Here is a 57,096-nt window from a genome sequence, read left to right on the forward strand (position 1 = left end):
GTCCGGGGAGACAGCAACACCCAGTGAGCGCTATGCCCGGCTGCGGCTGGCCATGCTGGAGGCTGAACGGGAAAAAGTCCTGGAGCTGCGGCGCGGCGGCGAATACGCCCAGGAAGTGCTCACGGCCGTCCTCGACCGGCTGGACGTGGAGGAATCCATGCTCGACGGCGTGCTCGAGGAGGTCGACACATCCGGCGACGGCGGTGGCGAGGGGGTTGCCAAACCGGGCGGTGAGTGCGCGCATTTGGAGTCCGCGGGGTCGCCGGAAGTGCCCGGGGACGCCTTCTGCGACGACTGCGTCAAGGAAGGCACGACGACGGTCCACCTGCGCATGTGCCTCGACTGCGGCAAGGTAGGGTGCTGCGATTCGTCCCCCGCGTCCCACGCCTCGCGGCACTTCCGGACCACCGGTCATCCCGTCATGCGGAGCATCGAGCCGGGCGAGGACTGGCGCTGGTGCTACGCGGACGACCTCCTGGGATAGGCGGGTTGCGTCCTTCCCGGCGCCGCCCGAGCCCTTTAGGCTGGGCGAATGCCGGCACACCGGCATCTTTGCCTGCCGAGCTCTCAACGCACCGACGGACCACCGCACCAACCCCAAGGATGGACTCATGACCGGCATCTCCGCGCAGGATCCAGTACGCACCGCAGGGCCACAGGTTTACGTCAGTTTTCCCGGAACAGCGCGGGAAGCGCTGGGCTTCTACCGGGACGTCTTCGGCGGCGAGCTTGCCCTGCACACCTACCGGGACTTCAGCAGGAGCGACGGCTCCCCGGACGCCATCGCCCACGGAACGCTGAGCGGCGTCGTCGCGCTGGCAGGCTCGGATGCCGCGGACGGCGAGCCGGCCGCCAAGCCCCAAGGCATCATGCTGTCCCTGCTGGGAACCGCCGAACCGGCAGTCCTGCACGAATGGTTCGACAGGCTCAGCACCGGCGGATCGGTAGTGGACCCGCTGGGGCCGAAGCCGTGGGGTGCGTCAGATGGCCAGGTGATTGACCGCTACGGGCTGCACTGGCTGATCGGCTACGAGGACTAGCTGGAACTACAACCGGCGGCGCGGCCGCCGGCCCAACCGGAATCCGGCCCAGAACGCCAGGACCAGCAGTCCTGCGACGGCGATGGCCAGGCCGATCTGCGTCCCCTGGGTCACGAATGCCATGCCGGAACCGCTGAAGAAGTCGTTACTCAGCGGCGCATAGGCGAACCAGCCAAAGCTGGACTTCACCTGCCCGTTCCAGGCGACCAGGCAGCCTGCGAGCACCACGCCCAAGGCCAGGACCGGCACGACGGCGGCGCGAAGTCCTGCCCGATTGGATGGCGGGTGCTGGTCAAATGTGTTGTTCTCCCCCATGAAAGTGAGTCTAGCCGGGAACCGGGCAGCCCTTTCCGGCACCGTCCGGCGGGTCTAGGCTGGGCGGATGTTGACCATCGGCACCATCGTCCTCGGCGTCAACGACGTCGCCCGCTCCACCGATTTCTGGCATGCGGCCCTCGGCTACGTACCCCGCGAACCCGGTGACGGGACCTGGGTGACGCTGGCACCGGCGTCGGGTCCTGGAGCGCTGCTGTCCCTGATGTTGAGCGAAACCCCGGTCCAGGACCACCCCCGGATCCACCTTGACCTGTACGCGGAGGACCAGGCGGCAGAGGTGGAACGCCTGGTTTCACTGGGTGCCCGGCGGGTCGACTGGGACCTCTATCCGGACGACCCGGACTTCATCGTCCTCGAGGATCCGGACAGTAACAGGTTCTGCGTCATCGACAGGAGCGGGGCGTAGTCACTTTCAGGGCAGCCCCGCAGGGTTGGCCCGGAGTGGCGCCCGCGTCACAGGGTGGCGGCTTCCTCCTCCGCCAGCCGGATCAGGCGGAGTTCGTCCTCAACGGCACGGGCGGGCCAGTAGTCCTTTGCCAGTCCTGACGCCCAGGCCCTGTCAGCGTCCGGGAAGAGTTTGTGCAGCAGCCCCGCCGCCTCAAGCAGCGCGATGAGGGCCAGGGCACGGGTTCTGCCGGTTCCGGGCAGCCCGTTGCCGGCCTGTGCCGCCGACGCCCCGGCGGGGGTACCGGCGGGGGTTCCGGCCGGTGTTCCGGCCGGTGTTCCGGTTGACGGCCCATCCGGCACCCGGGTTTCCGGCGACGCGGCGTTCAGCGCGGACGCGAGCCTTTTTAGCAGCGCAGCTTCCGGCGCGTGGTCCCTTTCCGGGTAGCGGACAGGCCGAAACCGCGCCAGGTGCCGCTCCCCCACATGCTCCACGATGCCCAGGGCCGCCATGCCCTCGTAGATCCGCTGCACCTGTGGACGGCCTTCCATGATGGATACCCATCTGGCGGGTGTGTGGGGCCGGGACTTGCCGCGGATCAGTTCCAGTTCCGGTGCAAGGTCATCCCTGGCGGGCGAGCCCGTGGTCCGGAGGTGCTTGCCCGCCAGTTCAATGGCTCCGGCAAGCTCGAGCTCAGCCAGCACGGCGCCTGCCACCGCTGTCCTCAGGACGAACAGCGGCACCTCGGGTTTGCCGTCCTTGTCATTCGTTGCCAGGATCAGGAACTCCTGTGGCAGGTTCAGGGCCACTGCGGCGGGTGCTTCCTCGTTCATAGGGCCATGGTGGACCTGTTGGACGGGCGCCACCACGGCCATTAGTACCTAGCTGCTGCCCGGCTCCGTCACTCGCCACCGGGCGCCGGTAGATTTGGGGCGATGATACTCATAGACCGGGACGATCCCGCGCGCGCCGACATCCGGGACCTCCTGAGTGAGCACCTTGCCGACATGTACGCCACCTCACCGGCTGAGAGCGTCCACGCCCTGGACCACTCAGCACTGTCCGTGCCGTCCGTGACGTTCTGGAGTGCGCGGGAGGACGGCAGCCTGCTGGGGTGCGGCGCCCTCAAGCTCCTGGTTCCTCCTGCGGGCCCCGCTGTGACGGGAGAGATCAAGTCCATGCGGACTGCCGCGCAGGCCCGGGGACGGGGCGTGGCCACGCTCATGCTCGCGAATATCGTGGACCACGCCCGCGCCCGGAATTTTGAGGCCCTTTACTTGGAAACCGGCACGGAAGACTACTTTGCGCCGGCGCGGCGACTCTACCTGCGCCATGGCTTCACCGAATGCCCTCCGTTCGGCAACTACCGGCTCGACCCCAACAGCGTGTTCATGGAGCTCCGCCTCTAACAGACCAAGTCCGATGAACCTGCCCGGTACTTCGCTACGCAATGGCTTGCCGGCACTCCACGGCTACCAGGCTTGGCGGCTTTGCGAGCCAGGCCGGACTTCAGGCGGCCAGGTAGGTGGTGATGATCCGTTCGAGGAGGCTCAGCTCCGCGTCCGGCTCGGCGGGCCCGACCGGAAAGTCGCCGGTCGAGTTGCCCGGGTGCAGGCCCGTTGATCCGACCGGGCGCAGACCGGTCGGGCTGTCCAGTGGAAGGCCCGTCGAGTTGTCCGGAAGGCCGGTCGAATTGTCCGGGGACGGGGCTGTCGAACTGGGCTGCTGCAGGCCGGTCGAACTGGCCGGCCATAATTCCGGCGGGATGATGGGTGGGGTCCGGTCGGGTTGTTCTGCCGGGTAGTGCCTGCCGGTCGGCGAGGTCCAGCCCGGCGGTTCGTCCTTGGTGGCGGGGGTGGGTGTCCAGCGGCTTTGATGCTTCAGCCGGTGATGTTTCGGGCATACCTGGCCCAGATTACTGACCCCGGTGGCCCCACCATGCTCCCAAGCGGTCAGATGATCATTCTCGTTATCCGTAGTGTGGTTGCTGCAGCCCGGGAACGTGCACTTACCATCCCGCACCCGCAACCACTTCTTCAGGCCCTCCGGCAACCGGTAGCTCCTCCGGCCGATCTCCAACGGCGCCCCATCCCGGGGATCCACCAACAACCTGTACAACGACCCCGCACCCTCGCCCACCAGCCTCCGCGCCACCGACGCCGGAACCGGACCATACCCATCAACCTCGCCCGGCTCATCCGTGACACCCAACGTGGACAGCACCGGGACCACGACCAGCACATCGGCCTTCGGCGACGGAAGCTTCCGCAGATCAGGGCCCGTCTCACCCAGCAACAGATTGGCACCGACATCGGCCCGCAACTGCGGCAAGGTCCGGACCTCGCCCGGGCCCTGCAAACCACGCCCGATCGCCGTGGCCTTATTCCAAATGGCGCAGGCAGTACCGCCGGGCAGAAGCAGCGAAATCCGGGCCATCCCATCAGGCTCGGGCCGGTACTCCATCCGACGGTCCGCCACAGCCAACGCATGCCGGACCTCCAACGTGTCCGGGTACTGACGCTCCCGCCACGACCGGACCTTCCGCCGGAACCGCGACGGGACCAACTCCCCCGGCACCGCACCACGGGCCGGGTTGGGCGCCTGCGGGTCGAAAAAGTGCGCCTCCAACGCCGCCACCCGTACCGGATCCAGTCCGCTGGTTTCATCAGCCAACACCCGCGCATGCTGCCAGGAGATGGTCCCGGCCTGCAACGCATCCAACGCCAACGGCAACGACGTGGTCAACGCGTGCGCCTCACCCAACAGGTTTGACGCCGCACCCTCACCCACCGTCAACACACCCGCGACCTCAGCCACCAAGCACTTCTCCCGAGCCGACGCCTCAAACGCACCCGAGACAGGCCCCTCCAACACCTCCGACACCGAAGCATAAGCGGCCACCAAACGAACCTTCACCGCCGCAGCAGCAGCCTCAACCCGCGCCAACACCTCCAAACCAGAAAGGCACCGCTCAGCCAAGGCCCCCAAAGGATCACCTTCAGCCGAAACACCTGACCGGCGCCGGGACAAAGGAGGGGTGACGACCTCCGAAAGCTGGTCAACCAGCCCGGCGACAGACGCAACGGCAGCCGCTACCCCGGCCCCGCCACCCGCATCCACCACCAAACTGGTCTCCATGAACCAAGTCTCACAGGAGGGTCTGACATTCCAAGCCGCACCTGACCGGGACTCCCCGCGGCTCTCGTACAGGAACCCCACGCTGCCGCGCAACGAAGCTGCGGCATCACAAAGCCGGAGCCGCCCCAAGGCGGGTTGACGACGGCGGGTGGGCGCCCGCCGTCGTCCGTCCCTGAGTGGGACTGCGCCTCCCCGCCTGGCCCCGCTAGGATCCCGCCATGGGGGAATTGTTTGAAGGTGCGCCTACTCAACTGCCCGAGCCGATGGCGCTCGGGGTGGCGCTGTACCGGCCGGTTCAGGAGCAGCCTCAGCCTGTAAGGCACGTGGGCGGCTACGAGCCGTTCATCGAGTTCTGCCGGGGCCTGGGCGTCCAACCTGCGGAACTGGCTGGGGACGCCATCCGCCTGTTGCGCTTCCTGCGCCAGGCCGCGCCGGGCATCGTCAATGACGGCGCCCTCAAGAATGCGGCAGCGGTATTCGCGGGCAACACCCTGGCCCGGGCGAGGCCGGATGCGGAGTGGAAGGCCAATGAGGGCGGCGCGCCCACCGTAGGAACGGAGGAGCTCCAGTTCGAGGTGGACCGTCTCCTGGACGGCCTCAACATCGCCGACGACGCGGCGGTCGAGGGGCTGATTGCGAAGGTATCGGACTGGGCCCGGAGCCAACCCGACCCGCCGATGATGCAGCCCCGCCCGACATCCCGGAGCACTGACCACTCGTATGTCCGGCCCGCCCTTCCGGTGAATACGTACGACGCGGAAGACGGGACAGCCATTCCGTACGGCCACAGGTGGGGCGAGGACGGCCCTGACCCGGACTCCTACAGCGTGACCAGCCATCCGGAACGATTCACGGGGCTGCACCTGGTGGCCCGCGCGCTGATCGATTACCTGGTGGCCGTGTACGACGTGGAGGTCCTCGAATACAAGGCCTTGGCGGCCGACATGATGATTGAAGCCCGTGACGTGGTGACGGCGGTCAGGCTCACCCCTCGTGCCTCCGATGCTGCGCCCCTGACATTCATCCTGACCGGTTTTCCGGGCGTTGTGGTGCATGCCGGGGTGCTGCATGACTTCGCGTTCCCGGTGTGCGGCTGCGATGCCTGCGACGAGACGGTCCTGACACAAGCAGACCGGCTGGAACGCCTGGTCCTCAGCGTGGCGGCCGGCGGGTATGCCGAACGCTACCCCGTGGGCGGGCGGCGCTGGCGTGAATACGCGTTGACGGCGTTCGACGGGTCCGGCGCGGAAAGCGGCAAAGGCGAGCCCGGCCCCCTCAGCCCGTCCCGGCTTCGCGAGGCCGAGCTCCGGCTGAGGGACGTCCAGCGCGGCTGGGCGCCCTGGCCGCTGCGGCAGCACTAAACACCAAGAAGCACACCAAGCCCAGGAAGCGGACGACGGCGGGCGCCCACCCGCCGTCGTACTCTTCCGTCCCACGGGACCGGGCCACCCGGGTCGGAACCCCGCGTCACACAACGTGACGGCACCTGATTCCGGACAGGCAACGCCCTACCCTTGACACGTGACTCTGACTACGAAGCGTGCCGCCGCAAGCTCCCTCGCCGCCGGGCTCCTGTTGACCCTCGCCGCGTGTTCCACGCCGGCCGCGACCCAGCCCAGCTCATCCGCCCCCGCATCCTCCGCCAGCGCCAGCGCGTCCGCCAGCGCCGACGCCGGCCCCTGCGCCGGTGTGAAAGTCATCGTCGACTCCGCTTCGCTGAACCAGGCCGCCGCAGACACCTCCGCCTGCGTGCCCGCGGACGGACCCGCCCTGGCGTCGGACGTGCTGGGCAAAGCCGACGTGAAGATCGAGGGCACCGCCAAGTACCCCACGAGCTTCGCGTGCCGCGTCAACAGCGTGCCCGCCGCGGACTTCGACATCAAGCACAAGGGCGGCACCATCCGCGAAGCGTGCGATGACAAAAACACCGTCTCCTACTGGGCCCTCTGGGTGAAGCCCGCCAACGGCGACTGGGCGTACGCGCAGGAAGGCCTGGACAGCCTCAAGCTCAACCCGGGCGAGAGCCTTGAACTGCTGTACACGGTGGACGGCGAACCCGCAGCACCCGCGGCATGACCTTCCGGCCCGCGCCGTTACGCGCAGCGGCGGTCCTCGCCGCTGTGTTTATCGCGGCGCGGGTCATCTACCGCGTTCTCTTCAACGGGGCGGGCCTCGGTGCCCCGCTCCTGCTCGACCTTCCCCAGCTGCGGCTGCCGACCCCTTATGCCCATGTGGTCCTCCTCGGCCCGGTCTCGGCGCCCGGGGTCTGGGCGGCGGTCGTTTCAGCGCTCCCCATCGCCGCGACCATCCTGGCGTTCGGGCTGCTGAACGCGTGGGTGGACGTGGCCCGCGGTTTCGTGCATCTGGCCCGTCGCGGGCCGCTGCAGGGCGTCGCCCGGATGCTGGTGGTGGCGTGGTCCGCGCTTCCGGCGTTGGCCGACGCCGTCACCTCCGTCCGCCTCGCGTTCCGGCTGCGGGGCGAAAAGTTCGGCCCGCGCGCCCTGGTGCCCATCCTCGAACGGACACTGGAGCACGCCGCCAGGGTGGCCGCCGCGCTGGAGCTGCGCGGCTTCGGCAGCAGGGGCGCTCACCGTTCAACGGACGACGACGGCACTGGCCACACACAGGCTCCGCTCCTGGTGCGCGACGCCAGGTTCCGGATTGGCGACACCGAACTCCGAGTGGCTGACTTTCAGCCGCGGCCCGGGACCGTGTCCGTGCTGACCGGCCCCACCGGCTCCGGAAAGTCGACTATCCTGCGCGGCATCGCGGGGCTTCTCTCCCACGTGGACGGCGGCAACCTCACCGGCACGGTCCGCGTCGCCGGGCTGGACCGGGCAGCGACGCCGCCGCGCGAGACCGCCCGATCGGTCGGCGTCGTGCTGCAGAACCCCCGGGCCGCGTTCGCCACCACCCGGGTCCGGGACGAGATCGCCCTCGCCCTGGACCTGCGAGGCGTGGCGGCCGCCGACTCCAAGGCCCGCGTGGCCGAGGTGGCGGAGCGCATCGGGGTGTCGGCGCTGCTGGACCGGACCATCAGCACCCTCTCGGCGGGTGAGGCGGCGCTGGTGGCCATGGCGGCCGCCGTCGTGGAGCAACCGGCCCTGCTCCTGGTGGACGAACCCCTGGCGGATCTCGATAAATGGGCCCGCGCCCGCGTGATTGTCGTGCTCCAGGCGCTCGCCCGCGACGCCGGTGTGAGCGTCATCGTGGCCGAACACCGGGCCGAGGCCCTGGTTTCCATCGCCGACTCCTGGTGGGCCATCCGCGACGGCGCCCTGGTTCCGGGTGCCGCGCCCGCCCCTTCTGCACCCGCTGTGGCCGCACCCACCGCTGTTCGTGACACGTCTGCGCCGCCCGTGCTGACCGCCTCGCATCTCTCGGTACACAAGAACGGGAGCCCCTTGGTGCGGGGCGCGTCAGTGACCCTGTATCCCGGCGAAGTGACGGCGCTGGTGGGACCCAACGGGGCCGGAAAATCCTCTGTGCTGGTGGCCCTCGCCCTGGGCGGCGGCAAGGGCGTCGAGGGAACGATTGACACGGGAACGGCCGACGGCGGCAGGGTCGCCCTGGTGCCCGACGCCTCCGACGACCTGTTCACCCGGGACACCGTGGCGGCGGAGCTGCACGCGGCCGAACGCCGCCTGGCCCGACGCAGGGGTGCAGCACCGGTGGCTCCCGGGTTCGCCGCGGCGCACCTGGCCCGGCTGCGCGGGGAGGCCGGAATTCCGGTCGGGCACGAGCATCCCCGGGACCTTTCAGCCGGGGAACGCCGGATCCTCGCGATTGCGCTGCAGACCCTGGACCAACCCCGGGTCCTCCTGATTGACGAGCCCACCCGCGGCCTCGATCCTGCGGCCCGCACGGCGGTGGCCAGGGCTTTGCGGGCTGCGGCGGAGGATGGGGCGGCCATCCTCATCGCCACCCACGACCTTCCATTCGCCCACGGCCTCGGCGCCCGGATCCTGCCGATGCGGGACGGCGTAGCCCCCGCGGCTGAACCGGAGACTGCAACTGAGTGTGCCTCACCTCCGCAGCCCATCACCCTGCCCCTGATCGTGGACCGGTTGCCGGACGTGGCCCCGGGCAAGCCGGGCCGAAGGATCCGGCTGCCCCGTTCCGTTGAGCTCACCTTGCTGGCAGTCGCCAACCTGCTGGCGCTCGGGGCCTTCTGCTGGCCCCTGCTGGCCGCGGCCCTCCCGACGGATGCCGCCGCAGCGATGCCCTACGCGGCACTGGCCATCGCACCCGTGGCGGCTGTCGCCGTCGTGGTTTCACTGGACGGTTCGGTGCGTTCGGCACACACGGTAGCGCTGCTCGGAGTGCTGGCGGCCGTGGGGTCGGCGGTGCGGGTGGCGAGTACCGGCGTCGGGGGCGTGGAGGCGGTGTTCATCCTGCTGGTCCTGGCCGGCCGTGCGTTCGGCGCCCGGTTCGGGCTGCTGCTGGGCACCGCCACGATTGCGTTGTCCAGTGCGCTGTGGGGCGGACTCGGGCCGTGGACGCCGTTCCAGGTTTTCGCGTGTGCGTGGGTGGGCGCCGGGGCCGGGCTGCTTCCGAAACTGGTGCGCGGCAAGGCCGAGTTGGTGATGCTGGCCGGGTACGGGATCGTGGCGTCCTACCTGTTCGGGCTGCTCACCAACCTGTGGTTCTGGCCGTTCGCGGTGGGCGCCGGCACGGGCATCTCCTACGAACCGGGCGCGCCGCTGGCCACCAACCTGAGCAGCTTCCTGCTGTATTCGCTGCTGACCTCGACGGCCGGGTGGGACACGCTGCGGGCCGTAACCACGGCAGTCGGCGTCGCCGTGGTGGGCCGGGCGGTCCTGGCCGCGCTGCGCCGGGTCAAGCCGGTGTCGGGTGGAATGGCGGGTCAGGGTAACCGGACTGCGCAGGCCCAGGAGCGGTCGGCTGAAGAATCGATTAAAGAGCTGCCAGTTCGGAGCGGCCAGTCTTCGGGAGGCAGTCCGGCGAGAAGACCCTGACCTGGCTGGCCGGGTTGTTCACCAGAGCAGCGGCCGGCCGGACTGGGCGGCGCTGCAGGTCTCCCCCGCAATTGGGACAGGAACCGTTGGGGAAGCGTTCCACGCACTCAGGGCACCAGGTGCATTCAAAGGTGCAGATATACGCCTCCGCAGAGGGCGCAATATCCCGGTCGCAGCACTCGCAATTGGGTCTGATCTCAAGCATGGGGAAAGCCTACCCGCGGGAAATGCACGCCCGGACCGCCGTACCGTTTTGCACCAGGAAAGCGGACGACGGCGGGTGGCCACCCGCCGTCGTCCGCTTCCTTGGGTGCGGGGCAGCGTCAGACGTTGGCCCTGCGTTTGAACCAGCCCCACACGGCCGTGGCCACAAACAGGATCAGGCCGATGAAGGCCAGCCAGAGCAGGCCCTTGACCACGAAGCCCAGGACGGAGAGGACGAGCCAGATAATAAGCAAGGTGATGATTATTCCCATAGGGGAAGCTTAGGCCCCTGAACCGGGCAGACGAGGCAGCGACCCGGGTTGCCTTGGGCCTGCCAATTTGTGACACTGAACTCCTCTGTTCCCCAGTGTTAGGCAATGTTGTGACGGGCATTTCAGGTTTCGCGACGCAGTCCGCGCGCTGACACTTCCCTGATGCCCTAAGGGCTCGGCAGGTCTCAGCGCTTCTTCCGCTGAAACCACCCGGAGCCCCATGCCAATCCTTGGCTTTCCTTTTCCTGCACTGAATTCCCGCCGCCCTGCACCGCCCGGTGTTCATCGTCGTGCGTCCTGGCGCCCTCCCGCCACGGTCCGTCCCCCGTAGGACCTCCCCTGTGAGACGGACCTGACCTTGGCGATCCGCGGCCCAGCCGCCCTGACTCTTTGGGAGCACCATGCCCAGCGCAATAAACCCATCCATCGTCCTCAACGACGTGCACTTCCGGTGGCCGGACGGCTCACCGGCACTTTCCGGGATTTCCGGCAGCTTCGGTCCCGGCCGGACCGGACTCGTGGGAACGAACGGCTCCGGAAAATCCACCCTGCTGCGCCTGATGGCCGGCATCTTGGCGCCCATGGCCGGCACCATCAGCACAGGTGGCGAGGTCGGCTACCTCCCGCAAACACTGACCCTGCGCCGCGGCTCCACGCTGATGGAACTGCTGGGCATCCAGGACAAGGTGTCCGCCCTGCGCGCCATCGAAGCTGGTGACGTGGCAGTGGAGCACTTCGATGTCCTGGGTGACGACTGGGACATCGAGACCCGTGCCGCTGAAGAGCTGCAGGCCATCGGTCTTGCCGGCGTCGGCCTGGAGCGGAGCGTGGGTGAACTCTCCGGTGGGGAGGCTATGCTGGCGGCCATCAGCGGGCTGCGGATCCGGCGGACGCCCATCACCCTGCTGGATGAACCGACCAACAACCTGGACCGGGATGCCCGCGCGGCGCTCGGCGGGATGCTGGCCGACTGGCCGGGGAGCCTGCTGGTGGTCAGCCACGACCTGGCACTGCTGGAGCTCATGGACGAAACGGCGGAGCTCTATGACGGAGGGCTCACCGTGTTCGGCGGCCCCTACAGCGAGTGGCGGGCCTACTTGGACGAGCAGCAGGCCGCCGCTGCGCAGGCCACTCGGGCGGCCGAGCAGCTGGTGAAGAAGGAGAAGCGACAGAAGCAGGAGGCGGAGGCGAAGCTTGCCAGCCGGGCCAGGACGGGCCAGAAGAGCTACGACAACAAGAAGGGCTCCAAGATCCTGATGAACCAACGCGCCTCCGACGCCCAGGTATCCGCCGGGAAAATGCGGTCCGGAATGGACACCAGGGTGCAGGCGGCCAAGGAAGCGCTGGACGCCGCCGCCGCCAGGGTGCGCGAGGACGAGCGCGTGTCGCTGGACCTCCCGGACCCCGGAGTTCCGCGCGGCCGGCGGATCGCGGAGCTCAGGGGCACCAACCGCTCCTATGTGGTGCAGGGCCCGGAGCGGGTGGCGATCATCGGGCCCAACGGCGCTGGCAAGACCACGCTCCTGGAGAGGTTGGCCGGACGCCTGGCGTGCGAAGAAGGCGAGGCCGGCGGGACCCTGCAGACGGACCGGGCCGGGTACCTGCGCCAGCGGCTCGACGGTCTGCGGGAGGATGCAACCACCCTGGAAAACGTCCAGGACGCCGCTCCGGACGTCCCGGCAGGCGACATCCGAAACCGGCTGGCCCGGTTCCTGCTGCGCGGCGACAGCGTGAACCGGCCGGTGCACACGCTCTCTGGGGGTGAGCGGTTCCGGGTGTCGCTGGCCAGGCTGCTGTTCGCCGACCCGCCCGCCCAGGTGCTGATCCTGGATGAGCCCACCAACAACCTGGACATCCGCAGCGTGGACCAGCTGGTGGAGTCCCTGCAGGTCTACGGGGGCGCCGTCATTGTGGTCAGCCACGACGACGCTTTCCTGGGACGGCTAGAGCTGGACCTCATCCTAAGCCTGGGGCGGGACGGGTCCCTGACCCAGCTGGCCGCGCTGCCGAGTGACCTCACACCTTGAAGTACTTGGCCTCCGGGTGGTGGAACACGAACGCGTCCGTGGACTGTTCCGGGTGCAGCATCAGTTCGTCGCTGAGGATCACGCCCATGCGTTCGGGTTCCAGCAGTTCCACCACCTTGCGGCGGTCCTCCATGTCCGGGCAGGCGGGGTAGCCCAGGGAGAAGCGGGCGCCGCGGTAGTCGAGCTTGAAGTACCCTGCCGTGTCCTTGGGTTCCTCGGCGGCGAAGCCCAGTTCCTTGCGGATGCGGGCGTGCCAGAACTCGGCCAACGCCTCGGTCAGCTGCATGACCAGCCCGTTCAGCTCGTAGTAGTCGCGGTACTGGTTGGCCTCAAACATCTTGGACGTGAACTGTTCGATCTTCGAGCCGGCGGTGACCAGCTGCACCGGCAGCACGTCGATCTGGCCCGACTCGCGCGGGCGCACGAAGTCGGCCAGGCAGAGGTGCCGGTCGCGGCGCTGGCGCGGGAAGTCGAAGTGCAGCCTGTCGCTGCCGATCGGAGCACCTGTTCCACCGTCCGGGGCGAGCAGCCCCGGGACGCCCAGGACGCCGTCGGGATCCTCACCGTGGTGCAGGACCACCACTTTCTCCCCTTCGGAGACCACGGGGAAGTAGCCGTAGGCGATGGAGGGGTCCAGCATACCCTCGGCCAGGATGCGGTCCAACCAGTAGCGCAGGCGCGGGCGGCCCTCGCGTTCCACGAGTTCCTCGTAGGAGGCCCCGTCCTCGCCGCGGCCGGGCTTGAGTCCCCACTGGCCCATGAAGGTTGCACGTTCGTCGAGGAACGCCGCGAATTCATGGAGGGCGACGCCGCGCACAATGCGGGTGCCCCAGAACGGCGGCGCCGGCACAGGGTTGTCCTCGGCGACGTCGGACCGGCCGGGCATGGCCTCGGGCTCGGTGACGGTGAAGGTTGGGCCGGAGCGGTGGATGCGCTTCTTCAGCGGCGGCAGGCCGACGTCGTCCGGTGACGCTCCGCGCGCCATGCGGACCAGCGGTTCCATCAGGGAAAGGCCCTCGAAGGCGTCTTTGGCGTAGCGGACCACGCCGTCGAACTGCTCCGCGAGGTCCTGCTCAACATAGGCGCGGGTGAGGGCGGCGCCGCCCAGGATGACCGGCCACTTCTTGGCCAGGCCGCGGGACTGCAGCTCGGCCAGGTTCTCCTTCATCACCACGGTGGACTTCACCAGCAGGCCGGACATGCCGATCACGTCGGCGTCGTGTTCCTCGGCGGCGGCGATGATTTCGGCGATGCCCTGCTTGATGCCGATGTTGACCACTTTGTAGCCATTGTTGGTGAGGATGATGTCCACCAGGTTCTTGCCGATGTCGTGCACGTCGCCGCGGACGGTGGCGATGACCATGGTGCCCTTGCCGGACGCATCCGACTTTTCCATGTGCGGTTCGAGCAGGGCGACGGCGTTCTTCATCACCTCGGCGGACTGCAGCACGAACGGCAGCTGCATCTCGCCGGCGCCGAAGCGCTCGCCCACCACCTTCATGCCTTCGAGCAGGTGGTCGTTAATGATGCCCAGCGGCGTCATGCCCTCGCTGCGGGCCAGGTCCAGGTCCTCCTCGAGGCCCTTGCCTTCGCCGTCGATGATCCGGCGCTGAAGGCGTTCACCGGTGGGCAGGGCGGCGAGTTCGGCGGCGCGCTGGTCGCGGAGCGCAGCGGTGTCGACGCCGGCGAACATGTCCAGCATGATGGCCAGCGGATCGTAGGTGGTGTTGCCGTCGGCGTCGTACTCGCGGCGGTCCCAGACGAGGTCCAGGGCGACCTTCCGCTGCTCTTCGGGGAGGGAGGCGAGCGGGACGATCTTGGCGGCGTCGATGATGCCGCTGGTGAGGCCCGCCTCGGTGGCTTCGTGCAGGAACACGGAGTTCAGGACGATGCGGGCGGCCGGGTTCAGGCCGAAGGAGACGTTGGAGACGCCGAGGGTGGTGTTGATGCCCGGGTACTTCGCGGTGATCTGGCGGATGGCCTCGATGGTTTCGATGCCGTCCCGGCGGGTTTCCTCCTGGCCGGTGGCGATGGGGAAGGTCAGTGCGTCCACGATGATGTCCTCGACCCGCATGCCCCACTCCCCTACCAGGGCATCGACGAGGCGGGAGGCGATGGCCACCTTGCCGTCGGTGGTGCGGGCCTGGCCTTCTTCGTTGATGGTGAGGGCGATGACGGCGGTGCCGTGTTCCTTGACCAGCGGCATGATGCGGGCGAAGCGGCTGGTGGGGCCGTCGCCGTCCTCGTAGTTGACGGAGTTGACCACGGGGCGGCCGCCGATGAGTTCCAGGCCGGCCTTTAGGACGGGCGGTTCTGTGGAGTCGATGACGAGCGGGAGGGTGGAGGCCGACGCGAAACGGGAGACGATCTCCTTGACGTCCGCCACGCCGTCGCGCCCCACGTAGTCGACGCAGACGTCCAGGAGGTGGGCACCGACTCGGATCTGTTCGCGGGCGATGTCCACGCAGTCGTCCCAGCGCTCTTCGAGCATGGCCTGGCGGAAGGCCTTGGAGCCGTTGGCGTTGGTCCGCTCACCGATGGCCAGGTAGGAGGCGTCCTGGTCGAAGGAGACGTGCTGGTAGAGGGAGGCGATGCCTGGGTCCTGCTCGGTTGGAACGCGGGCGGGCTGCGTTTTTCCGTTGCTGGTCACCGTGGCGGCCACGGCTGCGTTGCGGAAGGGCGCAAGGCGTTCGACGACGGCGGCCAGGTGCTCCGGCGTCGTACCGCAGCAGCCGCCCACCAGGCCGAGGCCGAATTCACGGACGAACTGCTCATGCGCGGTGGCGAGTTCGTTGGGGGTGAGCGGGTAGTGCGCGCCGTTGGCGCCGAGGATGGGCAGGCCGGCGTTGGGCATGCAGGCGATGGCGACGGAGGACTGCTTGGAGAGGTGGCGGAGGTGCTCGCTCATCTCGTCCGGGCCGGTGGCGCAGTTCAGGCCGATGGCGTCGACGCCGAGCGGTTCCAGGGCGGTCAGGGCGGCGCCGATTTCGGAGCCCATGAGCATGGTTCCGGTGGTTTCGACCGTCACCTCGACGAAGATGGGGAGGCGGATTCCCTTGGAGACGATGGCCTGCTTGCAGCCATTGACGGCGGCCTTGGTCTGCAGGAGGTCCTGGCTGGTTTCGATGAGGAACGCGTCTGCGCCGCCGTCGATGAGGCCCTCGGCCTGCTGGGCGAAGGTCTGCTTGAGGTGGTCGTAGGTGGTGTGGCCCAGGCTGGGGAGCTTGGTGCCGGGGCCCATGGAGCCGAGGACCCAGCGCATGCGGCCGTCGGTTTCTTCTGCGGCTTCGGCGCGTTCGCGGGCGATCCTGGCGCCTTTTTGGGCGAGCTCGGTGATGCGGTCGTCGATGCCGTAGTCGGAGAGGTTGGACCAGTTGGCGCCGAAGGTGTTGGTTTCCACGGCGTCGATGCCGGCGGCGAAGTAGGCGTCGTGGATGTCGGCGATGACGTCCGGCCGGGTGTCGTTGAGAATCTCGTTGCAGCCCTCGAGGCCCTGGAAGTCCTCGAGCGAGAGGTCCCTGCCCTGCAGCATGGTGCCCATGGCCCCGTCCGCAATGACGACCCTGTGATTGACCGCGTCCAGGAGCGCCTGCGCGCGGGCGGGACGGGCGACGGAGTCTATATCAAGCGCGAAGCGAGGCATCTCAACAGGTTACGTGTGGGGGCTGACACGTTGCGCTGTGTGTCTGTGTACTACGGCGGAAGCCAAGGTAGTAGCGCCAAATCTGCTGGGCAGAGATGCGATCCGGTCCCGAGTACGGCCTACTTTCATGTTTGAATCTAGGAAGAATTTGTAAAAACTAGCCGGGGGACATCTGAAGTGAAGTTGAAAGCACTGCGTGTAAGGAATTTTCGAACGATAGGACCGATAGAACAGACCCTCTCCATCGGTGAGGGAGGCACAACTCTAGTCGGCCCTAACAACACTGGTAAGACCAATCTCTTGCACGCGGTTGAGCTATTTTTTACCGGGCCTGAAAACAAGTTTGGGTTCAGCAAAGCTCGCGATCTCTCGTTTGTTGCGGGATCTGGTAAGACGAGTCTTGTAGCAACATTCGCAGGTATAGACGAAGACGAGCACCCTGACCAAGCTGTGTTCGCAGCCTACGACCGCCTCACGGAGTTCGTGGACGTTAGGCCTCGTGACAGTGCCGAGTTTACGTTGTCGCTCGTCATGTCTCCGAGCGATAACCCAGTGTATCAATTCTTTCCCAATGCCAGAAAGACGGGATCACCGGCTGAGCAAACAGCATTCAGCAGACTCCAGTCAAAATTGGTTGCAGATCTCTTCGGGCTATTCTCTGTTCAATACGTGCCAGCTGCGAAGACTATGGATCAACTGAACAGCGAGCTTTTGATGCCTTTCATGGTGAAGAAGGTAGCTAGAACAATCACGCCGTATGTGCCGGAAATAGAGAGCTCGCTAGAGGCCGTGGCTGCCACAATCAACGCTGCTTTAGCCGAAGCTGGTCTGGCTCACTTTGTAGCTTCATTCGGGTTCCCTAACAATTCTCTCGAAGCACTGTTGTCTGGTTTTGACTTTGCACTTGGTGACCCAAGACGAACCTCAATCCAACACAAGGGGCAGGGCGTTCAATCCGTGGCGCTACTGGCAAGCTTGATTTGGATCTCCGAACAATTGCGCTTACAGGGTTCGAGGCCAATCTGGCTCCTAGAAGAACCGGAATCTTACCTACACCCTGAACTTTCTCGCTCTGCCCTTGATCTGGTCGACCAGTTGAGGAAGGAGTCGACCGTCCTGATCACAACTCATGCACTTGCTTTTGTGCCTCAGAACGTCCAGAGAATTAGCGGCGTCTCGCTCGTTGATGGCATGACACGAATTGAAGCGTTCAGGAACTACCGGGAGGCAACGGAAAACCTCAGCCGGGCGCTCGGCGTGGCATTCAGTGACTACTTCAATCTAAGTGAAATTAACGTCCTGGTTGAGGGCCAGTCTGATAAAGACTTGATTCCCTGGGCCATGCAGACCATCGACTCAGTAACTGAGCAAGAATACCCACTACTCTTCGCAGCCGCGTTTTTAGATTTTGGAGGAGTCAAGCATCTTTCTGGATTTTTGCGCGCAAACTATGGCTTCATCCGACGCGAGCGCGTCGCGGTTCCGGTCTTCGATGGAGATGAGGCAGGTACTAAAGAACGCCGGGAGCTGCAGCAGTATTTTGGTCAGAAGCAGATTCCATTTCAGTCAAATCAAGATTACCTATCCGTTCGTGACCGTTTTGCCATCGAAGGACTTTTCCCAGACACGTGGATTCAAGACATACATCATGAGCACCCGACGTGGTTCGACGAATTCTCAGAGGATTCGCAGGGTAATCTAGAGCCATACCGTGTAAAATCGGCCCACAAAGCTGGGGTGATCAACGTCCTCAGCAAACGTGCCGAGTCTGACGCAAGCCAATCGTGGAGTGGTCCATGGATAAGCTTCCTATCGGCGCTTGAAAGTGCATTACGGTTCCATCGACTGCGCCTTGAAGGGACTCGGAATGAAAACTTATGACCAACCAATGGGGCGGTTTAACGACACAGTTGGCAGTTGTCCTGGGAGCCCGGCCCTGGGGGCATAGAGCGGCCGCCCACCCAGTGATCCACCGGATCGCGGATGAGCAGGCTCTCGCGTTCCTAGTTGCCAGATCGGCGGCACCTAAAGCCGTTGCGTCTCAGCGAACTGGTTCTGAAAATCTCGAACCACGGGAGTTCCGGTACCGTGAATAAGAGAGTTTACACGTGGACCAAAATGGGGGTTGCGGCGATGAATAGAAGGCCAGTGGTGTCTGGACTCGTTGCAGGAATTTTCATGCTCTTATGGGCAGTCATATTTCTGACGTGGACGCCGGTCTATTCGCTTCGGTTGATTACCGGAATCGTGTTGGTGCCATTGGGGCTGTGGTTGGTGGCCCGCTACATCCTCCTGCGTCGTCGGGCGGAGAGTACGGAACCGGCAACTGAGCCTAAGCCTTAACTCAAACCTCCGCCACAGGAGCCGCGAACTGGGCCTCATACAGCCGGGCATAGGCCCCGCCGGCGGCCAGCAGGGAAGCATGCGTCCCCTGTTCCACGATCTGGCCGGCCTCCATCACCAGGATGAGGTCGGCGTCGCGGATGGTGGACAGGCGGTGCGCGATCACGAAGGACGTCCGGTCGGACCGCAGGGCACTCATGGCCTTCTGCACCAGCACCTCGGTCCGGGTGTCCACCGAGGACGTCGCCTCGTCCAAAATCAAAACAGAAGGCCGTGCCAGGAACGCCCGGGCGATCGTCAGCAACTGCTTCTCTCCCGCCGACACGTTGGACCCCTCGTCCTCCAGCACGGTGTCGTACCCGTCCGGCAACGACCGCACGAACCGGTCCACATACGTCGCCCGCGCCGCCTCCAGCACCTCCTCTGAGGTAGCAGAAGGCCGGCCATAGGCAATGTTGTCCCGGATGGTCCCGCCGAACAGCCACGTATCCTGCAGCACCATCCCCAGCCGCGAGCGCAGCTCGCGCCGCGGCACCGAGGTGACGTCCACGCCGTCGAGCGTTATCCGCCCCGCATCCAGCTCGTAAAACCGCATCATAAGGTTCACCAGCGTGGTCTTCCCCGCGCCGGTCGGCCCCACAATCGCTACGGTCTGGCCCGGCTCCGCCACCAGGGACAGCCCGGAAATCAGCGGCTTCTCCGGCGAGTAGGAGAACGACACGTCCTCGAACACCAGCCGACCCCGCCCGAACACCGGCCCGTCAGAGTCTGCCGGCTCCACGGATTCCTCGGATTCATCCAGCAGCTCGAACACCCGCTCGGCAGACGCCACCCCGGACTGCAGCAGGTTGGCCATGGACCCCAGCTGCGCCAGCGGCATGGTGAACTGCCGCGAGTACTGGATGAACGCCTGCACGTCGCCCAGCTGCATCGCCCCGGACGCCACCTGCAGGCCGCCCACCACGGCGATCCCCACGTACACCAGGTTCCCGATGAACGTCATGGCCGGCATGATCAGCCCGGAAATGAACTGCGCCCCGAAGCTCGCCTCATACAGCTCCGCGTTCTTCTGCCGGAACCGCTCCTCCACCTCGCGCTGCCGGCCGAACACCTTCACCAGCGCATGCCCGGTGTACGTCTCCTCGATCTGCCCATTTAACTCACCTGTGTTTTTCCACTGCGCCACGAACAGCTTCTGCGAGCGCTTGGCAATCAGCGCCGTGATCACCAGCGTCAGCGGAATGGTCACCAGCGCGATCAGCGCCAGCGTGGGCGAGAGAATCACCATCATCACCAGCACGCCCACCACGGTCAGCACGGACGTGACCGCCTGGCTGATGGTCTGCTGCAGGCTCTGCGAAATGTTGTCCACATCGTTGGTGACCCGGCTCAGCAGCTCGCCGCGCTGGATCCTGTCGAAGTACCGCAGCGGCAGCCGGTGGATCTTCGCCTCGATCTCCTCCCGCAGCCCGTACACCGTCCGCTGCACCACTCCGTTCAGCACATACGCCTGCATCCACATGAACGCCGACGCCAGCACATACAGCACCAGCGCCCACGTCAGCACGTTCCCCAGCGCCGCGAAGTCGATCCCCTGCCCCGGCGTCAGCGCCATCGGCGCGAGCATGTCCGCCTTCTGGTTCTCCCCCGCGGCCCGCAGCTGCGCCACCAGCTGTTCCTTGGTCACCCCGGCCGGCAGCTGCTTGGACACCACGCCGGCGAAAATCAGGTTGGTGCCCTCGCCCAGCAGCCGCGGCCCGATCACCGAGAGCGCCACGCCGGCCACCGCGGTCACGAACACCAGCAGCAGCCACAGCCGCTCCGGCCGCAGCTTGCCCAGCAGCCGCCTGGCCGACGGCCAGAAGTTCATTGCCTTCTCCGCCGGGATGTTCATCCCGCCAAATGGTCCGCCGCGCCCCGGGCCGCCTGCCGGGCGCGGGATGCGTACGACGGCGGCGCCCGCGTTCGGGGAGGCCGGCCCGGCTTTGGTGCCGCTTGCGGGAGTGGGTTCGGGGCTCATACCGTCTCCTCCGCCGCCAGCTGGGAGTTCACGATCTCGCGGTACGTCTCGGAGGTCTCCAGCAGCTCACCGTGCGTTCCGCGCCCCACGATCCTGCCGTCGTCGAGCACTAAAATCTGGTCCGCGTCCACGATGCTGGACACGCGCTGCGCGATGATCACCAGCGTGGCCCCGACGGTACTTCGCTTGAGCGCCTGCCGCAGCCGGGCGTCCGTGCCCGTGTCCAGGGAGGAGAACGAATCGTCAAAGATGTACAGCTCGGGCCGTTTTACCAGGGCCCGGGCGATGGCCAGCCGCTGCCGCTGCCCGCCGGAAACGTTGGTGCCGCCCTGGCTGATGGGCGCGTCCAGGCCACCGTCCATCCGCTCCACGAAGTCCCGCGCCTGGGCGATCTCCAGCGCTTCCCAGCACTCCTCGTCCGTGGCGTCCGGCTTGCCGTACTGCAGGTTGCTGCGCACGGTGCCGCTGAACAGGTAGGGCCGCTGCGGCACCAGGCCGATGTGCCCCCACAGCAGGTCCGGGTCCAGCTCGCGCACGTCCACCCCGTCCATCCGGACCGAGCCGGACGTCACGTCGAAGAGCCGGGGCATCAGGTTCACCAAGGTGGTCTTGCCGGCGCCGGTGCTGCCGATGATCGCGGTCGTCTGCCCCGCCTCGGCAATGAAGGTGATGCCCGTGAGGACGGGCTGGTCGGCACCCGGGTAGGCGAATCCGGCGTCGACCATCTCCAGCTCGCCGCGCCGCACGCTGCTGCTCACGGGATTCCGTGGCGGCCGGACACTGGACTCGGTGCCCAGCACCGCGCCGATCCGGTCAGCCGAGACGGCAGCGCGCGGGATCATCACCGCCATGAACGTAGCCATCATGACGGACATCAGGATCTGCATCAGGTAGCTCAGGAACGCGATCAGGGTGCCCACCTGCATGGACCCGTCCTCGATCCGGAACGCACCGAACCAGATCACCGCCACGGACGAGACGTTCAGCACCAGCATCACCACGGGGAAGGCGAGCGCCATCAAACGTCCGGCCTTCAGCGCGGTGTCCGTGACGTCGTCGTTCGCCTGGCCGAAGCGCGCCGTCTCGATGTCCTCCCGGACGAACGCCCGGACCACCCGGATGCCGGTGAGCTGCTCGCGCAGGACCCGGTTCACGGTGTCGATCCGCTTCTGCATCTTCCGGAACAGCGGCACCATCCGGCCCGTGATCAAACCGATGGCCACCAGCAACACCGGGACGGCGACGGCGATCAGCCAGGACAGCTGCGCATCCTGCCGCACCGCCATGATCACCCCGCCGATGCTGAGCATGGGGGCGGTGACCAGCATGGTGGCGGACATCAGGACCAGCTGCTGTACCTGCTGGACGTCGTTGGTGGAGCGGGTGATGAGGCTGGGCGCGCCGAACCGGGTGACCTCCTGCTCCGAGAACTCCCCCACCCGCTGGAAGATGGCGCCGCGCAGGTCCCGGCCCGTGCCCATGGCGGCCTTAGCGGCGAAGTAGACGGCAACCACCGAGCAGACAATCTGCAGCAGGGTGACAGCCAGCATCACGGCGCCGAGGTTGAGGATGTAGGTGATGTCGCCCTTGGCCACGCCCTCGTCGATGATGTCCGCGTTCAGCGTGGGCAGGTACAGCGACGCGATGGACTGCGCCAGCTGGAAGACCACGACGGCGGCCAGCAGCTTGCGGTGCGGCCGCAGGTATTCAACAAGCAGTTTCCAGAGCATGGGCGGCTCCCGCCTGACGGAGTGTCCACAAAACGTGGTGCGAGCGTCAGTTTACGTCCGCCGCGGGCCGTTGATCCTTGGAGTTGGCTGGGAAATCCGGCAGTTCTCTCACGGCGTACCAGCGCTGCGCGGGCTGCCCCGCCGTGGGGCTATGTTGGCTCAGCGCGGCATGCCGACGGCGCGGCTGATCAGGGCGTCGAACTGGCGGTCGCCCAGCAGCCTCCGGGCTGCGATCAGCGGGCGGGCTCCGAACCCCAGGGCGTAGCGGGTCTTCGGTTTGGATGCGGTGACGGCCTTGGCAATGGCGTCGGCAATGACCGACGGCGGGGAGTTCCGGTTGGCGCTCGTTTCGGCTTTCAGTGATTTGGCCATGGCCTGAGCCTGCGCCGCGTAGGGCCCTTGTCCGGAGGTCTTCAACAGGAGGTCGGCGGCGATCCCGCCCCATTCGGTGGCAATTCCGCCGGGTTCAATGACCACTACGTCGATTCCGAAGGGTTTGACCTCGAGCCGCAGGCAGTCGCTGAGCGCCTCGAGGGCGAACTTGGTGCCGTGGTACCAGCCGCCCAGCGGGGTGTAGATTTTCCCGCCCATGGAGCTGATGTTGACGATGGTTCCCGAACGGCGGGACCGCATGTGCGGCAGCACCAGCTGCGCCAGCCGGATCGCCCCGAAGACGTTGACGTCAAACTGGCGGCGGCCTTCGTCGATGTCAACGTCCTCGAGGGCACCATAGGACCCGTAGCCGGCGTTGTTTACGAGGACATCGATCTGTCCGGTCTCAGCGATGATCCGGTCAATGCCCGACTGCATGGAAGCATCGTCGGTGACATCCATGGCAAGCGGCCGGACGCCGTCGGTGGCAAGGTCCGCCAGGCGGTCGGTGCGGCGGGCGGCTCCGTAGACGGTGAACCCAAGGGACTGGAGCTTCCTGGCCGTGGCCTCGCCGATTCCGGACGACGCTCCCGTGACAAGGGCAGTTTTGGTGGGCATGTCGGCACTCCCGGGGACTAAGACGGATGACAGTTCATCTCAATAATGACCCCCCCCCCATCCGAGAAGTTAGTACGTGCCCTTGGTCGGCTCGATGGCCCACGCCAGGCGGTGCAGCGCGCTGGCTAGCCGGCCGCGCAGCGATTCCCCGCACGACAGTCCGGGCTTCCTGGCCCTGACCTTCCGGGGCGCGTGCGGCAGCGCACTGGTGGCAGTATCGTCATTCCTCGCAAGGAAAAGGGCTACAAGGCTTGAACCGTCCATGGGATGTGTTTCCTGAAATTGTGGTTGTCTCCGCGCCAAAAGCGGGATGCAGTGAGTGAGGCGCCCGGACATCTGGACACGGCCCAGCCATCGGTCGTTGGTAGCAGGGCGAGTGGCAGTACTCCGAAAAAGGGTTGGGGCCGGTGCGCCGGGAAGGCGGAGGGAAGGCCCGCACGGTCGATTATCAGACATTTCCCGGGCAGCCTCCCAAACGCGTGACAACTGTTACGCGTGCTGCTCCGCCGCCGCGATGAGCCGCTGCATCCGGGCCCCGGCGTCGCTGCCCGACGCCGGCGTATAGACCACCAGGTGCAGGTCCGGCCGGTCCGAGGGCGAGAGCTGATGGTGCTCCAGTTGGAGGACCCCCACAGACGGGTGGTGGAAGAGCCGCTCACGGGATTCGAAGCCCAGGATGTCGTACCGGTCCCAGCCTTCCCGGAATTCCGGGCTGGCTTCCTTGAGCCGCTCCACCAGGTTCTTGACGTCCACGTCACCCAGCCGCTGCCCCGTTTCGGCGCGGAACTCCGCCAGGAACCTCTTACTGGTCACGTCCCAGTCGGGCAACAGGTCGCGCACGTAGGGATCGGTGAACACCAGCCACAGCAGGTTCCGGTCCGCGAGGGGAACCGTGGCAATGTTGGGGAAAAGCGCCGCGTACGCCGTGTTCCAGCCCGCCACGCCCCAGTCCGGGAACAGCGCGAAGGACGGGTTCGGGTCCAAGGCATCAAGCAGCCGCTGAAGATGGGCAGGCGCGGTGGCAGCCGCCGTCGTGCTTGGTCCGGCGGAGGCATAACCGCCCAGCGACAGAACGTAATCCAGGCCGGTGTCCGAAAGATGCAGCGCACGGCTGACCGCCTCCAGTACCTGCCGGGACGGGCTGATGTCCCGGCCCTGCTCGAGCCACGTGTACCAAGTGACGCTCACCCCGGACAGGAACGCCACCTCCTCGCGCCGCAGGCCCCGCTCCCGCTTACGGGCGATCGGCGGCAGCCCATAGTCGGCACGGAGTGCCTGATCCCGGCGGGCACGGAGGAACAGCCCCAGTTCTTTGCGGCGGCCTGAATTCTGCACCCAAAAATACTATTACTCTGGTACTCGCACTACTAGTAGCAAGGCCGTCTTCCTCCCGCGGCGGCGCCAAAGAAGGATGGTATCCATGCCTGCACTACGTTCAAAAACAGTCACCCACGGCCGCAACATGGCCGGCGCCCGCGCACTGCTGCGCGCTTCCGGCGTCGCCAACTCGGACATCGGCAAGCCGATCATCGCCGTCGCGAACTCCTTCACCGAGTTCGTTCCCGGCCACACCCACCTCGCCCCCGTGGGCCGGATCGTCTCCGACGCGATCCTCGCTGCAGGCGCCGTTCCGCGCGAATTCAACACCATCGCCGTCGACGACGGAATCGCCATGGGCCACGGCGGCATGCTCTACTCACTGCCGTCCCGCGACCTGATCGCCGACTCCGTCGAATACATGGTCAACGCCCACTGCGCCGACGCCCTGGTCTGCATCTCCAACTGCGACAAAATCACCCCAGGCATGCTCATGGCCGCGCTGCGCCTGAACATCCCCGTGGTCTTCGTCTCCGGCGGCCCCATGGAAGCCGGCCGCGTCACTCTCACCGACGGTTCCGTCCGCTCCCTGGACCTGGTGAACGCGATCGCCGATGCGGTGGATGAATCCATCTCCGATGAGGACATCAACCTCATCGAAGAGAACGCCTGCCCCACCTGCGGTTCCTGCTCCGGCATGTTCACCGCCAACTCCATGAACTGCCTCACCGAGGCCATCGGCCTCTCCCTGCCGGGCAACGGCTCCGTCCTGGCAACCCACACCGCGCGCAAGGCGCTGTACGAGAAAGCCGGCGCTACCGTCGTCGAGCTCGTCAAGCGCTATTACGACGGCGACGACGAGTCCGTCCTGCCCCGCTCCATCGCCACGGCGAAGGCGTTCGACAACGCCATGGCGCTGGACATCTCCATGGGCGGCTCCACGAACACCATCCTGCACCTGCTGGCCGCTGCCCAGGAAGCAGGCGTGGACTACGGCCTAGCCGAGATGGACGCCAAGTCCCGCCAGGTGCCCTGCTTGGCCAAGGTGGCCCCGAACGTGGCCAAGGACAAGACCTACTACATGGAGGACGTGCACCGCGCCGGCGGGATCCCCGCCCTGCTCGGCGAGCTGAACCGCGGCGGCCTCCTGCACAAGGACGTCCACTCCGTGCACTCCAACGACCTGGACGGCTGGCTGGACGACTGGGACATCCGCGGTGGAAAGGCCACCGACGAGGCCAAGGCCCTGTGGCACGCGGCCCCAGGCGGGGTGCGTTCCTCCACCGCGTTCTCGCAGTCGAACGAATGGACTTCCCTGGACACCGACGCCGAAGGCGGCTGCATCCGCTCCGTGGAGCACGCCTACTCCAAGGACGGCGGCCTGGCCGTGCTCCGCGGCAACGTAGCCGTTGACGGTGCCGTGGTGAAGACCGCTGGCGTGGACGAGTCCATCTGGGCGTTCTCCGGACCGGCCGTGGTGTGCGAGTCCCAGGACGAGGCAGTGGAGAAGATCCTGAACAAGTCCATCAAGGAAGGCGACGTGGTGGTCATCCGCTACGAGGGCCCCAAGGGTGGCCCGGGTATGCAGGAAATGCTGTACCCGACGTCATTCCTCAAGGGCCGCGGCCTGGGCAAGAAGTGCGCGCTCATCACGGACGGCCGCTTCTCCGGAGGCACCTCCGGCCTGTCAATCGGGCACATCTCCCCCGAGGCTGCCTCCGGCGGTGCCATCGCCCTGGTGGAGGACGGCGACATCATCAGCATCAACATCAGCGAGCGCTCCCTGCAGCTGGAGGTCTCCGATGAGCTCCTGGCCGAACGCCGCGAGAAGCTGCTGATCAACGGCGGCTACAAGCCCAAGGACCGGGAACGGCAGGTGTCCGCCGCGCTGCGCGCCTACGCCGCGATGGCCACCTCCGCGGACAAGGGCGCCGTCCGCGACATTTCCTTCCTGGAGAACTAAACCGCCGCAGGGGACCCCGGCCCGGACTCGCGTCCGGACCGGGGTCCTTTGTTGTTTCCGCAGGTCACGACCTTTGCTGCCGCGGGGACCTGCCAGAATGGCCGGATGATCACCGAGCATGCGCTGCTTCCCGTCCGGCAGGGCCTGGAACAGGACTTTGAAGCCGCCTTCGGGCAGGCCCGCCACATCATCGCTGCCATGCCCGGCTTCATCTCTCTTTCCCTTTCCCGGTCCATCGAGTCCCCCGGCACCTATCTGCTGCTGGTGGAATGGGAAACCCTCGAGGACCACACCGAAGGGTTCCGCGGCTCCGCCGAGTACCAGCAGTGGCGTGCCCTGCTGCACCGGTTCTACGAGCCGTTTCCGGTGGTGGAGCACTACGACCTGGTGACATCGGCGCGGCCCGCCGGATCTACAGCCGCTGCGCCGGGCGCGGACTGACGGAAGCCGGAGTGCGACAAGAGGAAGGCCCCCACGCGAGTCGAAGCTCGAGCGCGGGGGCCTTCTTGTTGCCTCCGCATTGGGGGAAATTGGAAGCAGTTAACAATCTACCGGCCGGTAACCTGCCAAACGGTCAATTGACGCAAGCTTCCAAAAATCTTGACTCAAAGTTGAGGCCGGGACGGAGGTCAGCCCTCAGTCGGTTTCGGGATTTCCCGTGGCGTCCGGGTCCTCCTCGGGTTCGAACGTGTTGGGTTCGGCGTCCGCGCCGAGCCCTACGCCGTCGCTGCTGCCGGGGACACCGCCGTCGTCCTTGCCCTGGGCCTTGGCGTCCCGGGACTCGTCGTCGGGCAGTGCATCGGGTGAGTTGATGGTCATGACTCCTCCTCCATTGGCCGGGCCTCCACGCTAACAGCCCCCAGCGCGAAAGGCTCCGGCAGGACCGGAACTTTTTTGGGACACGACGGCGATGGGCAGCTTGCGTGCCGGGGTTTCCGTTCCGCTGTAGGTGGCCGGGAAACCTGCGCCGCTGCCGTCCAAGAGTGAAGAAAACCCACAAAGTCCTTGACCTTCCGCGTCTATGACTGTTACAACGTTGTAAAGCCTGCGAGTGAATCGTTACAACAACGCTATCCAGGCTCCGTCCTCATCAAAGGAGATGACCATGCCCCAAACCCCTGCCGTCCACCCCGGGATGAACTGGCGGAAGCCCGTGGCATCGTGCCTTGCCGCCGCCGCCCTCGCGGCCGGGGCCGGACTGGTGCTCACCGCCCCCGCCGCCCAGGCCGAACCCAGCAATTACCGTTTCGACTTCGGCGACGGGCCGGTGGAAAAGGGCTACACCGGTGTCAGCGCGACGGACGCCTACACCCCGGAACGGCGCTACGGCTTCAACACTCCCGGGCAGATGGCCAACGTGCCCGCCAAGGGGGCCGGGGTGGGGAGTGACGCAGTGCGCTTCCTCGAATTCGGCACCAAAAGCACCAACACCTTCAACGTGGACCTGAAGGAAGGCCTGTACCGGGTATCCGTCACCTTGGGCGACACCTCGCGCGCCAGCATCGCCGCGGAGGGCGTCTTCCAGGAGATGAACCTGACCGGCAACGGCGCCAAGGCGTCCTTCGAAATCCCCGTCACCGACGGCCAACTGAACCTCCTGGTCACCGAGGGCAAGGTGGGCACGGCGTTTACCCTCAGTGCACTGGAGATTGAGAAGGTCTCACGCCATCCGGAGATGGACCCCACCATCTGGGTGGGCGGCGACTCCACCGTGGCCAGCTACTATCCGCTGGAGTCCAGCATCCAAGGCGGCTGGGGCCAGATGCTGCCGCAGTTCGTGGACCCTGCACAGTTCGATGTCCGCAACATGGCCACCGGCGGGCAGATTGCCCGCGGTTTCCGGAACGACGGCCAGCTCGAAGCCATCCTGCGCTACATCAAGCCGGGGGATCTTTTCCTGCTGGAGATGGGCATCAATGACACCGCCGCCAAGAACGCCACCACCGAGGCGGAGTTCAAGGAGATCATGCGGGACATGGTCCGGCAGGTGGCTGCCACCGGCGCCACTCCCGTCCTGGTGACGCCGCAGGGCCGGGCCACCGACTTCGTCGATGGGGTCCACTCGTCGGTGGACCGCTGGTACCGGCACTCCACCGTTGCCCTGGCAGCGGAGGAGGGCATCCCGCTGGTGGACCTGAACGTCCTGTCCTCGGCCTACTTCACGGAGATTGGCCCGGAGGCAACGCTGGCCCTGTTCATGGCCGGTGACACCCTGCATCCCAACCGGGCAGGCGCCACCGAGCTGGCCCGCCTGGTCAGCGAAGACCTGGCGCGGCAGGGCCTCCAGTAGGCCGCAGCCTCCGAATCAAGCGGACGACGGCGGCGCGCGGCACCGGGAAGATGTTCCGGAAAGCCGCAACCCGCCGTCGTCAGTCCTTTTTCAGCTCCTCGGCGAGCATGACGATGATGCCGCTGGGCCCACGCACGTACGAGAGCTTGTAGATGTCCTTGTAGGTGGCCACGCCGCGCAGGGGGTGGCAGCCGTGCTTCGCGGCGACCGCCAGGGCTTTGTCGATGTTGTCCACGGAAAAGGCGACGCGGTGCATGCCGATTTCGTTGGGCAGCGTGGGTTCCGTCTCGATCGCATCTGGATGGATGTATTCGAAGAGTTCCAGCCGGCCGCGGCCGTCCGGTGTCTGGAGCATCGCGATTTTGGCGTGGTTCCCGTCGAGGCCCACGGCGGTGTCGGTCCATTCACCGCTGACCGTATCCCGCCCCAGCACCGTCAGGCCAAGATCGGTGAAGAAGGCGATGGCTTCTTCCAGGTCGCGGACGGCGATCCCCACGTTCTCGAGTTTGATGGTCATGGATGCACGCTAGCGAGGCTGGCGGAGGCGGTCCAGCGCCTGCAGGCCCGTCAGGTCCAGTCCGAGGAGAAATCGAGCGGCGGCCACCAGCGCGTCCGTGAATGCACGCGGAACCTGCGGCCGCTGACTTCCGTGGGCGTGATGCGGATCAGGTGGTCCTTGGGGCCCGGCAGCCAAGGTTCCCGGTCAGGGTCGGCGAGGTCGATGGGCGCCTCACCGTCCGGGACCTGCCCGGGAATCCCTTTGACCACCACGCTCCACACCTCGGTGCTGTACGCGCTGAGCCCGTCCGTTTCAAAGGCCACGGGCGTACTGGTGAGGAGGGCGTTGAGCTTCGCGCCGGGGGCGGTGCGGAACAGGATGGTGCGGTCAACGGGCACAAAGTTGACCGGGAAGATCTCCGGGACTGCCCGGTTGATGACCGCCAGCCTGCCGATGTACGCGGACTCGAGGTACCTCCAGCACTCTTCCTCGGAGAGGGTCTCGGCTTGCGGCTGCTGTAGGTTGGCCATGGCCGTGATTCTAGGCCGGGGAACGGCCGCACAACAGGGCCCGGTTGCCCTCAAACAGCAGAGGATCCGGGGGCGAATCAGGCCGTACCGCCCGGCGGGCGGATGATCCGCCGCTGGGTGGCGACGGCGATGGCCGCGGTGCGGTTGTCCACGCCGAGCTTGCCGTAGATATGGACCAGGTGGGTCTTCACGGTGGCCTCGGAGATGAAGACCTGCTTCGCGATCGCCCGATTGGACAGCCCGGTGGCCAGCAGTTCCAGCAGCTGCACCTCCCGCGGCGTCAGCGACGTGCCGGGGTTGCTGATCCTGTCCATCAGCAGCGCCGCCGCCCGCGGTGCCAGGGCCGTGCCGCCCGCCGCCGCCTGCAGGACGGCCTGCCGCAGCTGCTCGGGCGGGGCGTCCTTGAGCATGTAGCCGCTGGCCCCAGCCTCCACGGCGGCCAGGATGTCCGCGTCCGTGTCATAGGTGGTGAGGATCAGGACCGGCGGAGGAAACGGCAGTTTGCGGATCTCGGCGGTGGCGGCCACCCCGTCCATGCCGCCGCCCATCTGCAGATCCATCAGGACCACCGCGGGAGGCTCTCCCAGCGCCGTCAGCCGCGCCAGTTCCTGCAGCGCGGCCCGGCCGTCCCGGGCTTCCGCTGCAATGGATATGCCCTCAAACCCGGCCAGCATGGCCCGCAGTCCCGCCCTGACCACCGGGTGGTCGTCCACCAGCAGCACGCGCACGCCGGATGCGGCCCCGGGTCCCGCTCCCCCGGTCACTGCCCCTCCACCGGCAGCCGGATGGCCACCACGGTGCCCTCGCCCGGAGCCGATTCCAGCTCGAGCGAGCCGTTCAGCGCGGCCACGCGCTCCCGCAGCGAGCGCAGCCCGAACCCGCTGCCGTCAGGCGGTGCGGCGGCCACCGCAGCCTTCGTGGCAAAGCCGGTGCCGTCGTCGTAAATATCCATGGTCACCTCGCTGCCCAGGAACGCGAGGGTGACGACGGCGGTGCCGGCGTCCGCATGTTTCCGGACGTTGGCGAGGCTCGCCTGGGCGGCGCGCAGCAGGGTGACGCGGACGGGCTGCGGCAGGTCAGCGGGGTCGCCGTCCACCTCCAGCCGGCAGCGCAGTGGCAACCCGGCCGCCGCAGCCTGCGTCTCGGTGGCCGCGCAGAGCCGGCGCAACGCGTCCACCAGGGAGCGCCCTTCCAGTTGCGGGGAGGTCAGGCCGCGGACGAAACTCCGGGCCTCCAACAGGTTGTCCGCCGCAGCCTGCTGCATCAGGTCCAGCTGCGAGGCGGCCGCCGCGGCATCACCCCCTGACAGCGACTGTTCGGCCGCCCGGCCCAGCAGCACGATGCTGGACAGCCCCTGGGCCAGGGTGTCGTGGATTTCCCGGGCCAGCCGTTCCCGCTCGGCCAGCATTCCGGCCTCATGCTGTGACCTGGCCAGTTCCTGGCGGGTGCGGCGGAGCTCATCAGCCGCGAGCCGCTGGTTCCGGGCCTCGCGGTAGAGGGCAGCGTAGGCCAGGCCGGTGATCACGGAAAACATGGCCCCCAGCACCGGCCCCACCACGGCGGCCACGTGCGGCGCGGGCGCGCCGCTGGCGGCCCACTGCGACAGGATCACCGCCGCGGTCATCAGCGCGATGGCGCCCAGCGCGGCACGGCGGGGCAGCAGGTGCAGGTGCAGGAAGAACAGGGGGAAGGCCAGCCAGGCGAAGTCGGCGCTGCCCGCCAGGAGGACGGCCCAGAGAGCGGTCACGAGACCCAGCCACAGGAGGGCGTAGCGGCGTGGGTTGAAGCCGGTCCGGCCCTCCGCATGCCGCTTTTCCAGGACGGTCCCGGCCAGGTAGACGCCGGCGAGGACGACGGCGGCGCCGGCCCACGCCCAGCGCAGCGCACCGCCGGCCATCAGCATCCGGACCAGCGCCACCGCCAGGAGGACGGCGAAGCCGGTGTGCAGGGTGACCCGCAGGACGCGGAGGATGGCCGCTGACGACGCGTTCTCCACCGCGTCCAGGGGCCCCCGCTCCGGTACGCCGCCGGCCTTGTCCGGTGCAGGGGGCAGGGGCGTGGCAGGCATTTCCCCAGCTTATGCCGGGACGGCGGGCGGGCCATCAACCAAATGGTTGACTCCCGGATCCACCCCTTGTTTCCGGCGGATCAACCATCCCCGCGATGCCTGCGCGTGACGCCGCCGGAAGAGTGGAAGGACAAGAAATCCACCACTGCTGAGAGAAGAAGAAACGTGTTCCTGGCACTCCGCGATATCCGCTTTGCCAAAGGCCGGTTCGCCATGATGGGCGGCGTCGTAGCCCTGATCACCCTGCTGCTGGTCATGCTGACCGGCCTCACGGCAGGGCTGGCCGAGCAGTCCACCTCCGCGATCGGGAAGCTGGGGGCGGCAGCGGCACGGCCCGTGGACCTGGTGGCGTTCGGCGCGCCCGGTTCCGGCACCCCCAAGGCCTCCTTTACCGAAAGTTCCGTCACTGCCGCGCAGGTGGACAGCTGGCGGAACAGGCCGGGCGTCCGCTCGGCCGAGCCGCTGGGCATCACCCAGACCAGGCTGCAGACCGGCGACGGCAGCGGCACCGCCAACGTGGCCGTGTTCGGCGTCCCCGCCGGCAGCCCGCTGGCGCCGGTGGACGTCTCTCCCGGCACCGCCGCCTTGGGGGCCTCGGTGGCAGGGGCACTCTCGGTGGGCCAGGGGGACACAGTCTCCCTCGGCGGGGTGGACCTGTCCGTTGCCGCCGTGGTTCCGGACCAGTGGTACTCGCACACCAGCGTGGTGTGGACGGCCCTGCCCGCATGGTCCCGGGTGGCGCACGTGTCCGACGCCGGCCTGCTGGCCACCGTCGTCGCCGTCACCTATGCGGACGGCGCGGACGTGGACCAGGCTGCCGCCGACGCCGCGGCGAACACGGTCAGTGAATCCCGCACCGGCTCCTTCCAGGCCCTGGGCTCCTTCAAGAGCGAGAACGGCTCCCTGACCCTGATGCAGGGTTTCCTCTACGGCATCGCCGCCCTGGTGATCGTGGCGTTCCTGACCGTGTGGACCATCCAGCGGACCCGGGACATCGCGGTGCTCAAAGCCTTGGGCGCACCGGCCTCGTACGTCCTCCGCGATGCCATCGCCCAGGCCGCGGTGGTGTTGGTGGCGGGTGCCGCGGCCGGTGGAACCGTGGGCCTGGCCGCGGGCTCCCTCGCCGCACAGGCTGCCCCGTTCCAGTTGAACGCCGGCACCACCGTGCTTCCCGCCGTCGGGATTGTTGCCCTGGGCCTGGCAGGCGCCGCGCTGGCCGTCCGCCGCGCCGCCAGGGTGGACCCGCTCCTGGCCCTCGGCGGCAACTGACCACCCTCCTCCGGTTCTTGAAAGGAATCCTCCATGTCCTCCACCGCGCCCCTCAGCCTGGTCAATGTCACCCTCGACTACCCGGACGGCGGCAGCACCACCACCGCCCTGGACAGGGTCAGCCTCACCGCGCACGCGGGCCGGCTGGTGTCCCTCGTGGGCCCGTCCGGTTCCGGAAAGTCCAGCCTCCTGGCCACCGCCGCCACCCTGGTCCGCCCCACCGGCGGGCAGGTCCTGATCGACGGGACGGACACCAACGGCCTGAAGGAGAAAGACCTTGCCGCGCTGCGCCGCAGCAAGGTGGGCATCATCTTCCAGCAGCCCAACCTGCTCCCGTCCCTGACCGCGGCCGAGCAGCTCATCATCAGCGACCACCTGCGCGGGAAGCCCGCCAGGGCGTGCCAGGGCCGCGGGGCTGCTCGACGTCGTCGGGCTGTCCGCCAGCGCGGACAAGCTGCCGCACCAGCTCTCCGGCGGGCAGCGGCAGCGCGTGAACATCGCACGCGCCCTGATGGGCAGCCCGAAGGTGCTGCTGGTGGATGAGCCGACGGCGGCGCTGGACCATGAGCGCAGCGAAGCGATCGTCCGGCTGCTCCGGCAGGTGACCGCCGAGTTTGCCGTGGCCACGGTGATGGTCACGCATGACACCGAGTTCCTGCCGTTGACGGACGTGGTGGCCACCATGCGGGACGGCAGGCTCACGGCACCGGTGCCGGCCGGAGCCTAGCTGAACCTCGTTTCGCGGGAGCAACGCAGACAGCCCCGGCGGTACAAACCGCCGGGGCCGTTCACGTCTGTGAGCAGCGTGCAGGCTAACCCTTGGGGGTCACCTGCAGCCGGTCGAAGGAGACCTGCTTGCCGTCCTGGTCCAGGACCACCACGTCGTCGCGGCCGTTCTGGATATCGGCGGGCAGGATGAACTCCACGGTGTTGTCCGTGGTGGGGAAGATCCAGCCGATCCGTTGGCTGCGCTTGTTGAGGTAGACGTAGTACCACTGCCCGTAGTCGAGGCCCTGGAGGACCACCTTCTGGCCGTTGCGGTATTTGTCCGCGGTGCCGAGGTCGGAGGGCGGTGCCTGGCCGTCGAAGTCCTGGACCGTCAAGGCCGGTATGGTGCCGGGCTGCGCGGGCTGCAGGTTGAGCTCGATGCCGCCGCCGGTGACCGACGCCGTGACGTGCCTGGCGCCGTTGTCAGCCGCCGCCGCGAAGCTGACGGGCGCCAGCTTTCCGGCGGTGATGTCCGCGGCGGTGAGCACGTGGTCCCGGGTGGCGGTGACGCTGCTGCCGGCGGCGAGGAGGGATTCGCTGATGCCGGCGTCCGGAGCGGCAACTCCGGTGAGGGCCACGTTGCCGGCGTTGCCCAGGGTGTAGGTGTAGGTGACGGTGTCGCCCGCGGAGGCGTACCGGTCGCCGTCGTTGTCGGTCCACTCAGCGGAAACCGTGCCCTCGAGCCTGGTGTCGCGGACCTTGAGGTCCACCTCGCCTCCGTTGACGGCATAGGTGCGGGTGGTCTGTCCCGCAGCGCTGACGTCCCAGCTGGTCTCGGGGATGAAGAAGCCCTGGTCCGCTTCCGCGGCGGTGACGGTGTGGCGTGGCGTGGCGCAGCTGTAGGACTGGCCCGCGGGCAGGACACTGTACCGGCAGTTTCCGGGGCCGTCCGGGACGAACGGGCTGAAGTTCCCGGCCGTGGGCACCACCTTCTCCACCAGTGGGCTGGTGTTGGTGACGTCGAACGTGTAGGGAAACGCCTCCCCCGCCGTGTACGGCTGCGCGCCCAGGTCCCGGCCTGCGTCGCTGCGGCTGCCGGTAATGGTGGCGGCCACCAGGCCGTCGCGCAGTGCCACGGCGGCGCCGGTGAAGGTGACCGTCCTGGTGAGCGACGGCGTCGCGCTGGCCGTGATGCTGAAGGTTGCCTGGGGCACGAAGTAGCCGCGGGAGATGTCTTCGGCCGTTACCGTGTGCCGGGCGGTGGTGCAGGTGTAGCTGGCGCCGGCAGCCAGGTTGTTGTACCGGCAGTTGGGAGCCGATGGTGGCAGGAAGCCGGCGTCGAACGTGCCGGAGACGGGCACGGAGTTGGCGGTGACGTTGGCCGTGCTCTTGACGTTGAAGGTATAGCTGAGCACGTCGCCGGCCTGGTAGGGGCTGGTCGCGACGTCGCGGTCCGGCGCGGAGCCGGTGATGGTGAGACCCACTTGGGGTGCCACGGGGACGGTGGCCGTGAAGGTGGCCTGCGAAACCCGGCCGTCCGCCGTCGTGAATGCTGCGTTGAGGTTTTGTGGACCGCTGGCGTTGGCCGGAGCGGTCAGGTCCACGGTGACGGTGGCGGAGGCACCGGGGGCGACGTCGGGAACGGGCACCGTGGTGGCGGACCAGCCGCTGGGGGTGTAGACGGTGGCGGTGGCGCCGGTGAGCGTGACCGGTTCCTGGTTGGTGACGGTCACGGACACCTGCTTGGTGGCACCGGGTGCGGTGGTGACGGCGGGGACGGCCAGCGGGGCGCAGGCGTAGTTCAGCCACGCGTCGTCGAAGGCGGCGAACGGCATGTTGTCCGTGTAGTTGCCCTCGTACAGGACGCCGAACCTGCCCTCATCCAGCCGGGTCACGGTGGAGTAGGCGGAGAAGCCGGAGCGGATGGTGCGCACTCCCGGCCAGGTGGCACCGTCGTCGCAGGACACCCGGGCGGAGACGTTCTCGCGGCCGGTCTTGGAGTTGGCGTTGGTGAAGATCAGTTTTTTCGCGTCGGCGGAACCCTGCGGGGCGTTGGGGAACATCCGTGCGATGGCGCCGTTGTTGGCCGGGTCCGGCAGTTCGGTGTCCTGCGTGACCGGCCCGTAGGTGGCGCCGCCGTCGGTGGAGACCGCCACCTTGCGGTAGCCCTGGTTGGCGTTGTCCCGGGAGTTGAGCAGCACGCGCCCGTCCGAGAGTTCCACGGTTTTGTTCTCGTCCATCCGGTCGCCCACGTTGGCGCCCTTGTGCCAGGTGGCGCCATGGTCGTCGGAGTAGACGCTGTAGGCCTGGATCCTGTTGGTGCCGTCAGCCTGGCGGACATCGCCGGCGTACTGCTGGATCAGGCGGCCCTTGTATGGCCCGTACTTAAGCTGGATGCCTTCGCCGGAGGACGCGAAGTTGGAGCGGACGTCGCCCGCCACGGGGCTGGTCTTGCTGGTGCCCGGCTTGGTGACGCCGGTGATGAGGCGCGGCTGGCTCCAGGTGGCGCCGGCGTCGGACGATTCGATCACGGCCGAGGAAATGACGTTCCTGTCCGCATCATCGTTGCCAAACTGGCTGCCGCCGAAGCCCTGGTCCTTGGAGTAGACAAAGAAGGCGAAGACCTTCCCGGCCTCGGTGTCGTAAATGTAGGACGGGTCGCTGTAGCCGTACTTCGGGCCGGAGGCGTCGGCGACGTGCCCGGCAGCGATGACCTGCACGGGGCCCCAGGTCCGGCCTCCGTCGATGCTGCGGCGCTGCACGATGGAGTTGGGATTGGGGGCATCGGCTGCGCTGCCGGGCCGGCCGTCCCAGGCGGCGAGGACCACGCCGTTGCCCAGGTAAGACAGGGCCGGGATCCGGTAGAAAAAGTTGCTGGCGGTCCGGTCCGCTGCCAGGTTCGTTTCCTGGAAGCTGCCGGGCGGCGCGGTGGGACTGGTGGACGGGATGGGTGCGGCCTGTGCGGGCAGCCCGCTTGCAGCCAGCAGGGCAAGGGCGAGGGCCCCTGTGCCCGTGGCCTTACCCAGTGATCTCTTCCTGGTTCTTCTGGTGGTAATTCGCAAACCCATGTCCTTTCTGGACGCCGCGCTGCGGCTCGAATGGAGGTGACGACGCCGCTCTCGGGAACCTCACTATGATTCCTGCTACATACGACGTCCTACCACCATAGGTTGGTGCGCTCGGGAAAGCTAGACTTGACATGTGACGTCCTACCTACCGATTTCCCGGCCTGCCGCCGAGCCCTCCGTTGAGCACGTCCTGGCCACCCGAGGCCGCGGCGGATACCGGCAATACCGCATCCCGGCACTCGCCGTCACCGCGCGCGGAACGCTCCTTGCCGCGTACGACGGCAGGCCTAACCTCGATGACCTGCCCAGCCCCATCGACCTGCTGGTCCGTCGCAGCACGGACAGCGGAGTTTCATGGGGCGTCCAGCAGGTGGTGCGGCGCGGGACAGGACTGGAGGGCTTCGGCGATTCCAGCCTGCTGGTGGATACCGAAACGGGACGGATCTTCCTGTTCCACGCCGCCGGGACCCGGGCCGGGTTCTTCGAATCCACCACGGGATCCGCGCCGGAGGACGAGTCCGTCCAGCACTGCGACCTCAGCTGGTCCGACGATGACGGGGTGACCTGGCAGCACCGGCGCCTCACCGCCGAGCTGAAGGGCAGCACCCCCGCCGGCCGGGACATCACCGGCATGTTCGCCGCCGCCGGGCAGGGAATCCAGATCCACACCGGCCCGTTCCACGGCCGCCTGGTCCAGCAGTTCGTACTGCTGTGCGGAGGGGCCATCATGGCCGCCTCCGCCTACAGCGACGACCACGGGGACAGCTGGACCTTCGGGGAACTTATCGGCGCCGGAACCCATGGCGCCACACCGAACGAAAACAAGGTGGCGGCCCTGGAAGACGGGAGCCTGCTCCTGCACAGCCGGGCCACGCCGCGCAGGCTCGCGGCCAGATCCATCAACGGCGGTCAGGACTGGAGCGCCCTGCTGCCGGTGGAGGACCTGCCGGACCCGAGCGACAACGGGTCACTCAGCCGCTTCGACGGCCTGCCGGCTGTGGAGGGCCTCGCCACCACCGCGACGGACCGGTGGCTCCTGGCCACCAACAACCGGGACACGGCACTGCGCCGCAACACCGTCCTGAGCCTCTCCACGGACAACGGCAGTACATGGCGCGCTGGGGTGGTCCTGTGCGCGGGCAGTTCCGCCTACTCCACCGCCACGCGCCTGCCGGACGGGAACATTGGCGTCCTGTACGAACGGCAGGGCTACCGGCAGATCGTCTTCGTTTCCATCCCGGCCGCGCAGCTGACGGACCAGCTCACTGCCCCGCAACTTCCGGAAGCAGCCCCGCACCACGCGCCGGATGCCGGCCCCACCTTCGACATGGAACTGCGCTCCGTCACCCCCGGCCTGCCCGCCGTGTGGCAGAACGTGGGCGAATTCCACGTCATGGCGCCCGACGGCGGTGGCTGGGGTTCGGCGTCGAAGGAGATCGGCCAGGGCTACTCCGACGGCCAGGTCCAGGTCCTGGGCACGCGCGAGGCGCAGGACCTGAACTACGGCCCTATCACCCCCGGCTACAAGGCGGGCGACATCCTCGCCTTCACTGGCAGGGTAAGGAACGACGGCGGCACAACACTCGGGCGGGTCAGGCTGTCCGGCCCCGGAGCGGAGGCCTTTCCCGCCACCGACCTGCCACCGGGCGGGGAGGCGCTCTACTTCACCCCCTCCCACACGGTCACGGCTGCGGATCTGGAGAAGGAGTTCCTGGAAGTCACCTATGCGGTGGAGGGGGAGGGATGCGGCTTCTCCGTGCGGCTCTCGTGGACCTTCCGGTTCAACATGGCCACCGGAGACGTCACCGTGGAAGACTCCCCTCCAGCAGCGAACACATCTGCCTGAGGCGGCCCACCCGCTGGCTCACGGAAAGCCCCTGGGCCGGAAGTCCGATCTTGAAGCCGAGCAGGGGAACCGGACCGGCGGCGGCGAGGCAGTCCGCCAGGTGGCCGCGGCCCAGGAGCGAGGTGGACGGTGCGCCGTCCACCTCCACCGGCGGAAGGTGCGCATCAATCCAGGGGTAGCCGAACTCCGTCTCGACCGGTGAGCAGCCGGAGAACATGACGCCCGCCAGTACTCCGGCGGCCCGGGCCTGGGCAATGTGTTCGGCTGCAGTGTCCGGGTTGCGGGTTTCAATGACCGACCGGGCCCAGTTGATCACGAGCCCTACCCGGCCTCCGGCCTGATCCTGAAGCGAGCGGAGCACGTCCACTTCCTCGCCGAATGGCAGGAAGCCCTTCTCGGGCCTGCCGCTATCCCGTGGCGCGTCGCAGTGTTCCACCAGCACCCGGGTGGTTCCCCAGTCCCAGCCGAGGATTTCCTCGAGGGACTCCCGGAAGCGCGGCGCGAACGCGCCCGGATAAGGCGCAGAATGCAGCTCGACGGCTTCCACTGCATGGCCGGCATCCTCGAGGCGCAGCACGTACTCCCGAACGCCGGCGGTGAACTCCAGCGCTTCCCGCCGGCCTGCAGCGTCCGGGGAGGCGAGCCCGAACGCCGGCTTCCTCCCCAGCCGCTGCATGGTCCCGGGGATGGACGTCACGACGGCGGACCAACCTTCCGGAGCGCCATCCGGCCAAGGGGTCCCGCCGAAGGGCCCGTAAGGAAGTTCCAAGCCCCGGACCGCGGAGAGGGATCCAAGCTCCCGGTAGAAATGCTCCCGCCCTTCGTCCGGGTGGGCAGGGTATGCGCCGATGATCAATGGCATGGGGGCTCCAATTCTGGAAAGGGCGGCAGACGGGTGCGTGGGTCGGGTGTGGTGCTGCGCACTTGACGCTGGCTGTGATGGGACTTACAGTTTTCACTACGAGCTAGGACATCCTACATCCGATAAACATCTTTTGAATGGTGAGGCACATGAACAACATCAAGAACCTGCCGCTGGTCAATGACGCCAGCCGCCGGAACTTCCTGAAGCTCGGCGGGGCCATGGGCCTGGCCGCAGCCTTCGCCGGCTCCCTCGCTGCCTGCGGCGGCCCCGCGGCCACCACCACGGGCGCCACGGAGAACACCTCGCCCATCAACAAGGACCTCACCATCGAGGCCGGCATCTCCTACGCACTGTCCACCGGCTTCGACCCCATCTCCTCCTCCGGCGCCACCCCCATGGCCGCCAACCTGCACGTGTTCGAGGGCCTCATCGAGCTGCATCCGGCCACCCGCGAGCCGTACAACGCCCTGGCCGCGGCAGACCCCAAGATGGTCAGCGACACCCAGTACCAGGTAACCCTCCGCGACGGCGCGGTCTTCCACGACGGTTCCCCGGTCACCGCCGAGGACGTGGTGTTCTCCTTCACCCGCGTGATGGACCCCGCCAACAAGTCGCTGTTCTCTCAGTTCATCCCGTTCATCAAGGAGGTCAAGGCCCTCGACGCAAAGACCGTTGAGTTCACCCTCAAGTACGCGTTCCCCGGCTTCGGCCCGCGCATTTCCGTGGTGAAGGTGGTCCCCAAGGCGCTCACCAACTTCCCGTTCGGCTCCGACCAGCTGAAATCCTTCGACGCCAAGCCCGTAGGCACCGGCCCCTACAAGCTCATCTCCGCCGTCAAGGACGACAAGATCGTCTTTGAGGCCAACCAGGCCTACAACGGCCCCATGCCTGCGCTGGCCAAGGGCATGACCTGGCTGCTGCTCTCCGACGCCGCCGCCCGCGTCACCGCCATGCAGTCCGGCCGCGTCCAGGCCATCGAGGACGTCCCCTACCTGGACATGGAGGGCCTCAAGTCGGCCGCCACGGTCGAAGCGGTGCAGTCCTTTGGCCTGCTGTTCATGATGTTCAACTGCAACGCCGCCCCCTTCAACAACAAGTTGGTCCGCCAGGCCCTCCATTACGGTCTGGACAAGGATTCCATCATCAAGAAGGCCCTGTTCGGCAACGCGAAGCCGGCCAGCTCCTACTTCCATGAAGGCCACCCGGACTACGTCAAGGCCAAGAACGTCTACGGCTACGACGCCAAGAAGGCCGAGGACCTCCTGAAGGAAGCCGGCGTCACCAGCCTGGAATTCGAACTGCTCACCACGGACACCGCCTGGGTCAAGGACGTGGCACCGCTGATGCTCGAATCCTGGAACAAGATCCCCGGTGTCAAGGTCACGCTGAAGAACCTGCAGTCCGGCGCCCTGTACACGGACCGCGTGGCCAAGGGCGATTACAAGGTTGTTGCCGCCCCGGGCGATCCCTCGGTGTTCGGCAACGACGCAGACCTGCTGCTGAGCTGGTTCTACGCCGGCGACACTTGGATGAAGAACCGCGCTTTCTGGGGCGACACCCCGGAGCGCGCCCAGCTGGTGGACCTGATGTCCAAGGCCGGCCAGGCATCCAAGGACGACGCCAAGAAGCTGACCGGCGAGATCGTGGACCTGGTGTCCGAAGAGGTCCCGCTGTACCCGCTGTTCCACCGCCAGCTTCCCAGCGCCTGGGACGCCAAGAAACTGAGCGGCTTCAAGCCCCTCCCCACCACCGGAGTGTCCTTCGTTGGTGTGGGCCGCACCGCCTAGCCCTACCCACCGGAGACTACATTGAGCACCATATTGCGACTGCTGGGCCGACGGCTCGCAGCCCTGCCGCTGATGGTCCTAGGCATCACCCTGCTGGTGTTCCTGGTCCTGCAGGCAGCCCCCGGAGACCAGGCCAGCAGCGCCCTGGGCGAGGGCGCCAGCGAAGAGGCCAAGGAACAGTACCGGCAGGCAAACGGCCTGAACGATCCGCTGCTGCTGCAGTATGTGCGGTTCCTGGGCAAGCTCCTCCAGTTTGACCTGGGCGTCACCACGCCCCCTGCCAAGTCCGTGGCGGGCATGATCGGCTCCGCGTTCCCCCTGACGCTGCAGCTGACCTTCCTGGGCGTCGTCATCGCCATCGTGGTCTCCCTGGTGTTCGGCATCATCGGCGCCCTGTACCGGGACAAGTGGCAGGACCAGCTGGTCCGCGTGTTCTCCATCGCCGCGGTGGCAACGCCGTCGTTTTGGCTGGGCATCCTCCTGATCCAGTGGTTCGCCCTGGGTCCGGCAGCGATGTTCCCGTCCGGCGGCATTGCCACCCCGGAGTCCGGCTTCGGCGGCTGGCTCAACTCGATGGCGCTGCCCGCCCTGGCCCTCGGCATCCCGGTGTCAGCCTCGCTCATCCGGGTGGTCCGCACCTCCATGGTGGAGGAGCTGGACCGGGACTACGTCCGCACCGCCATCGGCAACGGCGTGCCCTACCGCGAAGTGGTGTCCAAGAACGTGCTCCGCAACGCACTCGTCACTCCGGTGACCGTGCTGGGACTGCGGATCGGCTACCTGCTGGGCGGCGCCGTCGTCATCGAAATGATCTTCGCGCTGCCCGGCATGGGCCAGCTGATCCTCAACGGCATCACCAACCTGGACGTGAACCTGGTGCAGGGCGTGGTGCTCACCATCTCCGTCACCTTCGTCCTGGTGAACATCGCCGTGGACCTGCTCTACCTGCTCATCAACCCCCGAATCAGGACCGTGTGACCCATGCGCAGCAAACTCGCTGAACGTCTGAGCGCCCCCGGCCTCCGCCTCAAGGCCTTGCCCTGGGGCTCCCGGCTGGCCCTCGCCTTCCTGGTGGTGATCGCCGCCGCCGCCGTGTTCGCCCCGGTCCTGGCCCCGCACGACCCGCTGGAGACCTTCATGCCGGCCACTCCCCCGGGTGCCGAGCACTTCTTCGGCACCGACCGGCTGGGTCGCGACATCTTCTCGCGCCTGCTGTACGGCTCGCAGTCTTCCCTGATGATCGGCCTCGGCGCCGTGGGCCTGGCGGTGCTGGTGGGGGCCCTCCTGGGCTCGCTGGCCGCCACGTCCAGCAAGGCCGTCAATGAACTCATCATGCGGATCATGGACATCCTGATGGCGTTCCCCGGCATCGCCCTGGCCGCGGTGCTGCTGGCGGCGTTCGGCAACTCGGTGCCCACCATCATTGTTGCCATCGCCATCATCTACACGCCGCAGCTGGCCCGGGTGGTCCGCGCCAACGTCCTGGCCCAGTACGGCGAAGACTATGTCCGCGCCGAGCGGGTCATTGGTGCCGGCCGGTTCTACATCCTGGTCAAGCACATTGTGCGCAATACTGCCGCCCCCGTGCTGGTGTTCGCCACGGTGATGGTGGCGGACGCCATCATCCTTGAGGCCTCGCTGTCCTTCCTGGGCGCCGGCGTCCAGGACCCCGCCCCGTCCTGGGGCAACGTGATTTCCTACGGCCGCAACCTGGTCCTGTCCGGCGGCTGGTGGGCCACCACCTTCGCCGGCCTCACCATTCTCCTCACCGTCCTGGCGCTGAACATCCTCGCTGAGGGACTCACCGACGCCATGGTCAACCCCCGGCTGCGGCGCGCGCCGGCGGTGAAGGACGACGACGGTGCTGCCGCTTCGGTGGCCGGCGCCGCCGTCACCGGCTCCGCGGTGGACACGGAAGTGGCCACCTCGGTTGCCCAGCCGTCGGTCGTGGAACAGCACGAGCTCGACGGCGTCCTGCCGGCTTCGGGAACAACCCCCACCGAAGGCCGGCAGGACACCTCAGCGGTCCTCACCGACGTTCGCACTGCCGCAGCCAACCCGCACGCACTGCTGGACCGCGAGCTGGAGCTGCTCGCCGCCGTCGAGGCCACCCGCACGGACCGCCTCCCCCAGGTCCCCGCGGACGCCCGGACGGTCCTCGAGGTCAGGAACCTCTCCATCCGCTTCCCCGACCGGTTCGGTGAGACGGCCATCGTGGACAACGTGTCCTTCACCGTCCGCGAAGGCGAAACCATGGGCCTGGTGGGCGAATCCGGCTGCGGCAAGTCCATCACGTCGCTGGCCGTCATGGGCCTGCTGCCCAAGACCGCCCGGATCACCGGGTCCATCATGTTCGACGGCAAGGAACTCCTGGACCCGGGCACCAGCCACAGCAACGCCAAGGCCTACCAGGGCCTGCGCGGCGAGCAGATTGCCATGGTCTACCAGGACGCACTCAGCTCACTGAACCCGTCCATGAAGATCAAGGACCAGATGCTGCAGCTGACCCGTCGCGGCGGCCGGAAGACCCCGGCCGAGCTGCTGGAAATGGTGAAGCTGGACCCCGTCCGCACCCTGGCCAGCTACCCGCACGAGCTCTCCGGCGGCCAGCGGCAGCGCGTCCTGATCGCCATGGCCCTGTCCCGCTCGCCCAAGATCGTGGTGGCGGACGAGCCCACCACCGCCCTGGACGTCACCGTGCAGAAGCAGGTGGTTGACCTGCTCAACGAACTCCGTGAGGAACTGGGCTTCGCCATGGTCTTCGTCAGCCACGACCTCGCCCTCGTGGCGTCGCTGGCGCACCGCATCACGGTCATGTACGCCGGCCAGGTGGTGGAATCGGCCCAGGCTTCCGAACTGCTGCAGAACCCGAAGCACGAATACACCCGCGGGCTCCTGGGCGCCGTGCTTTCCATCGAGGCCGACGCCGCACGCCTGCACCAGATCCCCGGCACGGTCCCCTCCCCCAGCGACTTCGCCCCCGGCGACCGGTTCGCGCCGCGGTCCCTGCGCAGCGACGCCGACCCCAACCAGCGGCTGGTCCTCACCGCCGTGGCCTCGGCCCACGGCGGGGATGCGGACCACTACTGGGCCAGCCACCTCAAGGAGGATGCCAAGTGAGCATTTCCACCGGACAGCCGGTCATTGAGCTCAAGGACGTCAAGGTCCACCACCGGGCACGCACCGGCGGCCTTTTCCGGCCCAACGTGGTCAAAGCCGTCAATGGCGTGGACTTCAGCATCAGCCGCGGCGAAACCGTGGGCATCGTGGGTGAATCCGGCTGCGGCAAGTCCACCCTCGCCTCCGTGCTGGTGGGCCTGCAGGCGCCCACCTCCGGGCAGGTGCTGTTCCACGGCAAGCCCGCCATCAAGCGCAGCGCCGCCATGCGGAAAGAGTTTGGCCGCTCCGTGTCGGTGGTGTTCCAGGACCCCGCCACAGCCCTGAACCCGCGTATGACCATTCAGGACATCCTCACCGACCCGCTCCAGGTGCACGGGATCGGCAACGCTGCCAGCCGCGCCGCCAAGGTCAAGGAACTGCTGGCGCTGGTGGGCCTGCCGGCCTCCGCGGCTGAAGTGACGCCGTCGCAGGTGTCCGGCGGCCAGAGGCAGCGCGTGGCCATCGCGCGGGCGCTGGCGCTGGATCCGGACATCATCGTGGCGGACGAGCCGACGTCGGCCCTGGATGTCTCCGTCCGCGCGCAGGTCCTGAACCTGCTCTCCGACCTGAAGGCGCGCCTGAACCTGGGCATGGTGTTCATCTCGCACGACATCCAGACCGTCCGCTACGTCTCCGACCGCATCTGCGTCATGTACTTCGGCCAGATCGTCGAGGAGGGCCCGGCCGCGCAGGTGTTCGACAACCCCAGCAACGACTACACCAAGAAGCTCCTCGGCGCGGCCCCCAGCCTGCTGCACACCTAGACCACCCCTTTTCCAACCCAGTTATCGGAGTATTCCTTTGTCTTCCCAGTTTTCCGGCGTTATCCCGCCGGTCGTCACTCCCCGCCACGCAGACGGCAGCATTGACACCGCCTCCCTGCACAACCTCACCAACCACCTGCTCGACGGCGGCGTGTCCGGCCTGTTCGTCCTGGGCTCCTCCGCCGAGGTGCCGTACATGACGACGGCCGAACGTGACCTGGTGGTGGGCACCATCGCCGAGGCCAACGCCGCCGCCGGCGAGCGCGCCGTACCGCTGATCGTCGGCGCCAACGAGCAGACCACCAACCGCGTCATTGACGAAGCCAAGCGCGTGATCGACCTCGGCGCCGACGCGATCGTGGTCACCTCGATGTACTACGCCATCGGCAACGCGGCGGAAACCGAGACGCACTTCCGCAGCATCCACGCCGCGGTCGGCAAGCCGGTCTTCGCTTACGACGTGCCCGTCCGCACGCACTTCAAGCTCCCCACCGACCTGCTGGTCCGGCTGGGCCGCGAAGGCGTCATCGCCGGCGTCAAGGACTCCTCGGGTGACGATGTCTCCTTCCGGCAGCTCCTGCTCGCCGCCCGGGACATCGACAACTTCGACATTTTCACCGGCCACGAAGTGGTGGTGGACGGCGCCCTGCTGGGCGGCGCCCAGGGCGTGGTCCCGGGCCTGGGCAACGTGGACCCGCGCGGCTACCGCAACCTGGTGGACGCTGCAGAAGCCGGCGACTGGGCCAAGGCCGCGGCAGAGCAGGACCGCCTGGCCGACCTGTTCGAGATCGTCTACACCCCCAACGGCCGCGTCTCCGGCGGAGCTGCCGGCCTCGGCGCGTTCAAGACCGCCCTGCAGATCATGGGCGTCATCGAGTCCAACACCATGAGCGCGCCAATGCCTGCCCTCAACGAGGACGAGACCACGGCCATCAAGGTCATCCTCGAACGCAACGGCCTGGTCTAGTTGCTGCGGGTGGTGGCGACATTTTCCGGCTGCTGCGCTCGTTCCTCACGCAACAACGCAGCCTACGAAAATGCCACCACCATCCGCTACTTGGCCGTCCGGTGATCGATCCTGTCGAGATCCCCTGTTAGGAAGAAAATGATGTACGCGATCGGTGTTGACCTTGGGGGCACCAAGACTGCTGCCGGGGTTGTTTCCGATGCCGGTGAGGTGTTGTTTTCGGAGACCCTCCGCACCCTTAACCGGTCCGGCGGTGCGGCCATCCTTGATGCCACGGCAGGCCTTGTTGCCGGGCTGTTCCGGCAGGCGTCCGACGCCGGCGTCACGGTGGGGTGCGTGGGTGTCGGGTCCGCCGGGGTCATTGATGCCGCGCGCGGCACCGTGGTTTCCGCCACGGACGCCATCTCCGGCTGGGCCGGGACGGCACTCACCGCAGGCCTGGCCGCACGGCTGGGCCTGCCGGCGTCGTCCGTCCTGGCGGTGAACGACGTGCACGCCCACGCGTTGGGCGAGGCGTGGACCGGGGCAGCCGCGGGGACCTCAAGTTCGCTGCTGGTGGCGTTCGGCACCGGCGTTGGCGGCAGCTTCGTGCTGGGCGGCGCCCCTGTGCTGGGCCACCGTCACGCCGGCGGGCATGTGGGGCACTTTGCTTCCCCGTACGCGTACGACGGCGGCACCCCTCTTCCGTGCGTCTGCGGCAGCGCCGGGCATGTGGAGGCCATCGCATCCGGCCCGGCCATCCTTGAGTTGTATATCCGCCGGGGCGGGCAGGCGTCCGTGCCGGATACCCGGGCTGTGTTCGCGTTGGCCGGCTCGGGCGATGCTGTTGCCTGCCAGGCCATAAATGTGGCTGCCGCCGCTGCGGGCCAGGCGGTGGGCGGACTGGCCAACATCCTGGACCCCGAGGTGGTGCTGGTCTCCGGAGGCCTGGCCGATGCCGGTGCCCGCTGGTGGGCCCCCATGGAAGCGGCGCTGCGCGCGGAACTGCTTCCGGCACTGGCCGGGGTTCCCGTCCGGCGGGCAGCCCTGGGGAACGCCGCCGCGATGGTTGGCGCCGCCCGCCTTGTCCTTGATTCCCCCATGGCCCGCCCTGCCGCCTCCAGCGCGTCCGGTTGCGCTGCTGCCCCGACATCCCAGAGGATCTGACCATGCTCCTGTCCCCCGATGCCCTCGAATCCCTGCGTGGACGGCTCATTGTGTCCTGCCAGGCATATCCGGGTGAGCCGATGCGCGATCCCCGGACCACGGCACAGGTGGCTGCGTCCGCTGTGACCGGCGGCGCAGCGGCGGTCCGCGTGCAGGGCCTGGCGGACGTGCAGCACACCCGGTCAGCCGTGGAAGTGCCGGTGATCGGGCTGTGGAAGGACGGGCATGACGGCGTCTTCATCACGCCGACCCTCCGGCATGCCCTCGCCGTGGCCAACGCCGGAGCCCACGTGGTGGCGATTGACGGGACGCGGCGTGAACGTCCGGACGGCCTTTCCCTGGCGCAGACCGTGGCGGGTATCCACGCGGAATCGCATGCCCTGGTAATGGCGGACTGCGGGTCGCTGCAGGATGCTGCTGCGGCGGTCGACGCCGGAGCAGACCTGGTGGGCACCACCCTGGCCGGCTACAGCGGCGAGCGCCCCAAAACCTCCGGGCCGGACCTGGACCTGCTGGCGGAGATTGCGGCGGCCGGGTTTGGTGTCCCCCTGATCGCCGAGGGCCGGATCCACACCCCTGCCCACGCCCGCCAGGCGCTCGACGCCGGTGCATTCGCCGTGGTGGTGGGCACCGCCATCACGCACCCGGCCACCATTACCGGCTGGTTTGTGGACGCGCTGGCATGACGGCTTCCCACGCGCTTCTGCTCACGGGCACCCTCCTGACGGACGGCACCACCGTCCGGGACGGCGCCGTCGCGGTGATGGACGGACGGATCGCGTACGCGGGGCCGCGGGCGGGCCTGGACAGCGTGGCTCTGCCTTCCTTGCGCGAGCTTGAGCTGCCGCCGGGGAGCCTGCTCCTGCCTGGACTGGTGGACCTGCACTGCCACGGCGCGGCCGGCGGGGACTTCCCCGGCGGTGATGCGGCGGCCGCCCGTGCCGCCGTCGAATTCCTGCACCGCAGCGGGACCACCACGCTGCTGGCAAGTCTGGTGACCGCACCGCGGGAAGACCTGGTGCAGACCGCCAAGACGCTTCGGGTCCTCGCCGCGGAAGGATTGATTGCCGGCCTCCACGCCGAGGGGCCTTTCCTGTCCCACGCCCGGTGCGGCGCCCAGGATCCACGGTTCCTGCTGGACCCGGACCCCGTGCTGCTGGGCGAACTGGCCGGCGCTGCCGGCGGACACCTGCGGACCATGACGTACGCCCCGGAGCTGTCTGGGGCGGCCGGCCTCGTGCAGGCCCTGGTGGCGCACGGCGTTGTTCCGTCGCTGGGGCACACCGATGCGGACACCCGCACGACGGCGGATTCGCTCACCGAGGCGGCGGATCTGCTGGCGGCGTCCGGGCCCGGTGGCGCACGCCCCACGGTCACCCACCTCTTCAACGGCATGCCTCCGCTGCACCACCGCTCCCCCGGTCCGGTGGGTGCCTGCCTCCGGTTGGCTGCCGCGGGACGCGTCGCTGTGGAACTAGTGGCTGATGGCGTGCACTTGGATCCCGAGACGGTGCGGATGGTGTTTGCCCTGGCGGGGGCTGCGAACGTTGCGCTGGTGACCGATTCGATGGCTGCCACGGGACTGCCGGACGGCGAGTATGAGTTGGGCCCGGCCGGGGTGGTGGTCCGGGATGGTGAGGCGCGGCTGCGGGGCAGCGGTGCCCTGGCTGGGGGCACGGCCACGCTGCTGGACGTGGTGCGCCGGACCATCGCCGCGGGCGTGGACGCTGCAGAGGCTGTCCTGTCCGCCACGGCTGTCCCGGCGGCGGTCCTTGGCCTCGGCGCCGAGGTGGGCAGCCTTCGTACCGGGCTGCGCGCCGACGTCGTGGTTGTTGATCACAACTTCCGGCCCGTTTTGGTGATTCGTCGGGGCGAGGTGTTGGCCTAGGACCCAGACTGGGACCGGCGATCGGTGAGCATCGATCGGAGTTCGTGCACGAGCCCTGCTCATCCGGCGGTAGTCCCGTGTGTCTTCTGGCCTGAAGGTCCAGGATCGATCACATCGGACCGCAAAAGTAGGGCGCGGACCGGCACCTGCCAGCAGGATGGAGACGAAGGGAGAACAGTGATCTCAGCGCTCAACCGTCTTATCGAAACCATCGAGGACCAGCTCACCGGGGAGATTGACGTCGGGGACCTCGCCGGCAAAGCCGGAATGACCGAATACCACCTCCGACGGATGTTTTCCTCGCTGTCCGGCATGCCGCTGTCCGAGTACATCCGCCGGCGCCGCATGACGGTAGCCGCCACGGATGTCCTGGCCAACGGAGAACTGCTGGCCGTCGCGGTGAGGTACGGGTACGGTTCCGCCGAGGCATTCAGCAGAGCATTCCGTTCGGTGCACGGAGCCGGTCCCGGCGACGTGCGGCGGAACGGCGGCCCCCTTCGCATGCAACCGCAGCTCAGGTTCCGCCTGACCGTAGAAGGGAACACCCCCATGGACACCCGCATCGCAGACCGGCCCGCGTTCCGGCTGATCGGCCACGCCGCCCGCGTGCCGCTCATCCACCACGGCATCAACCCGCACATCCAGGCGCACATCGCCGCGCTGCCGTCAACAGAGCACGCCCGGCTCAAGGAACTGGGAAACACCGATCCCGCTGGCCTGCTCCAGGTGAGCGACGACGTGGACCCCGACTACGCCGAAGGTAGCGAACTGACCTACCTGCACGGCGTCGCCGTATCCGAAGCAACCCCCGTGCCCGGGGACCTCGACGTAATCACTGTGCCCGCCGGCACGTGGGCCGTCTTCCACGCCGACGGCGAATACCCGGCAGTCCTGCAATCGACGTGGGCCGCCACGGCCACCGAATGGTTCCCCTCGAACCCGTGGCGGCTCCGGCCCGGCCCGTCGATCGTGGCGGTCCTGAACCGCGCCCCCGATTTCAGTTCAGCGAGCTGCGAGCTGTGGCTTCCCGTGGAACGGGCCTGACCCGCCACGGAGGGCACCGGGCATGGCCAGCACCATCAGGCCAAGGGCGGCGCCCCACACCGTGAGCGTATCGAAGGCCAACCGCTCCGTCAGCCCCAGGCCCAACGGGGCGGAAGGCCCTCCGCCCACCGCACCAACGAACAGGACAAACCCCACCGCGGAAAGCACAACGCAGGCCATTGTCAGGGCGCCAGCCCACCTGCCGGCAGTGCTGCCCCTGAGGGTCACTGCCAGGATCAGCATCCCCGCCCACTGCACCACCGCCTGGGCCAGGGCCGCAGCGTTGTGGCCGTCAGGCTCGACGTCCCACGGCAGCACCCCGACCACGGCCACGAGGAGGCCTCCCAGCGCCAGGAAAGCCATCGCAACCTTCCCTGTCCGCGGGCGGGGCCAGGACGACCACAGGAGGACAGCACCGGCGGCCAGCAGGAGGCCATTGGCCACCGTGGCACCGTTGGCCAGCAGGTGCGCGGGTGAGCAGATATACCGCTCCACCCGGGTGCCGGCGTCGTATATTCCGCAGCCCGTCACGCCGAGATCGCTGATCAGGTTGCCCTGCCAGGAATACGGCTCCGGCCACTGCGCGGCCGCCAGCAGCTGGGCCGGGAACGTCAGGAGGCAGAGCACCCACAGCGTGGCCCCCATGCGGCGCCGGCTGCTCATTCGGACCCGCCCGCCAGGCCGTACCCGGCACTGCGGATCAGCGGCCCGGCCGGCTCCAAGGCAGTGTCACCCAGTGGATGGACCAGCAGGTTCCGGTGCAGCGTCACCCAGCCGTCGCGCTCCAGCGGCACGTGGTCGAACTGGTCCGGGACCAGAATGATTGTCCTGTTGTCCGGGTCCGGCACCTCCACCAGGACGTCCCGGCCGTCACCGAGTCCGTTGCACGCCTCCCAGTAGTCGTATTCGTCGTCGTACTGGTACTTCCCCACGAGGCACACCACCCCGGGGAGCGGGCCCGGGGCGGCGTAATAGCTCATGGACTCGTACGCTGCCAGGAACCGCGACTCGCCGAGCTTCGCCTCTCCGTCCTCGTCCCGGATGGCGGGAACGGCATCCTGCTTGGTCAACTGCCGCTCGAGCACCTCGACGGTTCCGGGGACAGCCATCACAAACCGCACGTACAGCAGCCCCAGGACGGCGCACGTGCCAACACCGACGACGGCTGCCAGGGTGATCATCAGCCTCCAGAACACCGTCAGTGGCGCCCCCTTCACCCGCCCGTTCATTGCCGTCCCCGGAAGAGGTTGGCGCTGATCTTCGTCCAGCCGGCAGCCTGCAGCTCGTTGGTGTCGTACTGGTCCGGGACCAGGGTCAGCTCGCGTCCTGCCTGGTCGCTCAGGGTGACGATGGGATCAGACGCGGACATCATGCCGGCGCACCCGGCACCGGGCGGTCCCGGCACGTCCCCCGGCTCGACCAGCAGGCAGATGATCTCCTCGCCGTGCACGTCACGGGTGGCGACGAAGATCTTCGACCCCGCCCGTGAACCCAGGTACCGGGCCGAGTCGGTGTTGATTCCGCCGTACAGCGAATAGTCGGCGGTGACGGCGTCCTCGGCGGCGGCAGCCCTGTCCAGGACCTTCAATGTGGGCGCCGGATCCCACTGCCCGTACTGGAGGACGGCCAGTCCCGCTCCTGCGGCGGCGAGCACCAGCGTGGCCCGGCGGGCGTTCCGGTGCTTGTGGACAGCGAACGCCACCAACAGCGCGACCGCCAGGAAAATGGCCAAGATCAGGTAGTCAATGATGTTCAAGCGCTGCCCCCTCAGGCTGATTGATCTCCCTGCACGCTACACGGTGCCGGTGGGGTCTGCCCGATCCGACGCCATCGGCTAGTGTTCAGGACACATCCTCCACCGCGATTGGGGTTTCACATGCGGGAACTTGTCTACTACGTGGCCGTATCACTTGACGGCTATATCGCCGCCCCGGACGGGTCCTTCGATGCCTTCCCGGTGGAGGGCGACCACCTGCAGGTCCTCTTTACAGAGTTTGCCGACGCGTTGCCGGCGCATGTCCTGTCTGCTCTGGGCATCGCGCCTCCGGGGACCCGGTTCGACACCGTGATCCAGGGCTGGAACAGCTACGACGCCGCCCACTCCATCGGGATCACCCGCCCCTACGCGCATCTTCGTGAGTACGTGGCCACGCGCACCAGGGATGCCGCGGATCCTGCTGTCACCTTCGCCGCTGACGCCCTGGCCACCGTCCGTGGACTCAAGCAGGAGGAGGGTCTGGACATCTACCTCTGCGGCGGCGGGACGCTGGCCGGGGCGCTGCTTCCCGAAATTGACCGGCTCATCCTCAAACGGAACCCGCTGGTCCTCGGCGCCGGGATACCGCTCTTCGGGAACGCGGCATTCGAGCCCCGGGCGTTCCGGCCGGCCGGGTCGCGGACCTTTGAGTCCGGCGTGTCCATTGATGAATACGTGCGCACCCCGGCGGCGGCCGCCTGATGCGAACCGGCGCCCCGCAGGTGCTAGACGCCGACGGCGGTGTCCGCCACGCGCACGTTGACCCCGCCGCTGCCGGGCAGCAGCTTAGAGGCGGCCGCTTCATCGGCCACCACAGTGACGTGCGGGTGGCGCTGCAGGACCGAGGCCGGGCAGTCTGTTGTGACGGGCCCCTGCAATGCCGCCGCGAGGACCCCTGCCTTGTCCGCCCCGTTGACGACGAGCAGCAGGTGCCTGGCTTCCATGATGGTTCCGAGCCCTTGGGTGATGCACTGCGTGGGGACATCCGCCGGCGACGCGAAGTAGCGGGCGTTGGCCTCCCGGGTCCGTTCGGCGAGGTTTTCCACGCGGGTTCGGGAGTCCAGCGCGGAGCCGGGCTCGTTGAAGGCGATGTGGCCGTTGTGGCCGATGCCGAGGATCTGGATGTCGATGCCACCGGCCCGGCTGATGGCCGCGTCGTAGTCCGCGGCCGCCTGCTGCGGGTCCGGAGCGCCGCCGTCCGGCACTGAGACCCTGGCCGGGTCCAGGCCAAGCCTTTCGGTCACCTCACGCCGGACCACTTCCGCATAGCTTTCGGGATGGCCGGCGGGCAGGCCCACGTATTCGTCGAGCGCAAAGCCGCGCACGGCGCCCATGTCCACTGAATGCTCCGCGAGCGCCCGGTACACGGGCAACGGTGACCCGCCGGTCGCAAGGCCCAGGACGGCGTCGGGCTTGCTCCGGACGACGGCGGCGAGGATCCCGGCTGCGACGGAACCGGTGGCGGCGGGGGTGGGTACAACGAAAATTTCCACGGCAAAGGTCTCTCTGGGGACCAGGCGGCGTGCCTGGCAGGCGGAAACCGCACCCGACAGGTGCGGCACGGAACGGTCCGGCGGTGCCGGCACGGGAGGCGGCTAGGCGGAAGCCACGTCCTTGAGTTTCAGCCGGATGCCGTCAAAGTGGCGCTGCAGCCGCTCGGAGGCGAGGGCCTTGTCGCGGGACTCCACTGCCTCGTAAATTTCCCAGTGGATCCGGACCTGTTCCTCCAGGTTGACCGGGCCGGAGCCGAGGGCTTCGTGGATCTGCCGGTAGACCTGCCAGAACACGTCCATGAGGTTGATCAGCAGCTCGTTGTTCAGGGGCGCGTAGAGGCGGCGGTGGAATTCGGCGTCGTGCTCGGCGAGGGACTCCCCCTTGGCGGCCGCCTCCTCCATGGCCTGCATGCTGGACCGCAACCCTGCAAGGTGATCGTCGGTGAGGAGGTCGATGGCGGACCCCACCAGCCCGGACTCCAGCGCCTGCCGGACGTCGATCAGTTCCATGGCCTCTTCGCCCTTGTGGCGGAGCGACAGCCTGCCACGGAAGGTCAACCCGGACACCAGTGCGCTGAAGTTGTTGGGTGCCACGAACATGCCGAAGCCGTGGCGGATCTCGATGACGCCCAGCGCCTGCAGGACCTTGAGGGATTCCCGGACGGTGTTCCGGCCCACGCCGAGTTCGGCGGACAGCTCACTTTCGGTGGGCAGGGCATCGCCCACATCCAGGCCGCGCTCCAGGATCAGGTCCATAATGCGGGTCTGCAGGGCCTGGGAGCGGATCTGGGCACTGAACCTGGCTGACGATACCGCTGCTGGTGTTGCTGTCACGTCATCTCCTTCGGCCGCGCTCCATGGCGGCCCTCGTCTGGGTTCAGTGTACAGGACGTGGGACGTCCTTTGTCTTGGGACGTCACTGTTTTCTGTTACCGGCTAGCCGCCCACGTGGTGGATGGTGAATGCGGACAGGAAGCCCACCGCCGCGGTCAGCCCTGTGAGGTTGTGATGCTCCTCGAACGCCTCGGGGATCATGGTGTCCGCCAGCATGGCCAGGATGCCGCCGGCAGCCACCGAGGTGATGAACGCGACCAGCTCTTCCGGCGCGTTTTCCAGCATGGTGTAGCCCAGCAGGGCCGCCAGGCCGCTCAGGAGGGCGATCCCGCCCCAGAGCCCGAAGACGTAGGCCGGGCTCCTGCCCGCCTTCTTCATGCCGGCGGTTCCGGAAAGGCCTTCGGGGACGTTCGAGATGAAGACGGCAGCCATCATGGCCGGGCTCACCGCACCGCCGGCCAGCATGCCCACGCCGAGGACCACCGATTCGGGCACCCCGTCCAGCAGCGCACCCACCGCGATGGCCGTGCCGCTGCCCGGATCATCCTTTTCGGACGGCTGCTGGTCGCCGGACCGTTTCCGGTGCTTGGCTCCGGCCCGCGCCAGCAGCATGTTGGCACCCACGTAGACCACCGCCCCGGCCAGGAACCCGGCCACCGTGGGCCACAGCCCGCCGCCCTCCACGGCCTCATCCACCAACTCGAAAGCCAGCGCCGAGATCAGCACGCCGGCACCGAAGGACATGATGGACGATACGAGCTTGGACGGCAGCGACCACCGCCAGGACAGCGCCGCACCCAGGACCAGGGCGGCCCCCGCAATGGTGCCCCACATCAGCGCCTGCAGCCACACGGGCATGGTGATCCCCTTTCCGGCTTCCCCTGCGGAAGCCACGTCCCCGCATCCGTACCCTGCCACGCCCTTCCTAAGCAAGGGGTGTAGGCGCCCGGACCGTCCATGGCACGCACCGCACGCAGAATTGATGGGATCTTGAGGCAAACCTTACAGACCCCTGCAGTGGCGGGTCCACGCTGGTGCGTAAAGGACAAACCGGCTTGGGGAGCAGGACGTCATGGGAAACGAAACAGCATATGACAAGGACGTCATCGCAGTGGGCGGGGTGCTCACGGACCAGCACCCACTGGACTTCCACACACTGGGGCTGGCCGGCTGCATCGACCGGCTGACGGGGCCCCTCCGGCAACGGGGGACCGCGGTCCGCTGGGATACTCCGCACTGGGGCATCGAGATTCCGGCAGACTGCGCATCCCTGCTCTACCAGTCGGCCCGGGAAGCGCTCAGTAATGCCTACAAGTACTCGGACGCCACGGAGTTGACCGTCCAGCTCGCCGTGGTGGACCACGGCATCCGCCTCAGAGTGGCCGACGACGGCACGGGCTTTGACTGCGGCCGCGCCCACCGCGGGCGGCACCACGGCTACGGCCTGCGGCTCATGGCGGTGGCGGTCCAGGAAGCCGGCGGCTCGGTGGACATCGATTCCCGCCCGGGCCACGGCACCTCCGTCACGGTCACGCTGCCGCTGGACTGACGCCGCGGCGATACCCGGACCGGGGCCGCAAAGACCCGGATGCCCGCCGTGCTGGGACGGCGGGCATCCGCATGGCCGGGGTGGATGGCCGCGTCAGCGTGAGAGCTTGTCCGCGTCCGGTTCCAGGTCGCCGATGTGGCCCGGGGCATTTGCAGCCAGGACGCGGGCAACGAAGGCGCCGTATTCCTCCATGTAGTGCCGCAGGAACTTGGCGGTGCCCTCATCCCGGACCTCGCCGTCGTCGCCGAAAGCGTCGGCCTTGTACTGGATGTAAGCCTCCGGCGCGTTCAGCTGGGGCGCGTCCAGGAAGCTCAGCACGCTGCGCATGGAGGACTGCATCACCGCGGTGCCGATGCTGCCGGGCGAGGCGCCGATGATTCCCGTGGGCTTGCGGGCGAACGAGTTGGTTCCCCAGGGGCGGGAACCCCAGTCGATGGCGTTTTTCAGGGCGCCGGGGATGGACCGGTTGTATTCCGGGGAGACGAACAGGATGCCGTCCGAGGCTTCGATCGCCTCCTTCAGCGCCCGGCCCGCGGGAGGAAAGTCAGCGTCGTAGTCGTAGCTGTAGAGCGGGAGGTCCCGGATGGGGATCTCGGTGAATTCCAGGTCGTCCGGGGCGAGCTTGATCAGCGCCTTGGCCAGGGTCCTGTTGATGGAGCCGGTTGCCAGGCTGCCCACAAAGTATCCGATCTTGAACGGTGCCATGAGTATTCCTTCCAGGGGCCGGCGGGAGCCGGCCTCATTGCCCTCAATTGCTGTTGCCGGATGGGGAGCCGCCGGCGGTACCGGCGGCGGCAGTGCCCAGTGCACCCCCAGTCCAGCACAGACGGCCGGGCCCGGCCAGTGGTCCTTGACAGCCACCCCGCAGGAGCGCTCAATGATCAGTACCGCAGTCGCCGTGCCGCCGCACCACCAGAGGAGCAAGCTGCCATGACCGAGAATCCCTTGCGCGACGAGCGTGCCCACCCCGAGTCCCCCGCCGAAGGCGATCCTGACGCCGACCCCACGGATGACATCAGGGCGCATGCGCAGGATCCAGCCGAGGGCGCGGACGTGCCCGACGAACCGGCGCCCGGCAAGGCCTCCTGAATCTTCCGGCGTCGGTTGAATTTCCGGCCACCCCTTGCATGCCACCACGACCCGCAGTATTTTTGAAACCATTCAAGAAAGGGCTTTCCT

Annotated in this window: 50 protein-coding genes and 1 pseudogene (1 of these 51 running past the window's edge); 27 read left to right on the forward strand and 24 right to left on the reverse strand. The window is 67.6% G+C overall.

Going from position 1 to position 57,096, the window contains the following annotated elements; translation table 11 throughout:
- Both AS031_RS08630 and AS031_RS08635 read left to right on the forward strand, forming a co-directional pair.
- Positions 1–484 carry the 3' portion of a Na+/H+ antiporter gene (locus AS031_RS08630; protein ID WP_058267742.1) on the forward strand. 1,391 nt of this gene lie to the left of the window's left edge, so the window shows 484 of its 1,875 coding nt (coding positions 1,392–1,875); its start codon lies off the left edge, out of view; the stop codon is at positions 482–484.
- Positions 485–611: 127 nt separating this feature from the next.
- The gene (locus tag AS031_RS08635) at positions 612–1,040 is read left to right on the forward strand and encodes a VOC family protein (protein WP_058267743.1); all 429 of its coding nucleotides are present in this window, start codon (positions 612–614) and stop codon (positions 1,038–1,040) included.
- Positions 1,041–1,046: 6 nt separating this feature from the next.
- On the opposite strand, the gene AS031_RS08640 is transcribed toward AS031_RS08635, so the two are convergent.
- Positions 1,047–1,355 carry a hypothetical protein gene (locus AS031_RS08640; RefSeq protein WP_058267744.1) on the reverse strand — a complete coding sequence of 103 codons (309 nt, stop codon included), beginning with the start codon at positions 1,353–1,355 and terminating at the stop codon, positions 1,047–1,049.
- A gap of 67 nt (positions 1,356–1,422) precedes the next feature.
- Between AS031_RS08640 and AS031_RS08645 the strand changes: the two genes are divergently transcribed.
- Complete coding sequence (locus AS031_RS08645) at positions 1,423–1,782, forward strand: VOC family protein (protein WP_058267745.1); 360 nt, start codon at positions 1,423–1,425, stop codon at positions 1,780–1,782.
- Positions 1,783–1,829: 47 nt separating this feature from the next.
- Here AS031_RS08645 and AS031_RS08650 read toward each other — a convergent pair whose 3' ends face one another.
- A complete protein-coding gene (locus AS031_RS08650; RefSeq protein ID WP_058268057.1) occupies positions 1,830–2,594 on the reverse strand; it encodes a GOLPH3/VPS74 family protein in 765 nt (254 codons plus the stop codon).
- Between the two features lie 102 nt (positions 2,595–2,696).
- Between AS031_RS08650 and AS031_RS08655 the strand changes: the two genes are divergently transcribed.
- Positions 2,697–3,170, forward strand: coding sequence for a GNAT family N-acetyltransferase (locus AS031_RS08655; RefSeq protein WP_058267746.1), 474 nt, complete (start codon positions 2,697–2,699; stop codon positions 3,168–3,170).
- Between the two features lie 100 nt (positions 3,171–3,270).
- Here AS031_RS08655 and AS031_RS08660 read toward each other — a convergent pair whose 3' ends face one another.
- Positions 3,271–4,899 (reverse strand): HNH endonuclease signature motif containing protein, encoded by a 1,629-nt coding sequence (locus AS031_RS08660; RefSeq protein ID WP_058267747.1) that lies wholly within the window; start codon positions 4,897–4,899, stop codon positions 3,271–3,273.
- Positions 4,900–5,117: 218 nt separating this feature from the next.
- On the opposite strand from AS031_RS08660, the gene AS031_RS20145 reads away from it, so the two are divergent.
- The 3 genes from AS031_RS20145 to AS031_RS08675 all read left to right on the forward strand — a co-directional run bounded on the left by AS031_RS20145 (position 5,118) and on the right by AS031_RS08675 (position 9,878).
- Positions 5,118–6,260 (forward strand): DUF6226 family protein, encoded by a 1,143-nt coding sequence (locus tag AS031_RS20145; RefSeq protein WP_228379593.1) that lies wholly within the window; start codon positions 5,118–5,120, stop codon positions 6,258–6,260.
- Positions 6,261–6,420: 160 nt separating this feature from the next.
- Positions 6,421–6,975 (forward strand): hypothetical protein, encoded by a 555-nt coding sequence (locus AS031_RS08670; protein ID WP_058267749.1) that lies wholly within the window; start codon positions 6,421–6,423, stop codon positions 6,973–6,975.
- On the forward strand, positions 6,972–9,878 hold the full coding sequence (locus AS031_RS08675) for an ATP-binding cassette domain-containing protein (protein WP_058267750.1): 2,907 nt from the start codon (positions 6,972–6,974) through the stop codon (positions 9,876–9,878). The genes AS031_RS08670 and AS031_RS08675 overlap by 4 nt, the downstream gene beginning before the upstream one ends.
- On the opposite strand, the gene AS031_RS19465 is transcribed toward AS031_RS08675, so the two are convergent.
- Both AS031_RS19465 and AS031_RS20015 read right to left on the reverse strand, forming a co-directional pair.
- Positions 9,817–10,083 (reverse strand): DUF1272 domain-containing protein, encoded by a 267-nt coding sequence (locus tag AS031_RS19465; protein ID WP_074446945.1) that lies wholly within the window; start codon positions 10,081–10,083, stop codon positions 9,817–9,819. The two genes, AS031_RS08675 and AS031_RS19465, sit on opposite strands and share 62 nt — an antisense overlap.
- 118 nt (positions 10,084–10,201) lie before the next feature.
- Positions 10,202–10,354, reverse strand: coding sequence for a hypothetical protein (locus AS031_RS20015; RefSeq protein WP_169793873.1), 153 nt, complete (start codon positions 10,352–10,354; stop codon positions 10,202–10,204).
- 401 nt (positions 10,355–10,755) lie between these two features.
- Between AS031_RS20015 and AS031_RS08680 the strand changes: the two genes are divergently transcribed.
- Positions 10,756–12,381, forward strand: a complete 1,626-nt coding sequence (locus AS031_RS08680) for an ABC-F family ATP-binding cassette domain-containing protein (RefSeq protein ID WP_058267751.1) — start codon at positions 10,756–10,758, stop codon at positions 12,379–12,381.
- Here AS031_RS08680 and metH read toward each other — a convergent pair.
- Positions 12,371–16,024 carry a methionine synthase gene (metH, locus tag AS031_RS08685; protein WP_058267752.1) on the reverse strand — a complete coding sequence of 1,218 codons (3,654 nt, stop codon included), beginning with the start codon at positions 16,022–16,024 and terminating at the stop codon, positions 12,371–12,373. The genes AS031_RS08680 and metH overlap by 11 nt on opposite strands.
- 177 nt (positions 16,025–16,201) lie before the next feature.
- Between metH and AS031_RS19470 the strand changes: the two genes are divergently transcribed.
- Complete coding sequence (locus AS031_RS19470) at positions 16,202–17,905, forward strand: ATP-dependent nuclease (protein WP_074446946.1); 1,704 nt, start codon at positions 16,202–16,204, stop codon at positions 17,903–17,905.
- A 463-nt stretch (positions 17,906–18,368) separates the two neighbouring features.
- On the opposite strand, the gene AS031_RS08690 is transcribed toward AS031_RS19470, so the two are convergent.
- The 4 genes from AS031_RS08690 to AS031_RS08710 form a co-directional block, all read right to left on the reverse strand.
- The gene (locus AS031_RS08690; RefSeq protein ID WP_058267753.1) at positions 18,369–20,387 is read right to left on the reverse strand and encodes an ABC transporter ATP-binding protein; all 2,019 of its coding nucleotides are present in this window, start codon (positions 20,385–20,387) and stop codon (positions 18,369–18,371) included.
- Complete coding sequence (locus tag AS031_RS08695) at positions 20,384–22,117, reverse strand: ABC transporter ATP-binding protein (RefSeq protein WP_058267754.1); 1,734 nt, start codon at positions 22,115–22,117, stop codon at positions 20,384–20,386. Before AS031_RS08695 ends, AS031_RS08690 begins: the two co-directional genes overlap by 4 nt.
- Positions 22,118–22,276: 159 nt before the next feature.
- Complete coding sequence (locus tag AS031_RS08700; RefSeq protein ID WP_058267755.1) at positions 22,277–23,107, reverse strand: oxidoreductase; 831 nt, start codon at positions 23,105–23,107, stop codon at positions 22,277–22,279.
- A 489-nt stretch (positions 23,108–23,596) separates the two neighbouring features.
- On the reverse strand, positions 23,597–24,442 hold the full coding sequence (locus tag AS031_RS08710; RefSeq protein ID WP_058267757.1) for a helix-turn-helix transcriptional regulator: 846 nt from the start codon (positions 24,440–24,442) through the stop codon (positions 23,597–23,599).
- Between the two features lie 85 nt (positions 24,443–24,527).
- Between AS031_RS08710 and ilvD the strand changes: the two genes are divergently transcribed.
- Together ilvD and AS031_RS08720 are read left to right on the forward strand one after the other, a co-directional pair.
- Positions 24,528–26,387, forward strand: a complete 1,860-nt coding sequence (gene ilvD / locus AS031_RS08715; protein WP_058267758.1) for a dihydroxy-acid dehydratase — start codon at positions 24,528–24,530, stop codon at positions 26,385–26,387.
- 105 nt (positions 26,388–26,492) lie between these two features.
- Positions 26,493–26,828: an antibiotic biosynthesis monooxygenase family protein gene (locus AS031_RS08720; RefSeq protein ID WP_058267759.1), complete on the forward strand. Its 336-nt coding sequence runs from the start codon at positions 26,493–26,495 to the stop codon at positions 26,826–26,828.
- A 195-nt stretch (positions 26,829–27,023) separates the two neighbouring features.
- Here AS031_RS08720 and AS031_RS08725 read toward each other — a convergent pair whose 3' ends face one another.
- The gene (locus tag AS031_RS08725) at positions 27,024–27,206 is read right to left on the reverse strand and encodes a hypothetical protein (protein WP_058267760.1); all 183 of its coding nucleotides are present in this window, start codon (positions 27,204–27,206) and stop codon (positions 27,024–27,026) included.
- A 286-nt stretch (positions 27,207–27,492) separates the two neighbouring features.
- Between AS031_RS08725 and AS031_RS08730 the strand changes: the two genes are divergently transcribed.
- The gene (locus AS031_RS08730) at positions 27,493–28,677 is read left to right on the forward strand and encodes a rhamnogalacturonan acetylesterase (protein WP_228379594.1); all 1,185 of its coding nucleotides are present in this window, start codon (positions 27,493–27,495) and stop codon (positions 28,675–28,677) included.
- Between the two features lie 79 nt (positions 28,678–28,756).
- Here AS031_RS08730 and AS031_RS08735 read toward each other — a convergent pair whose 3' ends face one another.
- The 4 genes from AS031_RS08735 to AS031_RS08750 form a co-directional block, all read right to left on the reverse strand.
- On the reverse strand, positions 28,757–29,194 hold the full coding sequence (locus tag AS031_RS08735) for a VOC family protein (protein ID WP_058267761.1): 438 nt from the start codon (positions 29,192–29,194) through the stop codon (positions 28,757–28,759).
- 50 nt (positions 29,195–29,244) lie between these two features.
- Positions 29,245–29,706, reverse strand: coding sequence for a pyridoxamine 5'-phosphate oxidase family protein (locus tag AS031_RS08740; protein WP_058267762.1), 462 nt, complete (start codon positions 29,704–29,706; stop codon positions 29,245–29,247).
- A gap of 77 nt (positions 29,707–29,783) precedes the next feature.
- On the reverse strand, positions 29,784–30,470 hold the full coding sequence (locus AS031_RS08745; RefSeq protein WP_228379595.1) for a response regulator transcription factor: 687 nt from the start codon (positions 30,468–30,470) through the stop codon (positions 29,784–29,786).
- A complete protein-coding gene (locus AS031_RS08750) occupies positions 30,467–31,774 on the reverse strand; it encodes a sensor histidine kinase (RefSeq protein ID WP_082641976.1) in 1,308 nt (435 codons plus the stop codon). Before AS031_RS08750 ends, AS031_RS08745 begins: the two co-directional genes overlap by 4 nt.
- A gap of 165 nt (positions 31,775–31,939) precedes the next feature.
- Between AS031_RS08750 and AS031_RS08755 the strand changes: the two genes are divergently transcribed.
- Complete coding sequence (locus AS031_RS08755; RefSeq protein ID WP_058267763.1) at positions 31,940–33,043, forward strand: FtsX-like permease family protein; 1,104 nt, start codon at positions 31,940–31,942, stop codon at positions 33,041–33,043.
- Between the two features lie 33 nt (positions 33,044–33,076).
- Positions 33,077–33,770: pseudogene (locus tag AS031_RS08760) on the forward strand (ABC transporter ATP-binding protein).
- An 85-nt stretch (positions 33,771–33,855) separates the two neighbouring features.
- Here AS031_RS08760 and AS031_RS08765 read toward each other — a convergent pair.
- Positions 33,856–36,819 carry an exo-alpha-sialidase gene (locus AS031_RS08765; RefSeq protein WP_074446947.1) on the reverse strand — a complete coding sequence of 988 codons (2,964 nt, stop codon included), beginning with the start codon at positions 36,817–36,819 and terminating at the stop codon, positions 33,856–33,858.
- A gap of 133 nt (positions 36,820–36,952) precedes the next feature.
- On the opposite strand from AS031_RS08765, the gene AS031_RS08770 reads away from it, so the two are divergent.
- Positions 36,953–38,665 carry a sialidase family protein gene (locus AS031_RS08770; RefSeq protein WP_058267764.1) on the forward strand — a complete coding sequence of 571 codons (1,713 nt, stop codon included), beginning with the start codon at positions 36,953–36,955 and terminating at the stop codon, positions 38,663–38,665.
- On the opposite strand, the gene AS031_RS08775 is transcribed toward AS031_RS08770, so the two are convergent.
- Positions 38,622–39,527, reverse strand: coding sequence for a DUF4862 family protein (locus tag AS031_RS08775; protein ID WP_058267765.1), 906 nt, complete (start codon positions 39,525–39,527; stop codon positions 38,622–38,624). The genes AS031_RS08770 and AS031_RS08775 overlap by 44 nt on opposite strands.
- A gap of 137 nt (positions 39,528–39,664) precedes the next feature.
- On the opposite strand from AS031_RS08775, the gene AS031_RS08780 reads away from it, so the two are divergent.
- From AS031_RS08780 to AS031_RS08820, 9 genes are all read left to right on the forward strand, one after another.
- The gene (locus AS031_RS08780) at positions 39,665–41,317 is read left to right on the forward strand and encodes an ABC transporter substrate-binding protein (RefSeq protein WP_058267766.1); all 1,653 of its coding nucleotides are present in this window, start codon (positions 39,665–39,667) and stop codon (positions 41,315–41,317) included.
- 21 nt (positions 41,318–41,338) lie between these two features.
- A complete protein-coding gene (locus tag AS031_RS08785; RefSeq protein ID WP_141688789.1) occupies positions 41,339–42,295 on the forward strand; it encodes an ABC transporter permease in 957 nt (318 codons plus the stop codon).
- A gap of 3 nt (positions 42,296–42,298) precedes the next feature.
- The gene (locus AS031_RS08790) at positions 42,299–44,437 is read left to right on the forward strand and encodes a dipeptide/oligopeptide/nickel ABC transporter permease/ATP-binding protein (protein WP_058267767.1); all 2,139 of its coding nucleotides are present in this window, start codon (positions 42,299–42,301) and stop codon (positions 44,435–44,437) included.
- On the forward strand, positions 44,434–45,240 hold the full coding sequence (locus AS031_RS08795; RefSeq protein WP_058267768.1) for an ATP-binding cassette domain-containing protein: 807 nt from the start codon (positions 44,434–44,436) through the stop codon (positions 45,238–45,240). Before AS031_RS08790 ends, AS031_RS08795 begins: the two co-directional genes overlap by 4 nt.
- Before the next feature lie 37 nt (positions 45,241–45,277).
- Positions 45,278–46,207, forward strand: coding sequence for a dihydrodipicolinate synthase family protein (locus tag AS031_RS08800; protein WP_058267769.1), 930 nt, complete (start codon positions 45,278–45,280; stop codon positions 46,205–46,207).
- Positions 46,208–46,345: 138 nt separating this feature from the next.
- Positions 46,346–47,353 carry an ROK family protein gene (locus AS031_RS08805; protein ID WP_058267770.1) on the forward strand — a complete coding sequence of 336 codons (1,008 nt, stop codon included), beginning with the start codon at positions 46,346–46,348 and terminating at the stop codon, positions 47,351–47,353.
- A gap of 2 nt (positions 47,354–47,355) precedes the next feature.
- Positions 47,356–48,039 (forward strand): N-acetylmannosamine-6-phosphate 2-epimerase, encoded by a 684-nt coding sequence (locus AS031_RS08810; RefSeq protein WP_058267771.1) that lies wholly within the window; start codon positions 47,356–47,358, stop codon positions 48,037–48,039.
- The gene (nagA, locus tag AS031_RS08815) at positions 48,036–49,241 is read left to right on the forward strand and encodes an N-acetylglucosamine-6-phosphate deacetylase (protein ID WP_058267772.1); all 1,206 of its coding nucleotides are present in this window, start codon (positions 48,036–48,038) and stop codon (positions 49,239–49,241) included. The genes AS031_RS08810 and nagA overlap by 4 nt, the downstream gene beginning before the upstream one ends.
- Positions 49,242–49,418: 177 nt before the next feature.
- Positions 49,419–50,285 (forward strand): AraC family transcriptional regulator, encoded by an 867-nt coding sequence (locus AS031_RS08820; protein ID WP_058267773.1) that lies wholly within the window; start codon positions 49,419–49,421, stop codon positions 50,283–50,285.
- On the opposite strand, the gene AS031_RS08825 is transcribed toward AS031_RS08820, so the two are convergent.
- The 3 genes from AS031_RS08825 to AS031_RS08835 are packed head-to-tail and all read right to left on the reverse strand — an operon-like array spanning position 50,244 to position 52,041.
- A complete protein-coding gene (locus AS031_RS08825) occupies positions 50,244–50,948 on the reverse strand; it encodes a DUF998 domain-containing protein (RefSeq protein WP_082641977.1) in 705 nt (234 codons plus the stop codon). The two genes, AS031_RS08820 and AS031_RS08825, sit on opposite strands and share 42 nt — an antisense overlap.
- Positions 50,945–51,466, reverse strand: a complete 522-nt coding sequence (locus AS031_RS08830; protein ID WP_058268063.1) for a hypothetical protein — start codon at positions 51,464–51,466, stop codon at positions 50,945–50,947. Before AS031_RS08830 ends, AS031_RS08825 begins: the two co-directional genes overlap by 4 nt.
- Before the next feature lie 44 nt (positions 51,467–51,510).
- Entirely contained in the window at positions 51,511–52,041 is a 531-nt protein-coding gene (locus tag AS031_RS08835; RefSeq protein WP_058267775.1) for a hypothetical protein, read from the reverse strand.
- A 120-nt stretch (positions 52,042–52,161) separates the two neighbouring features.
- On the opposite strand from AS031_RS08835, the gene AS031_RS08840 reads away from it, so the two are divergent.
- Positions 52,162–52,743 carry a dihydrofolate reductase family protein gene (locus AS031_RS08840; protein WP_058267776.1) on the forward strand — a complete coding sequence of 194 codons (582 nt, stop codon included), beginning with the start codon at positions 52,162–52,164 and terminating at the stop codon, positions 52,741–52,743.
- 23 nt (positions 52,744–52,766) lie between these two features.
- On the opposite strand, the gene AS031_RS08845 is transcribed toward AS031_RS08840, so the two are convergent.
- From AS031_RS08845 to AS031_RS08855, 3 genes are all read right to left on the reverse strand, one after another.
- Entirely contained in the window at positions 52,767–53,534 is a 768-nt protein-coding gene (locus AS031_RS08845) for a glucosamine-6-phosphate deaminase (protein WP_058268064.1), read from the reverse strand.
- Between the two features lie 102 nt (positions 53,535–53,636).
- On the reverse strand, positions 53,637–54,368 hold the full coding sequence (locus tag AS031_RS08850; RefSeq protein WP_058267777.1) for a FadR/GntR family transcriptional regulator: 732 nt from the start codon (positions 54,366–54,368) through the stop codon (positions 53,637–53,639).
- A 102-nt stretch (positions 54,369–54,470) separates the two neighbouring features.
- Positions 54,471–55,226, reverse strand: a complete 756-nt coding sequence (locus AS031_RS08855) for a ZIP family metal transporter (RefSeq protein WP_058268065.1) — start codon at positions 55,224–55,226, stop codon at positions 54,471–54,473.
- 214 nt (positions 55,227–55,440) lie between these two features.
- On the opposite strand from AS031_RS08855, the gene AS031_RS08860 reads away from it, so the two are divergent.
- A complete protein-coding gene (locus tag AS031_RS08860) occupies positions 55,441–55,917 on the forward strand; it encodes a sensor histidine kinase (RefSeq protein ID WP_058267778.1) in 477 nt (158 codons plus the stop codon).
- A gap of 93 nt (positions 55,918–56,010) precedes the next feature.
- Here the strand turns inward: AS031_RS08860 and AS031_RS08865 are convergent, their stop codons facing one another.
- Positions 56,011–56,622, reverse strand: a complete 612-nt coding sequence (locus AS031_RS08865) for an NADPH-dependent FMN reductase (RefSeq protein WP_058267779.1) — start codon at positions 56,620–56,622, stop codon at positions 56,011–56,013.
- A gap of 225 nt (positions 56,623–56,847) precedes the next feature.
- On the opposite strand from AS031_RS08865, the gene AS031_RS20020 reads away from it, so the two are divergent.
- On the forward strand, positions 56,848–57,006 hold the full coding sequence (locus AS031_RS20020; protein ID WP_169793874.1) for a hypothetical protein: 159 nt from the start codon (positions 56,848–56,850) through the stop codon (positions 57,004–57,006).
- Positions 57,007–57,096 lie beyond the last annotated feature (90 nt).

This window comes from Pseudarthrobacter enclensis, assembly GCF_001457025.1.
GTDB lineage: Bacteria > Actinomycetota > Actinomycetes > Actinomycetales > Micrococcaceae > Arthrobacter > Arthrobacter enclensis.

Excerpts from the sequence above, each read along its gene's own strand:
- AS031_RS20020 (WP_169793874.1), top strand. The coding sequence starts at position 56,848 with ATGACCGAGAATCCCTTGCGCGACGAGCGTGCCCACCCCGAGTCCCCC.
- ilvD (WP_058267758.1), top strand. The coding sequence starts at position 24,528 with ATGCCTGCACTACGTTCAAAAACAGTCACCCACGGCCGCAACATGGCC.
- AS031_RS08690 (WP_058267753.1), bottom strand. The coding sequence starts at position 20,387 with ATGAGCCCCGAACCCACTCCCGCAAGCGGCACCAAAGCCGGGCCGGCC.
- AS031_RS08640 (WP_058267744.1), bottom strand. The coding sequence starts at position 1,355 with ATGGGGGAGAACAACACATTTGACCAGCACCCGCCATCCAATCGGGCA.
- AS031_RS08865 (WP_058267779.1), bottom strand. The coding sequence starts at position 56,622 with ATGGCACCGTTCAAGATCGGATACTTTGTGGGCAGCCTGGCAACCGGC.
- AS031_RS08790 (WP_058267767.1), top strand. The coding sequence starts at position 42,299 with ATGCGCAGCAAACTCGCTGAACGTCTGAGCGCCCCCGGCCTCCGCCTC.
- AS031_RS08855 (WP_058268065.1), bottom strand. The coding sequence starts at position 55,226 with ATGCCCGTGTGGCTGCAGGCGCTGATGTGGGGCACCATTGCGGGGGCC.
- AS031_RS08720 (WP_058267759.1), top strand. The coding sequence starts at position 26,493 with ATGATCACCGAGCATGCGCTGCTTCCCGTCCGGCAGGGCCTGGAACAG.
- AS031_RS08645 (WP_058267745.1), top strand. The coding sequence starts at position 1,423 with ATGTTGACCATCGGCACCATCGTCCTCGGCGTCAACGACGTCGCCCGC.
- AS031_RS08730 (WP_228379594.1), top strand. The coding sequence starts at position 27,493 with ATGCCCCAAACCCCTGCCGTCCACCCCGGGATGAACTGGCGGAAGCCC.
- AS031_RS08650 (WP_058268057.1), bottom strand. The coding sequence starts at position 2,594 with ATGAACGAGGAAGCACCCGCCGCAGTGGCCCTGAACCTGCCACAGGAG.
- AS031_RS08700 (WP_058267755.1), bottom strand. The coding sequence starts at position 23,107 with ATGCCCACCAAAACTGCCCTTGTCACGGGAGCGTCGTCCGGAATCGGC.
- AS031_RS08680 (WP_058267751.1), top strand. The coding sequence starts at position 10,756 with ATGCCCAGCGCAATAAACCCATCCATCGTCCTCAACGACGTGCACTTC.
- AS031_RS08825 (WP_082641977.1), bottom strand. The coding sequence starts at position 50,948 with ATGAGCAGCCGGCGCCGCATGGGGGCCACGCTGTGGGTGCTCTGCCTC.
- AS031_RS08740 (WP_058267762.1), bottom strand. The coding sequence starts at position 29,706 with ATGGCCAACCTACAGCAGCCGCAAGCCGAGACCCTCTCCGAGGAAGAG.
- AS031_RS08830 (WP_058268063.1), bottom strand. The coding sequence starts at position 51,466 with ATGATCACCCTGGCAGCCGTCGTCGGTGTTGGCACGTGCGCCGTCCTG.
- AS031_RS08675 (WP_058267750.1), top strand. The coding sequence starts at position 6,972 with ATGACCTTCCGGCCCGCGCCGTTACGCGCAGCGGCGGTCCTCGCCGCT.
- metH (WP_058267752.1), bottom strand. The coding sequence starts at position 16,024 with ATGCCTCGCTTCGCGCTTGATATAGACTCCGTCGCCCGTCCCGCCCGC.
- AS031_RS08860 (WP_058267778.1), top strand. The coding sequence starts at position 55,441 with ATGGGAAACGAAACAGCATATGACAAGGACGTCATCGCAGTGGGCGGG.
- AS031_RS08765 (WP_074446947.1), bottom strand. The coding sequence starts at position 36,819 with ATGGGTTTGCGAATTACCACCAGAAGAACCAGGAAGAGATCACTGGGT.
- AS031_RS08810 (WP_058267771.1), top strand. The coding sequence starts at position 47,356 with ATGCTCCTGTCCCCCGATGCCCTCGAATCCCTGCGTGGACGGCTCATT.
- AS031_RS08635 (WP_058267743.1), top strand. The coding sequence starts at position 612 with ATGACCGGCATCTCCGCGCAGGATCCAGTACGCACCGCAGGGCCACAG.
- nagA (WP_058267772.1), top strand. The coding sequence starts at position 48,036 with ATGACGGCTTCCCACGCGCTTCTGCTCACGGGCACCCTCCTGACGGAC.
- AS031_RS08750 (WP_082641976.1), bottom strand. The coding sequence starts at position 31,774 with ATGCCTGCCACGCCCCTGCCCCCTGCACCGGACAAGGCCGGCGGCGTA.
- AS031_RS08805 (WP_058267770.1), top strand. The coding sequence starts at position 46,346 with ATGATGTACGCGATCGGTGTTGACCTTGGGGGCACCAAGACTGCTGCC.
- AS031_RS08775 (WP_058267765.1), bottom strand. The coding sequence starts at position 39,527 with ATGCCATTGATCATCGGCGCATACCCTGCCCACCCGGACGAAGGGCGG.
- AS031_RS08735 (WP_058267761.1), bottom strand. The coding sequence starts at position 29,194 with ATGACCATCAAACTCGAGAACGTGGGGATCGCCGTCCGCGACCTGGAA.
- AS031_RS08660 (WP_058267747.1), bottom strand. The coding sequence starts at position 4,899 with ATGGAGACCAGTTTGGTGGTGGATGCGGGTGGCGGGGCCGGGGTAGCG.
- AS031_RS08725 (WP_058267760.1), bottom strand. The coding sequence starts at position 27,206 with ATGACCATCAACTCACCCGATGCACTGCCCGACGACGAGTCCCGGGAC.
- AS031_RS20145 (WP_228379593.1), top strand. The coding sequence starts at position 5,118 with ATGGGGGAATTGTTTGAAGGTGCGCCTACTCAACTGCCCGAGCCGATG.
- AS031_RS08695 (WP_058267754.1), bottom strand. The coding sequence starts at position 22,117 with ATGCTCTGGAAACTGCTTGTTGAATACCTGCGGCCGCACCGCAAGCTG.
- AS031_RS08780 (WP_058267766.1), top strand. The coding sequence starts at position 39,665 with ATGGTGAGGCACATGAACAACATCAAGAACCTGCCGCTGGTCAATGAC.
- AS031_RS08655 (WP_058267746.1), top strand. The coding sequence starts at position 2,697 with ATGATACTCATAGACCGGGACGATCCCGCGCGCGCCGACATCCGGGAC.
- AS031_RS20015 (WP_169793873.1), bottom strand. The coding sequence starts at position 10,354 with ATGGGAATAATCATCACCTTGCTTATTATCTGGCTCGTCCTCTCCGTC.
- AS031_RS08840 (WP_058267776.1), top strand. The coding sequence starts at position 52,162 with ATGCGGGAACTTGTCTACTACGTGGCCGTATCACTTGACGGCTATATC.
- AS031_RS19465 (WP_074446945.1), bottom strand. The coding sequence starts at position 10,083 with ATGCTTGAGATCAGACCCAATTGCGAGTGCTGCGACCGGGATATTGCG.